The organism is Enterococcus sp. AMC1086 (genome assembly GCF_058216575.1).
The window spans coordinates 2,190,415-2,248,085 of the sequence record NZ_CM177100.1 but is presented as its reverse complement, the minus strand read 5'-3'; the positions used below and the strand labels follow the sequence as shown (position 1 = coordinate 2,248,085).

The 57,671-nt window shown below is 36.1% G+C and carries 57 protein-coding genes and 2 tRNA genes (2 of these 59 only partly in view); 50 read left to right on the top strand and 9 right to left on the bottom strand.

All coding sequences use genetic code 11. The features are described from left to right. Positions 1 to 249, bottom strand: partial view of a lactonase family protein gene (locus AC4BC4_RS10595; protein WP_438756754.1) — the 5' end (the start) only. 777 nt of this gene lie to the left of the window's left edge; 249 of the gene's 1,026 nt are visible here — the first part of the coding sequence; its start codon is at positions 247 to 249; its stop codon lies off the left edge, out of view. 189 nt (positions 250 to 438) lie between these two features. Here AC4BC4_RS10595 and clpX point away from each other — a divergent pair, with 189 nt between their 5' ends. Both clpX and yihA read left to right on the top strand, forming a co-directional pair. Continuing rightward, positions 439 to 1,692, top strand: coding sequence for an ATP-dependent Clp protease ATP-binding subunit ClpX (clpX, locus tag AC4BC4_RS10590; protein ID WP_438756753.1), 1,254 nt, complete (start codon positions 439 to 441; stop codon positions 1,690 to 1,692). Positions 1,693 to 1,843: 151 nt separating this feature from the next. After that, positions 1,844 to 2,425 carry a ribosome biogenesis GTP-binding protein YihA/YsxC gene (gene yihA, locus AC4BC4_RS10585; RefSeq protein WP_206843242.1) on the top strand — a complete coding sequence of 194 codons (582 nt, stop codon included), beginning with the start codon at positions 1,844 to 1,846 and terminating at the stop codon, positions 2,423 to 2,425. A 46-nt stretch (positions 2,426 to 2,471) separates the two neighbouring features. On the opposite strand, the gene AC4BC4_RS10580 is transcribed toward yihA, so the two are convergent. Beyond that, positions 2,472 to 2,621 carry an SPJ_0845 family protein gene (locus AC4BC4_RS10580; protein WP_490475656.1) on the bottom strand — a complete coding sequence of 50 codons (150 nt, stop codon included), beginning with the start codon at positions 2,619 to 2,621 and terminating at the stop codon, positions 2,472 to 2,474. Between the two features lie 209 nt (positions 2,622 to 2,830). Between AC4BC4_RS10580 and yidD the strand changes: the two genes are divergently transcribed. From yidD to AC4BC4_RS10500, 16 genes are all read left to right on the top strand, one after another. Further along, positions 2,831 to 3,121, top strand: a complete 291-nt coding sequence (gene yidD, locus AC4BC4_RS10575; RefSeq protein WP_490475655.1) for a membrane protein insertion efficiency factor YidD — start codon at positions 2,831 to 2,833, stop codon at positions 3,119 to 3,121. Positions 3,122 to 3,140: 19 nt separating this feature from the next. Further along, positions 3,141 to 4,016 (top strand): ROK family protein, encoded by an 876-nt coding sequence (locus AC4BC4_RS10570; RefSeq protein ID WP_490475654.1) that lies wholly within the window; start codon positions 3,141 to 3,143, stop codon positions 4,014 to 4,016. A gap of 405 nt (positions 4,017 to 4,421) precedes the next feature. Further along, positions 4,422 to 4,838: an immunoglobulin-like domain-containing protein gene (locus tag AC4BC4_RS10565; protein WP_490475653.1), complete on the top strand. Its 417-nt coding sequence runs from the start codon at positions 4,422 to 4,424 to the stop codon at positions 4,836 to 4,838. A 394-nt stretch (positions 4,839 to 5,232) separates the two neighbouring features. Next, a complete protein-coding gene (locus AC4BC4_RS10560) occupies positions 5,233 to 6,399 on the top strand; it encodes an ABC transporter substrate-binding protein (RefSeq protein ID WP_438756746.1) in 1,167 nt (388 codons plus the stop codon). A 113-nt stretch (positions 6,400 to 6,512) separates the two neighbouring features. After that, complete coding sequence (locus AC4BC4_RS10555; protein WP_207113833.1) at positions 6,513 to 7,391, top strand: branched-chain amino acid ABC transporter permease; 879 nt, start codon at positions 6,513 to 6,515, stop codon at positions 7,389 to 7,391. Between the two features lie 9 nt (positions 7,392 to 7,400). Beyond that, on the top strand, positions 7,401 to 8,369 hold the full coding sequence (locus tag AC4BC4_RS10550) for a branched-chain amino acid ABC transporter permease (RefSeq protein WP_438756745.1): 969 nt from the start codon (positions 7,401 to 7,403) through the stop codon (positions 8,367 to 8,369). Next, on the top strand, positions 8,350 to 9,126 hold the full coding sequence (locus AC4BC4_RS10545) for an ABC transporter ATP-binding protein (protein ID WP_490475652.1): 777 nt from the start codon (positions 8,350 to 8,352) through the stop codon (positions 9,124 to 9,126). Before AC4BC4_RS10550 ends, AC4BC4_RS10545 begins: the two co-directional genes overlap by 20 nt. Continuing rightward, positions 9,126 to 9,827, top strand: a complete 702-nt coding sequence (locus tag AC4BC4_RS10540) for an ABC transporter ATP-binding protein (protein ID WP_438756743.1) — start codon at positions 9,126 to 9,128, stop codon at positions 9,825 to 9,827. Before AC4BC4_RS10545 ends, AC4BC4_RS10540 begins: the two co-directional genes overlap by 1 nt. Positions 9,828 to 9,831: 4 nt before the next feature. Next, complete coding sequence (locus AC4BC4_RS10535) at positions 9,832 to 10,485, top strand: CBS domain-containing protein (RefSeq protein ID WP_438756742.1); 654 nt, start codon at positions 9,832 to 9,834, stop codon at positions 10,483 to 10,485. Between the two features lie 241 nt (positions 10,486 to 10,726). Beyond that, positions 10,727 to 11,305, top strand: coding sequence for a hypothetical protein (locus tag AC4BC4_RS10530; protein ID WP_490475651.1), 579 nt, complete (start codon positions 10,727 to 10,729; stop codon positions 11,303 to 11,305). Between the two features lies 1 nt (position 11,306). After that, positions 11,307 to 12,032 (top strand): class D sortase, encoded by a 726-nt coding sequence (locus tag AC4BC4_RS10525; RefSeq protein ID WP_438756740.1) that lies wholly within the window; start codon positions 11,307 to 11,309, stop codon positions 12,030 to 12,032. Positions 12,033 to 12,050: 18 nt separating this feature from the next. Then, positions 12,051 to 12,905 (top strand): hypothetical protein, encoded by an 855-nt coding sequence (locus AC4BC4_RS10520; protein ID WP_490475650.1) that lies wholly within the window; start codon positions 12,051 to 12,053, stop codon positions 12,903 to 12,905. A gap of 117 nt (positions 12,906 to 13,022) precedes the next feature. Then, the gene (locus tag AC4BC4_RS10515) at positions 13,023 to 13,256 is read left to right on the top strand and encodes a DUF2969 domain-containing protein (RefSeq protein WP_438756738.1); all 234 of its coding nucleotides are present in this window, start codon (positions 13,023 to 13,025) and stop codon (positions 13,254 to 13,256) included. A gap of 90 nt (positions 13,257 to 13,346) precedes the next feature. Further along, a tRNA-Tyr gene (locus AC4BC4_RS10510) sits at positions 13,347 to 13,427 on the top strand. 12 nt (positions 13,428 to 13,439) lie between these two features. Continuing rightward, positions 13,440 to 13,511, top strand: a tRNA-Gln gene (locus tag AC4BC4_RS10505). 122 nt (positions 13,512 to 13,633) lie between these two features. After that, positions 13,634 to 13,819: a hypothetical protein gene (locus tag AC4BC4_RS10500; protein WP_438756737.1), complete on the top strand. Its 186-nt coding sequence runs from the start codon at positions 13,634 to 13,636 to the stop codon at positions 13,817 to 13,819. A 150-nt stretch (positions 13,820 to 13,969) separates the two neighbouring features. Here AC4BC4_RS10500 and AC4BC4_RS10495 read toward each other — a convergent pair whose 3' ends face one another. Next, the gene (locus tag AC4BC4_RS10495) at positions 13,970 to 14,578 is read right to left on the bottom strand and encodes a TetR/AcrR family transcriptional regulator (RefSeq protein ID WP_438756736.1); all 609 of its coding nucleotides are present in this window, start codon (positions 14,576 to 14,578) and stop codon (positions 13,970 to 13,972) included. Between the two features lie 192 nt (positions 14,579 to 14,770). Between AC4BC4_RS10495 and AC4BC4_RS10490 the strand changes: the two genes are divergently transcribed. Together AC4BC4_RS10490 and AC4BC4_RS10485 are read left to right on the top strand one after the other, a co-directional pair. Then, positions 14,771 to 19,018: an acyl-CoA dehydratase activase-related protein gene (locus tag AC4BC4_RS10490; RefSeq protein WP_490475649.1), complete on the top strand. Its 4,248-nt coding sequence runs from the start codon at positions 14,771 to 14,773 to the stop codon at positions 19,016 to 19,018. Positions 19,019 to 19,206: 188 nt separating this feature from the next. After that, complete coding sequence (locus AC4BC4_RS10485; protein ID WP_490475648.1) at positions 19,207 to 19,914, top strand: GntR family transcriptional regulator; 708 nt, start codon at positions 19,207 to 19,209, stop codon at positions 19,912 to 19,914. 116 nt (positions 19,915 to 20,030) lie between these two features. Here the strand turns inward: AC4BC4_RS10485 and AC4BC4_RS10480 are convergent, their stop codons facing one another. Continuing rightward, positions 20,031 to 20,684 carry a YigZ family protein gene (locus tag AC4BC4_RS10480; RefSeq protein ID WP_490475647.1) on the bottom strand — a complete coding sequence of 218 codons (654 nt, stop codon included), beginning with the start codon at positions 20,682 to 20,684 and terminating at the stop codon, positions 20,031 to 20,033. Positions 20,685 to 20,861: 177 nt separating this feature from the next. On the opposite strand from AC4BC4_RS10480, the gene AC4BC4_RS10475 reads away from it, so the two are divergent. From AC4BC4_RS10475 to AC4BC4_RS10385, 19 genes are all read left to right on the top strand, one after another. Then, complete coding sequence (locus AC4BC4_RS10475; RefSeq protein WP_490475646.1) at positions 20,862 to 21,149, top strand: DUF7662 domain-containing protein; 288 nt, start codon at positions 20,862 to 20,864, stop codon at positions 21,147 to 21,149. 122 nt (positions 21,150 to 21,271) lie between these two features. Further along, positions 21,272 to 21,595 (top strand): PTS sugar transporter subunit IIB, encoded by a 324-nt coding sequence (locus AC4BC4_RS10470; protein WP_438756731.1) that lies wholly within the window; start codon positions 21,272 to 21,274, stop codon positions 21,593 to 21,595. 179 nt (positions 21,596 to 21,774) lie between these two features. Further along, entirely contained in the window at positions 21,775 to 23,103 is a 1,329-nt protein-coding gene (locus AC4BC4_RS10465; RefSeq protein ID WP_490475645.1) for an ATP-dependent helicase ComFA, read from the top strand. Beyond that, the gene (locus AC4BC4_RS10460; protein ID WP_490475644.1) at positions 23,093 to 23,782 is read left to right on the top strand and encodes a ComF family protein; all 690 of its coding nucleotides are present in this window, start codon (positions 23,093 to 23,095) and stop codon (positions 23,780 to 23,782) included. The genes AC4BC4_RS10465 and AC4BC4_RS10460 overlap by 11 nt, the downstream gene beginning before the upstream one ends. A 137-nt stretch (positions 23,783 to 23,919) precedes the next feature. Next, positions 23,920 to 24,471 (top strand): ribosome hibernation-promoting factor, HPF/YfiA family, encoded by a 552-nt coding sequence (gene hpf / locus AC4BC4_RS10455; RefSeq protein ID WP_010760772.1) that lies wholly within the window; start codon positions 23,920 to 23,922, stop codon positions 24,469 to 24,471. 333 nt (positions 24,472 to 24,804) lie between these two features. Then, the gene (gene secA / locus AC4BC4_RS10450) at positions 24,805 to 27,336 is read left to right on the top strand and encodes a preprotein translocase subunit SecA (protein WP_438756728.1); all 2,532 of its coding nucleotides are present in this window, start codon (positions 24,805 to 24,807) and stop codon (positions 27,334 to 27,336) included. 80 nt (positions 27,337 to 27,416) lie between these two features. Continuing rightward, a protein-coding gene (gene prfB / locus AC4BC4_RS10445; protein WP_438756727.1) for a peptide chain release factor 2 occupies positions 27,417 to 28,518 on the top strand; the annotation gives its coding sequence in 2 pieces (ribosomal slippage) (positions 27,417 to 27,488 and positions 27,490 to 28,518; 1,101 coding nt in all). Between the two features lie 107 nt (positions 28,519 to 28,625). Then, the gene (gene ftsE / locus AC4BC4_RS10440) at positions 28,626 to 29,312 is read left to right on the top strand and encodes a cell division ATP-binding protein FtsE (protein ID WP_438756726.1); all 687 of its coding nucleotides are present in this window, start codon (positions 28,626 to 28,628) and stop codon (positions 29,310 to 29,312) included. Continuing rightward, complete coding sequence (ftsX, locus tag AC4BC4_RS10435) at positions 29,305 to 30,189, top strand: permease-like cell division protein FtsX (RefSeq protein ID WP_438758816.1); 885 nt, start codon at positions 29,305 to 29,307, stop codon at positions 30,187 to 30,189. Before ftsE ends, ftsX begins: the two co-directional genes overlap by 8 nt. A gap of 103 nt (positions 30,190 to 30,292) precedes the next feature. Beyond that, positions 30,293 to 31,741: a cardiolipin synthase gene (cls, locus tag AC4BC4_RS10430; RefSeq protein ID WP_490475643.1), complete on the top strand. Its 1,449-nt coding sequence runs from the start codon at positions 30,293 to 30,295 to the stop codon at positions 31,739 to 31,741. Between the two features lie 172 nt (positions 31,742 to 31,913). Then, positions 31,914 to 32,768, top strand: a complete 855-nt coding sequence (locus tag AC4BC4_RS10425; RefSeq protein ID WP_490475642.1) for a phosphate ABC transporter substrate-binding protein PstS — start codon at positions 31,914 to 31,916, stop codon at positions 32,766 to 32,768. Positions 32,769 to 33,121: 353 nt separating this feature from the next. Continuing rightward, on the top strand, positions 33,122 to 34,042 hold the full coding sequence (gene pstC / locus AC4BC4_RS10420; protein ID WP_438756723.1) for a phosphate ABC transporter permease subunit PstC: 921 nt from the start codon (positions 33,122 to 33,124) through the stop codon (positions 34,040 to 34,042). Beyond that, on the top strand, positions 34,042 to 34,926 hold the full coding sequence (gene pstA / locus AC4BC4_RS10415) for a phosphate ABC transporter permease PstA (protein ID WP_438756722.1): 885 nt from the start codon (positions 34,042 to 34,044) through the stop codon (positions 34,924 to 34,926). The genes pstC and pstA overlap by 1 nt, the downstream gene beginning before the upstream one ends. Positions 34,927 to 34,942: 16 nt before the next feature. Continuing rightward, complete coding sequence (pstB, locus tag AC4BC4_RS10410) at positions 34,943 to 35,743, top strand: phosphate ABC transporter ATP-binding protein PstB (RefSeq protein ID WP_438756721.1); 801 nt, start codon at positions 34,943 to 34,945, stop codon at positions 35,741 to 35,743. A 10-nt stretch (positions 35,744 to 35,753) separates the two neighbouring features. Next, positions 35,754 to 36,512 carry a phosphate ABC transporter ATP-binding protein PstB gene (gene pstB, locus AC4BC4_RS10405; protein ID WP_438756720.1) on the top strand — a complete coding sequence of 253 codons (759 nt, stop codon included), beginning with the start codon at positions 35,754 to 35,756 and terminating at the stop codon, positions 36,510 to 36,512. Between the two features lie 17 nt (positions 36,513 to 36,529). Continuing rightward, on the top strand, positions 36,530 to 37,201 hold the full coding sequence (phoU, locus tag AC4BC4_RS10400) for a phosphate signaling complex protein PhoU (RefSeq protein ID WP_438756719.1): 672 nt from the start codon (positions 36,530 to 36,532) through the stop codon (positions 37,199 to 37,201). Positions 37,202 to 37,723: 522 nt separating this feature from the next. Beyond that, complete coding sequence (gene liaX / locus AC4BC4_RS10395; RefSeq protein ID WP_490475641.1) at positions 37,724 to 39,325, top strand: daptomycin-sensing surface protein LiaX; 1,602 nt, start codon at positions 37,724 to 37,726, stop codon at positions 39,323 to 39,325. A 115-nt stretch (positions 39,326 to 39,440) separates the two neighbouring features. Then, positions 39,441 to 39,761: a PspC domain-containing protein gene (locus AC4BC4_RS10390; protein WP_438756717.1), complete on the top strand. Its 321-nt coding sequence runs from the start codon at positions 39,441 to 39,443 to the stop codon at positions 39,759 to 39,761. After that, a complete protein-coding gene (locus AC4BC4_RS10385; RefSeq protein WP_490475640.1) occupies positions 39,761 to 40,126 on the top strand; it encodes a phage holin family protein in 366 nt (121 codons plus the stop codon). The genes AC4BC4_RS10390 and AC4BC4_RS10385 overlap by 1 nt, the downstream gene beginning before the upstream one ends. 127 nt (positions 40,127 to 40,253) lie before the next feature. On the opposite strand, the gene AC4BC4_RS10380 is transcribed toward AC4BC4_RS10385, so the two are convergent. Continuing rightward, a complete protein-coding gene (locus tag AC4BC4_RS10380) occupies positions 40,254 to 41,228 on the bottom strand; it encodes a GIY-YIG nuclease family protein (protein WP_490475639.1) in 975 nt (324 codons plus the stop codon). Between the two features lie 255 nt (positions 41,229 to 41,483). Here AC4BC4_RS10380 and hprK point away from each other — a divergent pair, with 255 nt between their 5' ends. The 6 genes from hprK to AC4BC4_RS10350 all read left to right on the top strand — a co-directional run bounded on the left by hprK (position 41,484) and on the right by AC4BC4_RS10350 (position 47,191). Next, entirely contained in the window at positions 41,484 to 42,422 is a 939-nt protein-coding gene (gene hprK, locus AC4BC4_RS10375) for an HPr(Ser) kinase/phosphatase (RefSeq protein ID WP_438758815.1), read from the top strand. Positions 42,423 to 42,664: 242 nt separating this feature from the next. Further along, positions 42,665 to 43,495, top strand: a complete 831-nt coding sequence (lgt, locus tag AC4BC4_RS10370) for a prolipoprotein diacylglyceryl transferase (RefSeq protein WP_438756713.1) — start codon at positions 42,665 to 42,667, stop codon at positions 43,493 to 43,495. Positions 43,496 to 44,007: 512 nt separating this feature from the next. Then, positions 44,008 to 45,024 carry an NAD(P)H-dependent glycerol-3-phosphate dehydrogenase gene (locus AC4BC4_RS10365; protein WP_438756712.1) on the top strand — a complete coding sequence of 339 codons (1,017 nt, stop codon included), beginning with the start codon at positions 44,008 to 44,010 and terminating at the stop codon, positions 45,022 to 45,024. 19 nt (positions 45,025 to 45,043) lie between these two features. After that, positions 45,044 to 45,940, top strand: coding sequence for a UTP--glucose-1-phosphate uridylyltransferase GalU (gene galU, locus AC4BC4_RS10360; protein ID WP_490475638.1), 897 nt, complete (start codon positions 45,044 to 45,046; stop codon positions 45,938 to 45,940). 193 nt (positions 45,941 to 46,133) lie between these two features. Further along, positions 46,134 to 46,577, top strand: a complete 444-nt coding sequence (locus tag AC4BC4_RS10355) for a DUF948 domain-containing protein (protein WP_438756710.1) — start codon at positions 46,134 to 46,136, stop codon at positions 46,575 to 46,577. Between the two features lie 23 nt (positions 46,578 to 46,600). Then, the gene (locus AC4BC4_RS10350; protein WP_438756709.1) at positions 46,601 to 47,191 is read left to right on the top strand and encodes a YtxH domain-containing protein; all 591 of its coding nucleotides are present in this window, start codon (positions 46,601 to 46,603) and stop codon (positions 47,189 to 47,191) included. A gap of 184 nt (positions 47,192 to 47,375) precedes the next feature. On the opposite strand, the gene AC4BC4_RS10345 is transcribed toward AC4BC4_RS10350, so the two are convergent. Beyond that, entirely contained in the window at positions 47,376 to 48,623 is a 1,248-nt protein-coding gene (locus tag AC4BC4_RS10345) for an IS256 family transposase (protein ID WP_438755885.1), read from the bottom strand. A 126-nt stretch (positions 48,624 to 48,749) separates the two neighbouring features. Continuing rightward, a complete protein-coding gene (locus AC4BC4_RS10340) occupies positions 48,750 to 49,850 on the bottom strand; it encodes an aminopeptidase P family protein (protein ID WP_490475637.1) in 1,101 nt (366 codons plus the stop codon). Positions 49,851 to 50,062: 212 nt separating this feature from the next. Between AC4BC4_RS10340 and ccpA the strand changes: the two genes are divergently transcribed. After that, positions 50,063 to 51,064, top strand: coding sequence for a catabolite control protein A (gene ccpA / locus AC4BC4_RS10335; RefSeq protein WP_490475636.1), 1,002 nt, complete (start codon positions 50,063 to 50,065; stop codon positions 51,062 to 51,064). Between the two features lie 184 nt (positions 51,065 to 51,248). Here the strand turns inward: ccpA and AC4BC4_RS10330 are convergent, their stop codons facing one another. Together AC4BC4_RS10330 and AC4BC4_RS10325 are read right to left on the bottom strand one after the other, a co-directional pair. Then, a complete protein-coding gene (locus tag AC4BC4_RS10330) occupies positions 51,249 to 53,714 on the bottom strand; it encodes a transglycosylase domain-containing protein (RefSeq protein WP_490475635.1) in 2,466 nt (821 codons plus the stop codon). A gap of 152 nt (positions 53,715 to 53,866) precedes the next feature. After that, positions 53,867 to 54,208 carry an iron chaperone gene (locus AC4BC4_RS10325; protein WP_438756705.1) on the bottom strand — a complete coding sequence of 114 codons (342 nt, stop codon included), beginning with the start codon at positions 54,206 to 54,208 and terminating at the stop codon, positions 53,867 to 53,869. A gap of 197 nt (positions 54,209 to 54,405) precedes the next feature. Here AC4BC4_RS10325 and AC4BC4_RS10320 point away from each other — a divergent pair, with 197 nt between their 5' ends. The 4 genes from AC4BC4_RS10320 to AC4BC4_RS10305 all read left to right on the top strand — a co-directional run. Further along, positions 54,406 to 54,852 carry a DUF1801 domain-containing protein gene (locus AC4BC4_RS10320; RefSeq protein ID WP_438756704.1) on the top strand — a complete coding sequence of 149 codons (447 nt, stop codon included), beginning with the start codon at positions 54,406 to 54,408 and terminating at the stop codon, positions 54,850 to 54,852. Positions 54,853 to 55,217: 365 nt separating this feature from the next. Further along, positions 55,218 to 56,108 carry a deoxyribonuclease IV gene (locus tag AC4BC4_RS10315; protein WP_490475634.1) on the top strand — a complete coding sequence of 297 codons (891 nt, stop codon included), beginning with the start codon at positions 55,218 to 55,220 and terminating at the stop codon, positions 56,106 to 56,108. A 294-nt stretch (positions 56,109 to 56,402) separates the two neighbouring features. After that, positions 56,403 to 56,624 (top strand): YneF family protein, encoded by a 222-nt coding sequence (locus tag AC4BC4_RS10310; protein WP_010760812.1) that lies wholly within the window; start codon positions 56,403 to 56,405, stop codon positions 56,622 to 56,624. Positions 56,625 to 56,788: 164 nt separating this feature from the next. Further along, positions 56,789 to 57,671 carry the 5' portion of an ABC transporter ATP-binding protein gene (locus AC4BC4_RS10305; RefSeq protein WP_490475633.1) on the top strand. 869 nt of this gene lie beyond the right edge of the window, so only the first 883 of its 1,752 coding nucleotides appear in the window; the start codon lies at positions 56,789 to 56,791; its stop codon lies off the right edge, out of view.

Here is a 57,671-nt window from a genome sequence, read left to right as displayed (position 1 = left end):
GGCTTCTGTTACTTTATTGATCAAGTCAAACTGTTCATTGTTTTTATAAGCGGCCATTCCACCCTCACCATCAACAGAAGTAACGTTGAATAAGTCACCTTTTTGATTAAGTGCTAAGTATGTTGGGCTAGTTTCTTCTACTAATAACGTTGCGTCAGTAAGTGTCTCTTTCTCAGTATCTAGTGCGATCTGATAGATTCCTTTACTTTCTCTACGTGTATAAGTTCCTAATAAAATTTGTTCTAGCATGAAATTCCCTCCATTTTTTACTGCTGATTTAAAAGAAGCAGCAGTTGATTTAACTCTTTTAGTATACCATAAGAATTCATTGAATCAGTAAAACTTTATAAATCCAATGTTCGCATTTTCACTTGATATATGCTATCATATCTTAAGACTGTAACGACAGTCATTTTTAATTTTAGAGGGGTGACACGCATGTACGATAACACAAATAGCAACAATGATGCAGTTCGCTGTTCTTTCTGTGGTAAAACACAAGAAGAAGTGAAAAAAATCGTTGCTGGACCAGGTGTCTATATTTGTAATGAATGTATCGACTTATGCAAAGAGATTATTGATGAAGAATTTTACGACGAAGCTGTACGTGAATTAACGGATGTTCCAAAACCCCAAGAAATTTTGGAAGCCCTAAACGAATATGTAATTGGACAAGATCAGGCAAAGCGCTCATTAGCAGTTGCGGTCTATAATCACTATAAACGTGTAAATCAATCAGAAAATTCAAGCTCTGAAGAAGTGGAACTACAAAAGAGCAATATTTGTTTAATTGGATCAACGGGTTCTGGGAAAACCTTTTTAGCCCAAACATTAGCTAAAACACTGAATGTCCCATTTGCAATTGCAGATGCGACTAGTTTGACAGAAGCGGGATATGTAGGGGAAGATGTAGAGAATATTCTATTGAAGCTGCTACAATCTGCTGATTTTAATGTGGAACGCGCTGAAAAAGGGATTATTTATATCGATGAAATCGATAAAATTGCACGCAAAAGCGAAAATGTTTCCATCACAAGAGATGTGTCAGGTGAAGGTGTCCAACAAGCGTTGCTTAAAATCTTAGAAGGAACGGTTGCCAGTGTGCCACCGCAAGGCGGACGCAAACATCCACATCAAGAATTTATCCAAATCGATACAACGAATGTTCTATTTATTGTGGGTGGAGCTTTTGATGGAATCGAAAACATTGTCAAAAATCGCCTAGGCGAAAAAACAATTGGTTTCGGTACGAAAAATAGCAAACTTAACGAAGAAGAAAGTATTATGCAACAAATCATTCCAGAAGATTTGTTGAAATTCGGTCTGATTCCTGAGTTCATCGGACGCTTACCAGTGACAGCCGCGTTAGAGAAGTTGACGACAGATGATTTGGTTCGTATCTTGACTGAACCAAAAAATGCTTTGGTAAAACAATATCAAAAACTATTGTCTTTAGATGATACAGAATTAGAATTTGAACCAGATGCGCTTCGTGCGATTGCGGATAAAGCAATTGAACGTAATACAGGTGCTCGCGGCTTACGTTCAATCATCGAAGAAATCATGATGGATGTGATGTTCGATGTACCATCTGATGAGACGATCGAAAAAGTCATTATTACTGAAATGGCTGTGGAAGGTACAGGCAAACCAGCGATTGTTTATAATAAAAAAGACAAAAAAGCTGGATAATTAAAGTTGGGACAGAAGCTTTAGCTCCGAGAGGTAAGAGAGAATTGATGAAAAGAGCGCTTCAACTTTTTGTTAATTTTAGCTTATTTCTGATGGCGCTGCTTTTGTCCCACTGTTTTTTAGTGAAATCAATAAGATTAGAGGTCAAAATATGAATGTTCATAACGCAGAAATTATTATTAGTGCGGTTTCACCCAAACAATATCCTGAGACAGAACTTCCAGAAATCGCCTTAGCCGGTCGTTCAAATGTGGGTAAATCTTCATTTATCAACACATTGATCAATCGGAAGAATCTAGCTAGAACCTCAGGCAAGCCAGGTAAGACTCAAACACTAAATTTTTATCTGATCGAAGATGCGTTGCATTTTGTTGATGTTCCAGGATATGGTTATGCAAAAGTATCTAAGACAGAACGAGCTAAATGGGGCGAGATGATCGAAACGTATATGACCACAAGAGAGCAATTGAAAGCTGTTGTTTCTTTGGTCGATTTACGTCATGCGCCAACACAAGAAGATATTCAAATGTATGAATTTTTGAAATACTACGAAATCCCTGTGATCGTTGTTGCAACCAAAAAAGATAAAATCCCAAGAGGCAAATGGAATAAACACGAAAGTGTCATCAAAAAAGCGTTGAACTTTGATAAATCCGATGACTTCATACTTTTCTCTTCACAAACGAAAGAAGGGAAAGAAGAGGCCTGGCAAGCCATTGAAAAGTATTTATAATAAAAACTAGCATTGACGACCTTCAGAGAGCTGTCAATGCTAGTTTTTATTTTTCTTTTTTCTTGTCTTCTTTTTGTTGTGCTTTTGCTGCTTGTTTTTCTAATTCTTCTTTTGGCATTTCCACTTTTTTTGGATCTAACGCAAAAGAATCAAATAATTTATCTAAGTCATTTGTACTTTCAAATTTTAAGCCCATTGTGTATCTACTCCATTTCTTTTTAGATTGAGTAGAAGTCGTGTGGTACAACTTCTTTTCTTTAGTTTAGCATCCTTTTAGAAATTTGAATAGCTTTCTTTTCCAACCGTTACGAATTTTTATAAAAATCCTTTTATGTTGGGTTTGTAAGCTTGCATTCAATTATAAAAAAAGGTATAGTTTCTTCGAATAGAGAAAAGAGGGACGAAATGGCAGGAAATATTTTTATTGGAATGGTTCGTGGGTATCAGCGTTTTATTTCCCCTGGACTGCCAGCTAGTTGCCGCTATCATCCAACGTGTTCACAATATATGATCGATGCCATCCAGACACATGGCAGCATCAAAGGGGTAACGATGGGAACGGCGCGCTTTTTACGTTGCCATCCGCTGACAAAAGGTGGAATCGACTATGTACCCTTGAAATTTAGCTTAAAAAGAAATCCGGATCAAGAATATCATGGTCCCTATAACTATAGAAGAAACAAAGAAAATAAATAGATGAAGGTGGACTTTTAGGATGGAGATTTTAGCATTTGATTTTGGCGGTTCAGCAGTCAAATATGGGGTTTGGAACGGACGAGAAATGACGGATAAAGGACAATTTAAAACACCGAAAACATGGGATGAAATGAAAACGTCATTAGTCGCTGTCTTTGAAGGGATCAATCAGGAACTAGCGGGTGTCGCCTTAAGTGCTCCAGGAGTAGTAGATGTTGAAAAGCAAATGATCAATGGAATTTCAGCGATTCCATATATTCATGGTTTCAATATATTTAAAGAATTAGAAGAGCTATTTAATCTTCCAGTAACAATCGAAAACGATGCGAATTGTGCAGGAATGGCAGAAATATACGAAGGTGCTGCCAAAGGTAAACAAGAAGTGGCGTTCGTGGTTATTGGAACGGGTATTGGTGGCGCTATTTTCCGCAAGGGGGAAATCGTTAAAGGAGCGCACCTTTATGGCGGAGAATTTGGGTTGATGTACCTAAGCGATGGACAGACCTTTAGTAAACTTGGAACCGCCGTTCAAATGGCTTGGCGTTATTGTAAACGCAAAGGTCTGGAAAAAGAAACTTTTTCTGGGGAAGACGTATTTGCTTTGGCAGAGTCTGGTGATGAAGTAGCGATTGAAGAGGTCAATAATTTCTATGAGTATTTAACACAAGGTTTGTTTAGTATTCAATTTTCTCTTGATCCAGAGATGATCGTTTTAGGCGGTGGCGTTTCTGCTAAAAAAGGCTTACTAGAGGAAATCAATCGTCGAATGAAAGAAAAATTGGCGTATTTTGAATTGAATGATTTCATCCCGCAACTAGTGACCTGTAAATACAAAAATGATGCCAATCTGATTGGGGCAGCTGCTAATTTTGTAACGATCCAAAAAAATAGCTAAGATCTATTAGGTATAGCTGGAGTTACATACTATTTTTCTGACATTCAACGGGAAACGTTGCGTTAGTCAAGTTTTACCTAATGAAAAGAAACGCAAAGCATGTGAATAAGAAAGGCATAGGTTGGGACAAAAGCGTTTAACTCCTAGAAAGAAGAGGAGTTGTTTCAGTTCCAACCATTTATTCGAATTCCTTAAGGCTAGGATATAACTCGTAGAGTTATGCCCTAGCCTCTTTTTCATTTCAATTCTTTATGTAAATAATGAAAAACTTTCAAAAAATAATTTATTATTATTTAGATGATATAATTGATATTTAGTTGTTAAATAAGTTATAATTACTATTTTTTTATTATATATAAATAATAATTATAAAATAAGAAGGAGGTAAAGGAATGAAAAAATATTTTGGAAATTGATGGAAAAGAAATTGAACGGAAATTATTAATCTCAAATCGACAATTTACATTTGATGTAGATGGTCTAATTAAACAAGAAAGTGATAAAGTTGAAGTTGTTGGGTATCGTTATAGTACCGAAGTCACACGCCAAAAGGTGAATATCAAGCCAGTTAAGGCGGAAATGACACTGGATATCTATAAGTTGGATACGCCGTATGTAACAGGAAAAGTGACAGCGAAATCAGCAAAGAGTGTTCGTTTGTACGTCAATCGAAGACGTCAAGAAACAGTAAAAATGGCTGAAGATGGTACATTCAACTTGTTAGGCGTAGGAATTCTTTCTGTTACAGATAAAGTAGAAGTAGCATTACTAAATGAACAAGGTGTTGAAATGTTACTCTCGCCTGTTAGTATTTCTCAATAAGAACTGTCAACTTGATATAACAAAAAGACAGTAAATGATTTTGAGTGAGGGAAAAATTTAGAAATACTCATGAAGGCTAACTGTTTTTGAAACAGAATAAAATTATAATGGATCGACTTACAAGCCACTTTAGTCAGTTTTATTATGGCAGAAAATAGCGGATAAGTTGATCCTTTATTAAATTTTTTCTACAAGTTGATATGGAGAGATTCTGTAGTGAAATCAGGAAAATCAAGTTTAATAATTTGAATTATAGGAATTTTCAGAAAATTCGTTGACATTTCTTTCGTTATTGATTATATTTGTATACATACTTCTTTAATAATTATATATACAAAGAAAATTATCTGGCTTTACGAACTCGTTCAGCTTTAAAACTAGGGAGGAAACAAAAATGAAAAAATTTAGCTTTTTATTTGCTAGTCTATTTTTACTAGCAGCATGTGGTCCACAAGCTGGCGGAGGCGCAAGCGGTGGTGGAAATAAGGTTGAAGGCGATACGATCAAAATTGGGATGAACATGGAACTTTCCGGCGATGTTTCAGCATATGGGAATGCTGAAAAAGAAGGAATTACCTTAGCTGTTGAAGAAATCAACAAAGCTGGCGGTGTGTTAGGGAAAAAATTAGAATTGATCGAAAAAGACAACAAATCTGAAAATGGCGAAGCGACATCAGTAGCAGCTAATTTAACAGCCAAAGATAAAGTTGTTGCAGTCGTTGGACCAGCAACATCAGGCGCAACAAAAGCAACAATTCCAAATATGACAAAAGCAGCAGTTCCTGTGATCACACCTTCAGGTACAGATGATAGCATCACTGTTGTAAACGATAAAGTACAAGAATATATTTTCAGAGCGTGTTTCCAAGATACGTTCCAAGGAGTTATCTTAGCAAACTTTGCACAAGATAATTTGAAAGCTGAAGATGTTGTGATCATCGGCGATAATTCGAGTGACTACGCAATTGGGTTGACGAAGTCATTTAAAGATACGTTTAAAGGAAAAATCGTTAAAGAAGAAACCTTTACAGCTGGTGATAAAGATTTCCAAGCAATCTTAACGAAAATCAAAGACCTTGATTACGATGCAATCTACATTCCAGGATACTATGCAGAAGCAGGATTGATCATCAAGCAAGCACGCGAGATGGGGATCGACAAACCAATTCTTGGTGCTGACGGATTCGGTGATGAAAAATTAGTTGAAATCGCTGGCGCAAAAAATGTTTCTAAAGTCTATTACACAGGACACTTCTCAGAAAAAGCACCTGCTACAGACAAAGTAAAACCATTTGTAGAAGCATTTAAGAAAAAATACAATAAACAACCATCGGCGTTTAATGCTTTAGGCTATGATTCAGTTTACATGTTAAAACAAGCGATGGAAGACAAAGATTCAGCTGATTCAAAAGATATTACAGAAGGCTTAGCTTCATTGAAAGACTTTGTTGGTGTTACAGGGAAAATGACGATGGACAAAGACCACAATCCTGAAAAGTCAGCTGTAGTACTAGGATTAACAGAAGGAAAAGAAACATCTGCGGATGCGGTAAATCCTTAAAAAGTAAGCTGTATAAGTAACTTAAAGAGGGTGAGACAAGGTTCCACGTTTTGTCCGTCCTCTTTTTACTTTAATGAAATAGCAATTATTCTAAAATATTGGAAGTGATAATCATGGAAGTAGTAATCCAACAACTAGTAAATGGGCTCTTTTTAGGGAGTATTTATGCACTATTAGCTTTAGGGTATACAATGGTTTATGGCATTATCAAATTGATCAACTTTGCCCATGGAGAAATCTACATGTTGGGCGGATTTATGGGGTATTTCTTTATCAACAAATTAAACTTAGGGTTTTTCCCAGCGCTGATTTTATCAATGGCAGGAGCTGCGGTGATTGGTGTGGTAATTGAATTTTTAGCATACAGACCTCTAAGAAAATCAACAAGAATCGCAGCCTTGATCACCGCAATAGGGGTGTCATTTTTACTGCAAAACGGAATGATTTATTGGTTAGGACCAGAAAAAAAATCATTTCCACAAGCAATTGAATTTAAAAATTATCAATTAGGGTTTATTCAAATCTCAAATATTCAAGTTCTCATTTTAGTTATCTCATTAGTATTGATGATTGCGTTACAACTGATTGTCAAAAAGACAAAAATGGGAAAAGCAATGCGTGCTGTTTCTGTAGATGCGGACGCTGCACAACTAATGGGGATCAATGTCAATCGCACAATTTCATTTACGTTTGCATTAGGTTCTGCTTTAGCAGCAGCTGCTGGTATGCTAATTGGACTTTATTATAATTCCATTGATCCGATGATGGGCGTAGTTCCAGGACTTAAATCGTTCGTTGCGGCTGTTTTAGGTGGGATTGGGATCATACCGGGTGCCGCACTGGGTGGTTTTGTGATCGGTCTATTAGAGACGATTACGATTGCACTTGGTTTTTCAGATTATAAAGATGCGGTGGTCTATGCATTGTTGATTATTATTTTATTGATTCGTCCTGCTGGAATTCTCGGCAAGAACATCAAAGAGAAAGTGTAGGTGGCAAACATGAAAAAGAATTTAAAATACAACGTTGTTTGGCTTCTGATTGCTGCTTTAGCTTATGCTTTTATTTACGTATTGTATATAACAGGTGTGATCACGCCATTTACTGAATATACGTTGATTACGATCGGAATCAATATTATGTTGGCACTAGGGTTGAATTTGATTATCGGTTTTTCAGGTCAGTTTTCTTTAGGACACGCTGGATTTATGGCGATCGGTGCTTATAGTGCAGCGATCATGCTCGTTAAGTATCCGACGATGGGTGGTTTTTTCAGTGGGATTTTACTGGGAATCGTGTTATCCGGACTCGTAGCCTTATTAGTCGGTATCCCAACTTTGAGATTAAAGGGCGATTATTTAGCGATCGCAACACTGGGAATTTCTGAGATTATTCGAATTGTTATTATCAATATGAAAGATATTACAAATGGTCCAGCAGGAATCTTTGGTATTCCGCCAATGGTCAGCTGGCCAATGGTTTTTGGCTTTGTGGTCATCGTAACATTGATTATTGTTAATTTTATTCATAGTGGTCCAGGACGTGCGACAATGGCGATCAGAGAAGATGAGATCGCTGCTGAATCAATGGGCGTGAACACGACAAAGTATAAAGTTGCAGCATTTATTATCGGTGCTGTTACAGCCAGTGTCGCAGGAGCAATTTATTCAAGTTATGTCCAAACGATTGCGCCAAAAGATTTTGGCTTTATGAAGTCGATCGACATCTTGATTATCGTAGTATTTGGCGGAATCGGGAGTGTTACTGGAACATTCATTTCAGCGATTGTATTGGGGATATTGAATATGTTCTTACAAGATGCTGGTGCACTTAGAATGATCATCTACGCATTAGCATTGATCATTATCATGATTTTTAAACCAGGCGGATTACTTGGAACGTGGGAATTTTCCGTAAAAAAATTATTTAATAAAAAGGAGGACAACTCAAATGCCTCTATTAAACGTTAGTAATTTAACAAAAAACTTCGGCGGACTTGCAGCTGTTTCCAATGTCAATCTTTCATTAGAAAAGAATGAATTGATTGGATTGATTGGGCCAAACGGTGCTGGGAAAACAACTTTGTTTAACCTTTTAACAGGTGTTTACGAGCCAAGTGAAGGCACTGTGACTTTAGATGTTTTAGGTGAAGAAAAGGTATTGAATGGCTTAAAACCTTATAAAATTGCGGATATGGGCTTAAGTAGAACATTTCAAAATATTCGTTTGTTTAAAGATTTAACGGTGATGGACAACGTGTTGATCGCAATGAATAGTAAAAATAAAGAAGGAATTCTAGCTAGTATCTTACGCTTACCAACTTTTTATAAAAAAGAAGAAGAGATGGAAAAGAAGGTACTTGAACTTTTAGCAATCTTTGGTTTAGAAGAAAAAGTGCAAACGGTAGCGAAAAATCTCCCATATGGTGAACAACGGCGTTTGGAAATTGTACGTGCTTTAGCGACACAGCCAAAAGTATTATTTTTGGATGAGCCGGCAGCAGGTATGAACCCACAGGAAACAGCAGATTTAACTGAACTAATTAGAAAAATCCAAAAAGAATTTCAAATCACGATCGTTTTGATCGAACATGATATGAGTTTGGTCATGGATGTTTGTCAAAGAATTTATGTTTTAGAGTATGGCAGAATTATTGCTGAAGGCAAACCAGAAGCAATCAAAAACGATCCTCGTGTGATCGAAGCTTATCTTGGAGGTGAACTATAATGCTCGCAATTGAAAATTTATCTGTTCATTATGGTGTGATCCAAGCAGTGCGGGATGTAAGTTTTAATGTTGAACAAGGAGAAATCGTTTCGCTGATTGGAGCCAATGGTGCTGGGAAAACGACGATTTTGAGAACAATTTCAGGTCTGAATCGTCCCTCAAAGGGGACAATTACATTTGAAGGACAACAAATTCACAAAATGGTCCCGCAAAAAATTGTGGCATCCGGTCTGTGTCAAGTACCAGAAGGACGACATGTTTTTGCTGGTTTGACTGTTCAAGAAAATTTAGAAATGGGTGCATTTTTACGGAAAGACAGAGACTTAAAAAAAGAGTACGATATGATTTTTGAACGCTTCCCAATTTTAAAGGAACGTAAAAATCAAGATGCGTCAACTTTATCCGGCGGAGAGCAACAGATGCTGGCGATGGGCAGAGCACTCATGTCCAAACCAAAATTACTGTTATTAGATGAGCCGTCCATGGGACTCGCGCCAATCTTTATTCAAGAAATATTTAATATCATCCAAGAAATCAACAAACAAGGAACGACTGTTTTATTGATCGAACAAAATGCAAAAATGGCGTTGTCAATTGCTGATCGAGGGTATGTGCTTGAAACAGGTGAAGTTGTTTTAACTGGTCCTGGTAAGGAATTATTAGAAAGTGAAGAAGTTAAAAAAGCATATTTAGGAGGGTAACAACATGAGTGTAAGTGATTTTATGACAAAAAATTTAGTCGTTGCTCAACCAGAAATGAAAATCTTTGATGCTGTAGATTTGATGAAAAAAAATAATATTCATCGTTTGCCTGTTGTCAAAAAAGAGCAAGTTATCGGTTTGATCACAGAAGGAACGATCCAATCAGCAATGCCATCAAAAGCTACAAGTTTAAGTGTCTATGAAGCAAATTATTTATTAAACAAGACTACAGTGGCAGACGTGATGGTAAAAGAAGTTCGAACAATCAAACCAGAATCTTCTTTGGAAGATGGCATATTCTTAATGCGTCAAAACAATATAGGTGTATTGCCTGTCGTTGATGCAAATGAGAAGCTCGTTGGCATTATAACCAATAATGATATTTTCGATGCATTTTTAAAAATCACCGGCTACAATGACGGCGGTACTAGAATTCAATTACGTATTCTAGAAGACCACAAGGGGATTTTAGCGGATATCACAAAATTATTGTCAGACAATGATTTTAGTATTTTAACCGTTGTGGTAAATCGCAAAGAGCTAGAAACAGTAATTGAGTTGCAGATAGAAAGCCGCGAAACGCAACAAATTGGAAAAATATTGAAAGAAGCAGAATATGATGTGTTTGAAGCAACATTTATTTCAAAAAAATTATAAAATGTGAATAATAGCAAGAGATAGAAGATATTTTTTTTGAAAACAGTTTGACTATTAGATGAGCGTATGATAATTTTATATAGTAAAGAATTTGTATCTATAATCATCTTAGAATAGTAGAGTGTTTTACTCCTTTGATATTCTTACGTCGTATCCTCTAAACGATAGAGGTTGTTGTTGGTATAATTATTACATAATAGTTTGTAATTGATTATAAATATTAAGGTAGGAGGAATGAAAAATGAAAAAAGTTATCGGATTTATCATTGCGACTGTAGCAGTGTTGAGTTTTGCAACATCAGCGTCTGCTGACGGAGCAATTTCAGCAACTGAGCAGACTGTACTTGATGAATTGAATGCTGGCGTAACAATCGGCGGTAAAAAATTCAGTTTCGGTGCAGCTGAGATGAATGCAGCTTCTAATCACTTGAAACGTGTTGATTTAACACAAGCTCAAGCGGATGAAGCAGTTAAAAACATTCAAGCAGCCCGTACTTTAGTCGGAGGGGTATCTGTTGATACTTCAGGGGCTAATTCACTTGGCGCTGCGATCAAGCTATTACCAGCTAACGTAATTTCTCAATTACAAAATTATGTTGTTGCTGCTGGAAATGCTGTTGGCGTGAAAATTACGTTTGGAGCGGGTGGAACGTATTCTACAGTGACGATTACTGACACTAAAGGTGCACCTGTCTACAAAACTGGAACACCAGTTAAAAATACAGGATCAAATTACGCATTAAGCGGAATTACTTTTGGCTCATTGATCGTAGCTGCAGCAGGTGCAGTATTCATGAGCAGAAAGAACAAATTAGCATAATATGAAACAATTAAAAAGAGTAGGGGCATTTATTTACGTGCCTCTTCTCTTTATGTTTTTTGGCTACTTCATAATTTATATAATTGGTGCACCTGTCATTAACTTCGCATCTTCAGCAGTGGAATTGATCTCGTTGAATGATGCTCCATCGTTTGATCAAAAAGGGACAAACCTTTTCGAAAAAAGAACGGATAAAACAAAGCAAGCATCCTCAGACGGAAAGTCGACTGATGCAGGTAAAGCTGGGATGGAAGTGTCTGAAAAAGGCGAGTTATCTTCTTCAAATATGGTCTATCCAGTTGGAGGAGACCAATTTGGTGAGGTTGTGATCGACAAAGTCGGAATTAATGAACCATTATATTATGGCGATAGTGAAGATATTTTACGTTTAGGCGCAGGACAATATATCGGTAGTATGATTCCAGGAGATCTTGGAACAACGTTGATTGGTGGGCATAATTTGCCATCTTTTGGAAAAATTTATTACCTAGAACCTGGAGATGAAGTGACGATCAATACCCATTATGGGGATTATCTGTATCAAGTGACCGAAGTGAAAGTTGCTGATTACAAAGATTCAACAATCAATACAAAATTAGGTGACCGCTCTAAAAGATCACTGATTCTTTATACTTGTTATCCATTAGATGCGATCGGTTTAACACCAGAACGTGTTTTTGTTTCAGCTGATTATGTATCTGGACCAATCATTGATGAGAAGTCATAAAGGAGGAGAATCAGTCAGATGAAAAATCGCAGTCATTTAGTAAAAATAATCTCTCGCTTTTTTATTGCTTTTTTATCCTCTGTATTTCTATTTGCATTTTTGATTTTATTGACATTGAGACTCACTCTTTTTAGTGAGAATTATATTGCAAAGCAAGCAGCAAAAGCAGATTATTATTCTGAATTAACAAAAGAAATTAATCGTCAAATTGAAAATAGTGCTTTGGGAAGCAATATTCCAGAAGGTGTTTTGAATCGATCAGTCAGGAAAGAATTAGTGAAGACAGACGTAGATGCATATTTCGAAGCAATGTACAATACAGGGACAAAATATTCGATCTCTAACGAAAAAGAGATCCATGATACTGTCTCTAAAGCAATCAAAGAGTATATGAGTGAAAAAAATATCGAGATAACACCAGAATCTGAGAAAGCTGTAACAAGCCTTTCAGATAATGCTATAACAGTCTACAAAGGCTATATCGAGCTGCCTTTTTTAGTTTCTTATGGACGGAAAGTCATGAACTATAAGTCAAAATTAGTCATTTTTATGGTTATTTGCGGTGTTTTATGGGCTTTGTTAAGTTTTGCCCTCTATTCTTCATTGAGAGGTTATTTCCATCGTTTATTGAGGTATTGGTCATATATTTGGACAGGCAGTGGATTAATGATGATAGTCGTTCCTACAATCATTTTGATGCAGGGTTTTTTAAAGAAACTCGGTATTCAATCCAAAGCAATGTATGATTTTATTCAAACCTATTTGTCGAGTTTTTTATGGTTGTTTATTATTATTGGTATGATTTCGATCATAGTAGGCATTTTCTGTAGCGTACTTAGCGAGGTCAAGAGAAAACGACTATTTAGTGTTTAATTGATAAAAAAGTCTTACATTTATTAGAAAAAAGGAAAGTGGCGCAAACCTCACCAAGTTTTGCCCACTTTCTTTTTTTTACGTAACGTGATAACATATAGCTTTGGAGGGATGAAGATGTCAAAAAAAAATAAAGATATAGAAGTCAAAATAGAAGAAGCAGAAAAAAAAATAAATGGTGAAACGATCACGGTGAGTACCTTGATGATTGGCAAAAAGGAAATTGGTCAAGTCTTAGCACAAGACACAAAAAAATTTGCTGTAGTAATTGATGGTCGCAATGAAGCGACTGTGAAAACGCTTGATGAAGCGATCGAATATATTATCCGTCAATGGAATTTAAACGATTAAAATAAATAACAATTTTTTTTAGAAAAAGACTTGCATTTTTCTCGAAAGTTTTGTATTATAACTAAGTCAGGTTTTTTACTAAAACCTTTTGGAGGAATAGCGAAGTGGCTAAACGCGACGGACTGTAAATCCGTTCCTTAGGGTTCAGTGGTTCGAATCCACTTTCCTCCATTTTTAACTTATTGGGGTATAGCCAAGCGGTAAGGCAACAGGTTTTGATCCTGTCATGCGTTGGTTCGAATCCAGCTACCCCAGTTTAATTTGAGCAACTCATATGGAGTTGTTCTTTTTTTTGACTAAAATATCGATAGTAACTTTTGTTCTCTTTTTTTGAAATATGTGATAAAGTGAATGAAAAAGCATGAGGAGTGAATTGGATGAATATTAAAGAGAAAATAACTGAAACAGCTGAAAAAGTTTATGACTTAGCACGTGATGGTAAATATGATGTAAAAGTGAATCTTTTTTCTAAAAAAGACACGGATGATAAAGTAAAAGGTATTCATGTTGTAACAGCTAGAGATACGGCGCATACAAAGAAATGGCGTGCGAAAAATCGTTAAAATTATTTAATAAATAAGAACGAGGCCGAGACAAAAGTGTTTAGCTCCGAGAAAAGAGCTGCTTTTTTCTCGCCGTTTATTCGAATTAAGAACGTGAAACAAGACTGATCTTCAGTTTTGTCACACGTTCTTTTTTTATTTATACAGGGATTATTTATCGATTTCAAGCCCTAGAACAGTCAAATGACCGTTTCCAACAAGTTTAATAACAAGTCTGGCTAAATGGTTGGGAGACATGTCCGTGTCACTTGTGATCCACCAATGAAGGGTTCCTATAAAGATGGACGTCATATACTCAATGATAAAATCAATTGGCACTTCAATATCATTCTCTGTGATTTTAAGCTTAGAAAAAATATCCGCGTATTTTTCATAAATAATATCTGCCAGCTTCTTACGCAAAAGTTCATTTGAACTGCCATCCATGATCGTCAAAAAGAAATTTTTATTCTTTTGAATGTTGATATAAATATTGGTTAATAGAAATTCAATTTGTTTGACTTTGATTCGATTGCTGACAATAATCTGTTCCGTATCGATCACAGAAGTAAAGGCATTGATCGCAAAATCAAAAATTTGTTCATAAAGGTCTTGTTTGTCTTTGAAATGAGCATAGAAAGTCGCGCGATTGATCATTGCCTCATCTGCAATGTCTTGGATCGTTATACCATCATATCCTTTTTCTTCCACTAAGTGAAAGAAAGCTTCGATAATCATTTTGCGTGTTCGCATTACCCGAAGGTCCGTTTTCTTTGACATAAAAAATTCCTTTCGAAATAATCAACAGTTTTAAAAAGTTTGTTGCTTATCTCACAAATTAGGGCGTTTTGCCTGTTGCAATTAAATTAGAATCTTTCTAAAATATACATAAGTATTATATCAGACACTTCGTAGTATAATCAACAAAGTGTTGTGAAATAAAAGGATAAGAAATTTAAGGAGCGCAAACCTATGACTTTAAGAGCAGGAATCGATGTTGGTTCTACAACTGTGAAATTAGTAATTATTGACGAAAAAAATCATACGAGATTCGCTAAATACGAACGACATTACTCAGATGTAAAAGCTGCAACCGAAAAAGTTTTAAACGAAGCAATGACGAAACTAGGTGAAGAGACCCCAATCACAATGACGATCACAGGTTCTGGAGGGATGGGACTAGCAGATGTTCTGAATATTTCTTTTGTTCAAGAAGTGATTGCTTGTACAAAAACAGTAGAAGAAATCATTCCAGAAACAGACGTGGCCATCGAACTTGGCGGTGAAGATGCGAAGATCACTTTTTTTGAAGGGGCGTTAGAGCAACGAATGAACGGCAGTTGTGCTGGTGGGACTGGCGCTTTTATCGATCAAATGGCAGTGCTGTTAAAAACCGATGCAAACGGGGTCAACGAATTAGCTAAAAATTACCAAACAATTTATCCAATCGCCTCAAGATGTGGCGTGTTTGCTAAGACTGATGTGCAGCCTTTGATCAACGAAGGAGCCGCTAAAGAAGACATCTCGGCAAGTATTTTTCAAGCAGTAGTCAACCAAACGATTGCAGGACTTGCAGCTGGTCGAAAGATCAAAGGAAAAATCGCTTTTTTAGGCGGTCCACTGTTCTTTATGTCAGAACTTAGAAAGAGATTCATCGAAACGTTAGATGTACAGCCTGAGGATGTCATTTTTCCAGAAAATCCACAACTATTTGTTGCGATGGGCGCTGCAATTTATTCTGAAGGAGCGAATCCAACGACTTTAGCTGATTTGATCTATCGTTTGACCAAAGGCGATCAAGAACAATTAAAGCCAACGGATACACTAGAGCCACTATTTAATGATGAAAAAGAACTAAACGTTTTTAGAGCACGTCATGACCAAGCGAAAGCGCAAGAAAAAGCATTAGCGGATCATCATGGTGTAGCTTTTTTAGGGATCGATGCAGGTTCTACGACGACAAAAGTTACATTGATTGATGAAGAGGGGAATCTATTATTTTCATTTTATGGAAATAACCAAGGGCAACCATTAGAAACCACAATGAGTGTCTTAAAAGAGTTATACCAAAAATTACCAGAAGATGTATTTATTGGAAAATCAGCTGTTACTGGGTATGGAGAGCATTTGATTAAAAATGCATTGAAAGTCGATATTGGTGAAGTTGAAACGATGGCTCATTACAAAGCTGCAGATCATTTTCAGCCCGGCGTTGATTTTATTTTAGATATCGGCGGTCAAGATATGAAGGCGATGACGATCAAAGATGGTGTGTTGTCTTCGATCCAACTAAACGAAGCCTGTTCTTCAGGGTGCGGTTCGTTCATCGAAACATTTGCCAAATCGTTAAATTTTGATGTAAAAGACTTTGCCTTAGAAGCATTAAGTTCGAAAGCGCCAGTTGACCTAGGTTCTCGTTGTACCGTATTTATGAATTCAAAAGTCAAACAAGTCCAAAAAGAAGGAGCATCTGTCGGTGATATTTCTGCTGGCTTGTCCTACTCAGTGATCAAAAATGCGATTTATAAAGTAATCAAAGTTCGTCGCCCAGAAGAGTTAGGCAAGAAAATTGTTTGCCAAGGTGGGACATTCTATAATGAAGCTGTTTTGCGTGCTTTTGAAACAATCAGTGAGCGTGAAGTCGTTCGTCCTTCTATTGCAGGTCTTATGGGAGCCTATGGGGCTGCTTTGATTGCACTAGAAAATTATGAATTAGGACAGGAAACTACCATCTTGGGGCTTGAAGAGTTGAATACTTTCACAGCAGATAAAGAATTTACCCATTGTGGTTTATGTGAAAATAACTGTATGATGACGGTGACGATCTTTTCTGATGGCCGTCAATTTATCACTGGAAATCGCTGTGAACGTGGCGCCAGAATCAAAGTAAAAAGAGAAGACCGCAAAGTCAATTTAGTGGATTATAAATACCGCAAGTTATTTAAGTATCGTCCATTGAAAGAAAAAGATGCGATTTATGGTAGGATCGGAATTCCACGTGTTTTAAATATGTACGAAAATTATCCGCTTTGGCATACTTTTTTCACTGATCTAGGTTTTAGAGTAGAATTGTCACCAAGATCAAATAAAGAATTGTATGAACAAGGAATGGAAACGATCCCTAGTGATACGGCATGTTATCCAGCCAAAATTTCCCATGGTCATATTCAAGCGCTGATCGATTCAAAGGTGCCAATGATTTTTTATCCCGGTGTCGTTTTTGAACGTCAAGAATCAGCAGAAGCGGATAATCATTTTAATTGTCCAATTGTGCAAAGTTATCCTGATGTTATTCGTAATAACGTGGATGATATTCGCGATGGTAAGGTTGATTACCGTAATCCGTATATTAATTTAGCTAATGAAGCATCCGTAGCGAAAGTGCTAAGCGAAACATTTGCGGATCTAGGTATTTCAGAAGATGAAGTTGCTCAAGCTTTACGACATGGCTATGAAGAATTAGATGCTTTCAAAGAAGATGTCCGTAATAAAGGGGAAGAAACCTTAGTGATGTTGAATCAAAAAGGAGAGAAGGGAATCGTTTTATCTGGACGACCTTACCATTTAGATCCTGAAATCAATCATGGAATTGCGGATGTAATCACACAAGAAGGTTTCCATGTTTTGACCGAAGATTGTGTATCTCATCTTAGTGATGTTGGAAATTTACGCGTAGTCGATCAATGGGTGTATCATTCTCGTTTATACGCAGCAGCTCGCGTTGTTGCTAAATCTAAAAATCTTGAACTCGTTCAACTGAATTCATTTGGTTGTGGCTTAGATGCGGTCACGACGGATCAAGTAGAAGAGATCATGGATCAGTATGGAAAAATTTATACTGTCCTGAAAATTGATGAAGGGTCGAATTTAGGTGCAATTCGTATTCGTTTACGTTCTTTAAAAGCTGCAGTTGGTGAGCGAGAAAAAATGAATTTTGAACCAAAATTACAGCATGAAGAACCAGAAAAAATCATCTTCACGAAGGACATGAAAAAAACGCATACGTTATTATTACCGATGCTTAGTCCCATCCATCAATCAGGATTGGTCGATGTTGCTTTAAAAGCTTCGGGCTATAATGTTGTTTGTTTACCAGCAGATGATCGTGAAGCAGTAAACGTTGGTCTGAAATACGTGAATAACGACGCCTGTTATCCAGCTATCATTTCGATTGGTCAATTAGTCGAGGCACTCGAAAGCGGGAAATATGATTTAAATCATGTCAGTGTCATGATGACGCAAACAGGCGGCGGCTGTCGTGCAACAAATTATATTCCATTATTAAGAAAAGCGTTGAATGACGCAGGATTTCCACAAGTTCCAGTCGTTTCCGTTTCGATGGGGAATAAAGGAGTAGAATCGAACCCAGGATTTAAATTTACACTGCCCATGTTGAAACGCGTTGCCGTAGCCTTCTTATATGGAGATTTATTTGAACGGGTTGTGTACCGAACACGTCCGTATGAAACACAAGTTGGCATGATTGATGCGCTCCACGCTAAATGGCTAAAACAGATCGAAAATAATGTCCGTAATGGTTCGTTGACTTTATTCAATCGAAATATGAAAAAAATCATCAAAGAATTTGATGAAGTCCCTCTAAATGAAGTGAAGAAACCAAAAGTTGGAATTGTTGGCGAAATTTTGGTTAAATATTCACCAACTGCCAATAACGATATTGTTCGTTTATTAGAAGCTGAAGGGGCAGAAGCGGTTGTGCCAGATATTATTGGATTTATGAATTACTCTTTGTACAACCAAATATGGAAATATGACAATATGGGCATGTCCAAAAAAAGTAAAAATCTAGCTCAATTTGCGATTCGAATCATCGAATATGTTGAAAAACCGATGGACAAAGCGCTAAGAAATTCCAAACGCTTTGAGGGACTTAGCTCCATCGAAGAATTGGCAGAAGATGCAGGGAAAATCCTCTCAATCGGAAATCACACAGGTGAAGGTTGGTTTTTAACAGGAGAAATGATCGAGTTATTGAAATCAGATGTAAATAATATCGTCTGTATGCAGCCTTTTGGATGCCTTCCAAATCACGTTGTAGGTAAAGGGGTTACCAAGGAGTTGCGTCGTCAATATCCTAAAGCCAATATTGCACCGATTGATTATGATCCAGGAGTATCATTGGTAAATCAGTTAAATCGAATTCGTTTGATGATGGCGACAGCTAACAAAATGATGGATGAAGAAAAAGCTCGTATTTAAAAATAGGTAGCCTAAGTTGCGTGTCAGAAGCAATTTAGGTTATTTTTTTTGCAGCCAATGACTAAATATTAAATTTGTCCATACCAAATTTAGTAGATAAACCCTCTCTTTACTGTAATTTAGAACTTTTGGTTGTTTATAAGGTATATACCAGTTATAATAAAAGGGAATAAAGAGGAGGAAATAAGATGGTGTCAAGTTTACCAGTTTATATTCAAATACACGATAAAATAAAAAACGACATTGAACATGGTGTTTGGAAGATTGGGGACAGACTTCCATCAGAACGTGAGCTTTCGATCCAGTTTGGTGTTAGTCGGATGACGTTGAGACAAGCGATTCAAACACTTGCTGATGAGGGGATTTTGGAGCGAAAAATCGGATCTGGTACCTATGTTGCCCGCAAAAAAGTTCAAGAAAAAATGACGGGAACAACAAGTTTTACAGATATTATGCTTTCCCAAAATCGAGTTCCATCCAGTCGTACCGTATCCTATTATGTAGCCAAACCAAGTTCCAGTGAGATGGAAAAATTAAACCTAAAAGAACATGACCAAATAGTTCGCATGGAGCGAGTTCGTTTTGCGGATGATTTGCCTATTTGTTTTGAAGTGGCGAGTGTGCCTTATTCTTTAGTCGATCAATACAGTAAGACCGAAATCACAAATTCTTTCTATAAAACTTTAGAAGAAAAAGGTGGGAACAAGATTGGCCGTGCCAATCAAACTGTTTCTGCCATGCTAGCCTCAGAACAAATTGCGGATTATTTAAAAATCAAACGTGGAGATGCGATACTTCGCTTACGCCAAATATCTTATTTTGAAAATGGTACACCGTTTGAGTATGTTAGAACCCAATACGTAGGCAATCGCTTTGAATTTTATTTAGAAAAATAAACGCAAAAAAATGAACGTTTGTCGACGCATCTGTATAGAGAAGTCGTCTGCGTTCATTTTTTTTAGTTTGTCGAATAGTGGTAAAATGTATAATTCTAAAGGGTTTCAACCTTCACTTACAACGTTGGCTCCTTTTTTTCGATTGGTAATTCATGATATGAACATTCGCCTTCTTCAAAAGTCACTTGTCCACTTAATAGTTCAACGATTTCTGCCATAAATTGTTCGGATGTCGTTTCATCTACAAGGCAAATAACATCAACATGTTCTCCGTAAATCGTGTCTTTTAATGTGTAGGGATGATTTTCCATGAAATTTTGAACGTTTCCAAGATTTGGATAACTGATTGTTAAACGAATTTCTTGTTGCAATTTTCCTTGGACAAGTCCAATACTATTTAATGCATGAGAAACAGCTTGACTATATGCCCTGATTAGTCCACCTGCACCTAATTTAGTCCCACCAAAATAGCGTGTGACAACAGCTGCCACATTGATTAATTCCTGTTTTTTCAAGACTTCTAACATAGGGATACCAGCTGTTCCACTCGGTTCTCCATCATCACTACTACGCTGGATGGCACTTTTTTCATCAATGACAAAAGCACTGCAATTATGACTGGCTTTCCAATGTTCTTTTTTCTTTTGAGCAATAAATTCCTTTGCTTCATCTTCTGAAGAGACTCGTTTGAGAGAACAAATAAAACGTGATTTTTTGATTTCAATTTCACTTTCTCCATCCGAACGAATGGTAAAATAACTATCAAGCATTTGCTCAGTCCTTTACTACATAATACGTTAAGTATAAAAAAAATAAAGGTGAGAAGCAACTATTCTCTTTAAGAACTGTGAAAAGGCCTTCATTTGCTTCTTTAAAATTTTATGAGATAATGATTAAAGAAAGATTCAATTCAAGGAAAGTAGGAATAAAATAAGGGAGTGAATGATTTGGCAAAAGAACGTCAGAAAAAATATGATAGCGTTACCCATTATTTAACAACTAATGGCGGGTCACAAGTAACTTTAACGTTTACGCAGTTTGACGAGTTACTTTTCCCTCAATCAGGACTTCCTAAAACCGCACGTACAGATATTGATTGGTGGGCAAATGATCATAAATATCCAGAAAAAGGAGCTTATGGTTGGCTTAATGCAGGATATCAAGTTGCCCAAGTCAACATTGAGAAAGAATATGTTGTTTTTAATAAACTGCTCAAATCAAACTGGCTTTTATAATTATAAAATATGGATAAATCAAAAGTAGGGAGCGTTGACAAAAGCTATCATTTCACTATACTATGATTAAAGAGAAATATAATGTTTGTTATGTTATCAATAGAAAAAAGGGGATGGCTATTATGGCTAAAAAAACAATTATGCTTGTATGTTCTGCTGGAATGAGTACAAGTTTGCTTGTAACTAAAATGCAAAAAGCGGCTGACGCCCAAGGTTTGGATGCAGATATATTTGCAGTTTCTGCTTCGGATGCTGATAACAATTTGGAGAGTAAAACGGTGGACGTGTTATTATTAGGCCCCCAAGTTCGTTTCATGAAAGGTGATTTTGAAAAACGACTAGAGCCAAAAGGAATTCCTCTAGAAGTAATCAATATGGCAGATTATGGCATGATGAACGGAGAGAATGTGTTAAAGCAAGCACTAAATTTGATTGGAAAAGATTAAAAAATAAAGGCTTCACCTATCGTTTGTTCAAGTGATGCCTCATTTTAACTAAAAACTCGACTAATTTGCTGGAAAAGTGAATGGGTCGAGTTTTTTGCAATGGAAAAAATGATAACCCTTTTTTTGAAAAAAATAAAAAAATAAAGTAGAAAATGCGTAGTTTAAATAAGGAGGGAAGAATGCAAGAATTATGGGGAAGAAAAGTCTTAAAAAAAGAAATTGAAACTATCAAAAACATCGAAAAAAAGAGTCAAAAATTATTGACTATGCAAGAAGTGAGTGAAAAAACAATCCAATGTTTGCGTTGTGGTCAGATTCATAGTAAGAATACAGTTCAATTAGTGACAGAACATTATTATTGTCCTAAATGTATCCAGTTAGGCAGAGTGGATACTAGCCAGAAATTTTATTATTTGCCAGAACCAACACCTGTCAAAAGAACAGTTCATTTTGCTTGGGATGGGACACTTACGGATGGACAGCAAGCAGTCTCAGATGACTTATTAGCTTCGATAAAAAATCATGAATCTAGAATGATTTGGGCAGTTACTGGTGCCGGAAAGACGGAAATGCTGTTTAAAACGATCCATTATTCTTTAGAATGCGGTTATCGAGTGGCAATTGCTTCACCTAGAGTAGACGTATGTCTGGAACTGTTTCCTAGAATACATACTGTTTTTCCAGAAGAACCTGCGATACTACTTCATGGCAAGATGGAGGAATGCTATCGTTATACTAAATTGCTAGTTTGTACGACGCACCAATTATTACGCTTCTTTCATGCGTTTGATGTATTGATTATCGACGAGGTAGATGCATTTCCTTTTGTTGGCAATCAACTATTGCAGTATGGCGTAAAACAAGCAATCAAAAAAAATAGTTCACTTGTCTATCTCACTGCAACGCCAACCAAAGAGCTAACTAAAAAAACAGATAAAAATGAATTACAGACTAGCATTTTGCCAGCGCGATATCACCGAAGAATTTTACCGGTTCCCAAAATAAAATGGTGTCATCAATGGTATAAAAAAATCAAAAAAGGCAATACACCTAAAGCATTAGTAGCTAAAATTCACTCACTAGTGATTAAAAATGATGTACTGATTTTTTGTCCCAGTATCTCTTTAATGGAACAGCTCAAAGAAGCTGTTGAAAAGAAATTTCCTGAAGTACCTTTAGCTTATGTTCATTCACAAGATCCAGAGCGATTAGAAAAAGTTTTAAAGATGAGAAACAAAGAATATCGGATTCTGATGACTTCAACTATATTAGAACGCGGTGTAACATTTGATGGTGTCTCGGTGATTGTTTTAGGCGCAAATCATCCTGTATTTGCAACATCTGCGCTTGTTCAGATCGCAGGGCGAGTTGATCGTCGAATGGATTATACTGCTGGGGAGGTTTGGTTTTTACATGACGGTTGTACAAAAGCGATGAAAGAAGCGATCAAGCAAATCAAAAAAATGAATACGTTAGGTATTGAAAGAGGGTTGATAGATGATATGTAACTATTGTGGTCAAATGATTAGTAGAAATCTAACAATCAAAGAAATTTTTTTGCCTGAAAAAATAGCAGCAGAACAATTGTGTCTATCGTGTGCTAAAGGATTCCAATTATTGGAAAAAAAAGGTAGCTGTTTAGGATGTCAACGTCAGTTGTCAACTACGCCATATTGTAATGATTGTATAATGTGGCAACGATGTTATCCAGAATATGATTTTCATCATGAAGCTCTTTTTGTCTATAATAAAACAATGCAAGAATGGTTTGAAGAATATAAATTTAGAGGAAATTATAGGCTTAGATATAGTTTTGCAGTATTTTTGCAGGCTTACTTTAAGAAAAAAAAGAATGTTCTAGTGATTCCGATGCCGATTTCAACAGAACGAATGAAGGTCAGAGGCTTTAATCAAGTTGAGGGATTGTTAGATGCAGCCAATATTGCGTACCAGCCTTATCTGGTACGTTTTATAGACGGAGACTCTCAAGTACAAAAAACAAGAAAAGATCGAATGGCGTTGAAACAACCTTTCAAATTGACGAAAGAAGGGCAAGAAGCAATCATCGCGAGAGAAGTTCTTTTAGTTGATGATATTTATACAACAGGAAGAACACTTTTTCATGCAGCTCAAGTTATTTTAGAAAATACACCTTCAAAACTGGATACGTTTTCGCTCGCAAGATAGAAGAACGATTAAAATAAAAAATCAACCGCAATTTTGTTGGCAAAAGTAATATAATTCGTTATAATAGAATCAAGAAGAAGGATAACAGAGTGGTCCTTTTATTCCTTCTTTAGCAGTAGATGAAAGGGGTAATCGTTATGTTTAGATATAATGTGCGTGGAGAAAACATCGAAGTTACTGAAGCGATAAGAGACTATGTAGAGAAAAAAGTAGGTAAACTAGAACGTTATTTCAGTGATTCACCTGAAGCTACGGTTCATGTGAACCTAAAAGTCTATACTGAAAAAACAGCAAAAGTTGAGGTTACTATTCCTCTACCTTATTTAGTTTTACGTGCCGAAGAAACATCACCAGATTTATATGCTAGTGTTGATTTAGTTGTCGATAAATTAGAAAGACAAATTCGTAAATTTAAAACAAAAATTAACCGTAAATCTCGTGAAACAGGGATGAATACTGCTAAAGCAGCAATTTTCTTGAACGGTGAAGAGACACCAGATGAAACGCCAGAATTAGACATTGTTCGTACAAAACGTCTTTCATTGAAACCAATGGATAGTGAAGAAGCAGTTTTACAAATGAACATGTTAGGACATAACTTTTTTATCTTTGAAGACTCAGAAACAAACGGAACTAGCATTGTTTACCGTCGTAAAGATGGGAAATATGGTTTGATCGAAACAGATTAAATTGAATAGATCAGATCATTTGACGTTGATTTAATGAGGAAAAGCTAAAAATCTCTAGTTGCTTTGTACTCAAATAGATATTTTTAGAAAAATTGTTATCGAGGTCTGTGATACTCGGATATTCGTTTTTTAAGAGACTGAAGCAGGACGGCATACGTTTTGCCGAAGTCTCTTTTCCTTGTTTTAAGTCTATATACATAAAAAATGACATAATATATTATTAATATTAAGAGAAGTTATTTCATTTCTTACCAAGAAGTGATAAAATGGACAGGATGATTGTGCATTCAGTGCAAAAAATAAATAGAGCTTATTGAAAGGAACACTTAAAACATGGCTAATTTTTTAAAAAAGATGATCGAAAATGATAAAAAGGAACTAAAACGCTTGGAGGGTATTGCCAATCAAGTAGAATCTCACGCTTCAGCTATTGCTGCATTAAGTGATGATGAATTAAAAGCGAAGACAGACGAGTTCAAAGCTCGTTATCAAAAAGGTGAAACACTGGATCAATTATTACCAGAAGCATTTGCGGTTGTCCGTGAAGCAGCCAAACGTGTCTTAGGATTATATCCATATCCTGTTCAGTTGATGGGTGGTATAGTCTTACATGATGGAAATATCCCTGAGATGAGAACGGGTGAAGGGAAGACCTTGACCGCTACAATGCCTGTATATTTGAATGCATTGACTGGCGAAGGTGTCCATGTCGTAACAGTCAATGAATATTTGGCAACACGTGACTCAGATGAGATGGGTGAATTGTACAATTTCTTGGGTCTAACTGTTGGATTGAATATCAATTCAAAAACATCAGAAGAAAAACGTGATGCCTATAATTGCGATATTACTTATAGTACAAATAATGAATTAGGATTTGATTACTTACGTGATAACATGGTCGTTTACCGCAATCAAATGGTACAACGTCCGCTAAATTATGCGATTGTAGATGAGGTTGATTCAATTCTGATCGATGAAGCCCGTACACCATTGATTATTTCTGGTCAAGCAGAAAAATCAACTGCACTTTATACACGTACAGATACTTTTGTTAAACGTTTAAAAGAAGAAGAAGATTATAAAATCGATGTTCAGTCTAAAACAATTAGTTTAACAGAAGCGGGTATTGAAAAAGCTGAAGAAAACTTTGGTTTAGATAACCTTTATGATATTGAAAATACAGCGTTGACGCACCATATGGATCAAGCATTACGCGCGAATTTTATCATGCTTCGTGATATTGATTACGTTGTTCAAGAAGGCAAGGTATTGATCGTTGACCAATTTACTGGTCGTATCATGGATGGCCGTCGTTATTCAGATGGCTTGCACCAAGCGATTGAAGCTAAAGAAGGCGTAGAAATCGAAGACGAAACAAAAACAATGGCAACTATCACATTCCAGAACTATTTCCGTATGTATAAAAAATTAGCTGGGATGACAGGTACGGCTAAAACAGAAGAAGAAGAATTCCGTGAAATTTACAATATTCAAGTTTTCCAAATTCCGACAAACCGTCCAATCATTCGTGATGACCGTGCAGATTTACTTTACCCAACACTAGAAAGTAAATTCAAAGCAGTTGTTCAAGACATCAAAGAACGTTACCATAATGGTCAACCAGTCTTAGTTGGTACAGTTGCTGTTGAAACTTCAGAGTTATTATCGGAGTTATTAAATAAAGAAAAGGTACCGCATGAAGTATTGAATGCGAAAAACCACTTTAAAGAAGCTGAAATCATTATGAATGCTGGTCAAAAAGGTGCGGTAACGATCGCTACCAATATGGCTGGTCGTGGTACAGATATCAAGCTTGGTCTTGGTGTTATCGAACTTGGCGGTTTAGCCGTTATTGGTACGGAACGTCACGAATCACGCCGTATCGATAATCAATTACGTGGGCGTGCTGGTCGTCAGGGAGATCCTGGGGTTTCTCAATTCTATCTATCGTTAGAAGATGACCTGATGAAACGTTTTGGCTCTGAACGAATCAAAGCATTCTTGGATCGTATGAACATTGAAGAATCAGATGCTGTGATCCAAAGTAAAATGTTAAGCAAACAAGTAGAATCAGCTCAAAAACGTGTGGAAGGGAATAACTATGATACACGTAAGAATGTCTTGCAATATGATGATGTGATGCGTGAACAACGTGAAGTTATCTATGCACAACGTCAAGAAGTTATTATGGAAGATACAGAGTTGACTCAAACATTATTAAATATGGTAAAACGTACGATTACTCGTGTGGTAGATAGCCATACACAATTAGAGAAAGAAAATTGGAATCTTGATGGTATCGTTGATTTCGCTTCATCAACATTAGTTCATGAAGACTCTATTTCTAAAGCAGATGTAGAAGGCAAATCGCCAGAAGAAATCAAAGCGTATCTAGTAAAACGTGCTCAAGAAGTTTATGATGTCAAAGTAGAACAATTAAATGGTCCAGAACAAATTTTGGAATTCCAAAAAGTTGTTATTCTACGTGTTGTTGATACAAAATGGACAGACCATATCGATGCAATGGATCAATTACGCCAATCAGTTGGTTTACGTGCCTATGGACAAAACAATCCATTAGTTGAATATCAAACAGAAGGATACAACATGTTTGAAGAAATGATTGGAGCAATAGAATTTGAAGTAACTCGTCTATTCATGAAATCAGAAATCCGTCAAAATGTTCAACGTGAGCAAGTAGCGCAAGGTGAAGCTGTTCATCCATCAGATGAAGAAGAACCTGAAAGTAACACAAGTGCTAAAAAGCAACCAATTCATGTTGATGAAAAAATAGGCCGCAATGATCCTTGTCCATGCGGTAGTGGTAAAAAATATAAAAATTGCCACGGTAAAGGTCTTTAAAAATTGATGAAGGTGAGGCATCTGCCTCGCCTTCATTTGTTGTGTAAGAAAGTGTAGAAAGTGAAAGGAAGATCAATATCATGGAAAATGCTGAAATTCGAACTCTTTTGGATGAAATGAACCAATCAATCACAAGTTTCAGGAGGTCTCTTTGACTTAGATCAATTAGAAGAAGACATTGCTGAGGCTGAAAACAGAATGGCAGAGCCTGGTTTTTGGGATAATTCTGAAACTGCGCAACAATTGATCAATGAAACTAATTCTTATAAAGAAAAATTTCAACAATTTCATCAATTTGCTGATGAATTGGAAGAATTGGAAATAATGAGTGAGTTGCAACAAGAAGAATATGATGTAGATACTCAAGAAGAATTAGAAGAACGATTGCTAGCTTTAAAAGAAAAATTAAGTATTTATGAACTTTCTTTACTTTTAAACGAGCCATATGACAAAAATAATGTTATCATGGAACTTCATCCAGGAGCTGGCGGCACAGAATCCCAAGATTGGGGCAGTATGTTGCTTCGGATGTATACCAGATGGGCTGAAAGTCACGGGTTTCAAGTAGAGACATTAGACTACCAGTCAGGAGATGAGGCAGGCATCAAAAGTGTTACGCTTCTGGTCAAAGGATATAATGCGTATGGATATTTAAAATCTGAAAAGGGCGTTCATCGCTTAGTACGCATTTCACCATTTGATTCCGCTAAACGCCGTCATACTTCGTTTTGTTCAGTTGATATTATGCCCGAATTAGATGAAAACGTAGAGATCGATATCAATACAGACGATTTAAAAGTCGATACGTATCGTGCAAGCGGAGCAGGCGGACAGCATATCAATAAAACAGAATCAGCTGTTCGAATCACACATATCCCTACTGGAACAGTAGTAGCCAGCCAAGCGCAACGTTCACAATTAAAAAACCGAGAACAAGCGATGGGAATGCTTAAAGCAAAACTTTATCAATTGGAGATGGATAAAAAAGCGCAAGAAGCTGCATCATTACGTGGGGAGCAATTAGAGATTGGTTGGGGCTCACAAATTCGTTCTTATGTCTTTCATCCGTATTCAATGGTCAAAGACCATCGTACCAATTATGAAACGGGAAATGTACAGGCAGTAATGGATGGAGACCTAGATGGTTTTATTGATGCCTACTTAAAACAAAAATTAAATTGATCAATTCACAGAAATGAAACAAAATTGTAAACTGTTGAAAGAGCCTTGAAACAAAGTCATGTTATAATGATTGATAGCCTAGAAAACAGAGATGGAGAGAGTGCGCCATGATTGAAATGAAAGATGTAATGAAGAAATATTCGAATGGTACAACAGCGATCCGAAATATTTCAATAGAAATAAAACCAGGTGAATTCGTTTATGTTGTAGGACCTTCTGGGGCCGGAAAATCAACATTTATCAAATTGATGTACCGTGAAGAAAAAGCTACAAAAGGACGTTTGAAAGTTGCGAGTCATGATTTAATGAAAATAAAAAATTCAGAAGTTCCTTACCTTAGAAGAGAAATAGGTATTGTCTTTCAGGATTATAAATTATTGACGAAAAAGACTGTCTACGAAAATGTTGCTTACGCTATGCAAGTTGTTGGTCGTAAGCCGAGAGATATCAAGAAGAGAGTAATGGAAGTTCTTGATCTTGTTGGCTTAAAACATAAAGTCAGAGTATTCCCAAGTGAACTATCTGGTGGGGAACAACAACGTGTTTCAATTGCTCGAGCAATCGTAAATACACCTAAAGTGCTAATTGCTGATGAACCAACTGGAAATCTTGATCCAGAAAATTCATGGGAAATCATGAAACTATTGGATCGGATTAACGCACAAGGAACAACGGTTGTAATGGCCACACACAATAGCACGATTGTAAATACGATCCGTCATCGCGTAATCGCCATTGAAAATGGTCGGATTATTCGAGACCAAGCGGAAGGAGACTATGGCTACGATGATTAGAACATTCTTTTCTCATGTCCTAGAAAGTATCAAAAGTTTAAAACGTAATGGGTGGATGACAATTGCGTCTGCTAGTGCTGTTACGATTACTTTAGTTCTTGTTGGACTTTTTATGGCAGTGATTTTTAATGCAACAAAATTAGCAAAAGATATCGAAGAAAACGTAACAGTTTCTGTTTTTGTGGATATCGGTACAACACCCGATGAAATGCAAAAATTAGAAAAAGAATTAAATAAAATCGACAATGTTGAAACTATTTCATATTCAAATAAAGATAAGCAATTACAGAAAATCCAAAAACAAATGGGTGAAGCGTGGAACTTATTCGAAGGTGATAGCAATCCATTGTATGATGTTTATTATGTAAGTGCCAAAGAGCCGTCAGATACGAAAGAAATTTCTGATAAAGCAGCTAAATTGCCGAATGTCTTTAAAGCCGATTATGGTGGTGTTTCGTCAGATAAAATTTTCAGTATTGCAGGTAAAGTTAGAACATGGGGGTTGGGCGCTGCAATCTTACTATTGTTTGTTGCAGTATTCTTGATCTCTAATACGATTCGTATTACGATTCTTTCTCGTCAAAGAGAAATTCAAATTATGCGTTTGGTTGGGGCTAAAAATGGTTACATCCGCTGGCCATTCTTTATAGAAGGAGCTTGGATCGGTTTAATTGGCGCAATTATCCCAATTTTGGTACTGACTTTTGGGTATCAACAATTCTACACGTTGTTCAACCCACAACTCCTAAGCTCAAACTATTCATTATTAAAACCTGAATCATTTGTTTGGCAGATTGATTTATTAATGATAGTGATTGGAATGACAATAGGCTCTCTTGGGTCGATCATTTCTATGCGTCGTTTCTTAAAAATTTAATAAGGGCAAAGCAGACATTTTTGTCTGCTTTTTCTTTACTTATTTTCATAAGTTCGTTATGCTTTATTGGGGAATATACGAGTGAAGTGATTGGGGTGTATGAATGAAATTTTTATATGATAATTTATTTTTTATTATTTTTATTGCGAATATGCTATTATCGTTGGTTATCGTTTTTCGTGAACGGAAACAAACAGCTCAAACATGGTCATGGCTACTTGTATTGATGTTTATTCCAGTTTTAGGGTTTATTCTGTATATTTTCTTAGGCCGAGGTATTTCAAAAGATAAGATATTTGATATGAAGATGCAAGCTAAGATCGGTATGAATGCTGAAATTCAATCAGAGAAACAATCATTATTAAGGGGATTGTTTCCTCATCCGCCAACAGGAGAGGTGGATTCAAAGCAGCTGATCTATATGCTGACCGTATTTGAAAGTTCTCTTTACACCACCAATAATGAGGTTCATTTATATACGGATGGGAGAGAAAAATTTGACGGTTTGATCAAAGATATCAGACAAGCCAAAGACCACGTTCATATGGAATATTATATTTACCGTGGCGATACATTGGGCAAAGAAATTCGTCAGGAATTAATCAATGCCGTGAGAAGAAATGTAAAAGTCCGGTTACTTCTAGATGCTTGGGGTTCGACGCAAGTAAACATGAAATTTTTTGAGGAGCTAAAAAGACTTGGTGGTGAAATTGCCTTCTTCTTTCCATTATTTGTTCCGTACTTAAACCCAAGAATCAATTATCGGAATCACCGAAAAATTGTGGTCATCGATGGTAAAATTGGTTATACTGGCGGTTTTAATGTTGGGAATGAATACCTTGGTGAAGTTAAAAAGTTTGGATACTGGCGAGATAATCATTTAAGAATTCATGGTGAAGCTGTTTACAGCTTACAAAATCGCTTTTTGATGGATTGGAATTCACAACATCGAAAAGAGTTGAGCTACGATTCAGCTTATTTCCCTCCTATTTATTCTGATGGAAAAAAAGCAGTTCAAGTAGTGACTAGTGGTCCAGATTCAGAACATGAGCAAATCAAGATGACCTATTTAAAAATGATCTCAATAGCCAAAAAAGAAATTTTGATTCAAACACCATATTATATACCAGATGCCTCGATTCATGAAGCCTTAAAATTAGCTTTACTGTCGGGTGTCAAGGTACGTATGCAGATACCAAATAAGCCGGATCATATGTTAGTCTATTGGGCGACATATTCATTTTCAGCAGAACTGTTGGAGTATGGGGCTATTATTGAAACGTATGAACATGGATTTATTCATGCCAAAACAATGATCATTGACGGCGGTATTGTTTCTGTTGGATCAGCGAATATCGATGTTCGTTCATTCAGACTTGATTTTGAAGTCAATACAATTATTTATGATCAAAAATTTTCAGAAAAAGTCAGAAATGCTTTTTACGAAGATTCTAAAGTATCCGAGCTTTTAACAGAAGAAAAATACCATAATCGCGGCATGTTCATCAAATTGAAAGAAGGATTAGCTCGCCTGATCTCTCCATTGTTATAAATTAATGCCAAAAGTGCAACCTGAAGATTCAGTTGTGCTTTTTAATTTTTGAAGTGTCTATTTTGTTATTTTATTCAAAAAAAGCACTCACTTCGAAAACTTATAATTTTCAACTGAAACAGTTAATGTTAAAATGAATTGATTGAATTGAGTTTGGAGGATTATCAGATAAATGAAAAAGAAAATGCTATTATTTTTTAGTCTAATTGGAGTACTAACATTATCAGGTTGCGCAAAATGGATTGATAGAGGTGAATCGATTACAGCGGTCGGCTCGTCAGCGTTACAGCCTTTAGTTGAGACAGCAGCAGAAGAGTTCCAAAATCAAAATCCTGGGCGTTTTGTTAATGTCCAAGGAGGAGGAAGCGGTACAGGATTGAGTCAAGTTCAGTCTGGTGCAGTGGATATTGGAAACTCAGATTTATTTGCAGAAGAGAAAAAGGGAATTGATGCATCTAAATTGACGGATCATAAAGTTGCTGTAGTAGGGATTACGCCAATTGTTAATAAAAATGTTGGAGTATCAGATATTTCATTGGAAAACTTGAGAAAAATCTTTTTAGGTGAAATAACCAATTGGAAAGAAATTGGTGGAAAAGACATTCCGATCGTCATGCTGAATCGTGCAGCAGGAAGTGGTACACGTGTTACGTTCGAACGATGGGTATTAGATGGCAAAACAGCAATTCAAGCCCAAGAACAAGATTCAAGCGGCATGGTCCGTTCAATTGTTGCAGATACACCAGGAGCAATCAGTTATACTGCTTTTTCTTATGTTAATGATGAAGTCAATACATTAAGTATTGACGGGGTAAAACCGACTGATGAGAATGTTGTAACGAATAAATGGACAATTTGGTCCTATGAGCATATGTACACTTTAGGAAAACCAAAACAATTAACAGATGAATTCTTAGAATTTATGTTGTCAGACGATGTACAGGAAAAAATTATTGCTCAATTAGGATATATTCCTGTTTCTAAAATGGAAGTGGAACGAGATTGGCAAGTAAACCTCATTGATTAATCGACCTTTACACAAAATTTACAAACTTAACATAAGATTTACATGTTATTAAACGCAAATTTATGTTCGAAAGTTACACTGAGTTTATTATGAAAAGTGTTGAGCGTATGGGAATTTATTTGGAAAAAAGATAAAAATGTGATGTGACAAAAAACGTCACAGACAATTTTTCCTATTTTACTGTCAGAGCTAAACGAGCCCGTTACGCTTTTAATGCTATCTAGTTCCACGGGCTAGCTCTTCGGAAAAAAGATAAAAATGTGATGTGACAAAAAGCGTCACAGACAATTTTTCCTATTTTACTGTCAGAGCTAAACGAGCCCGTTACGCTTTTAAATTAAGGAGGAATTTTCTTGGAAGATGTGCAGAAGACATTATTAACAAAATCAAAGCGCGCTAGAATGGAGCAACGAGGGAAATTTATTAGTTTTCTTTGTATTGCTTTGATTGTTTTGGTTGTTTTATCGATTTTTTATTTTGTAGCAAGTAAAGGTTTAGCGACTTTTTTTACAAATGATATCAAAGTGTCTGACTTTTTATTCGGTACAAATTGGAATCCAAGCGAAACAGGAACAGATGGTAAACCAATGGTAGGTGCTTTACCTATGATTGCCGGTTCTTTTATCGTAACGTTTTTGTCTGCAATTATTGCAACACCATTTGCAATTGGGGCTGCTGTTTTTATGACAGAAATTTCACCGAAAAAAGGCTCGAAAATTTTACAGCCTGTAATTGAATTATTAGTTGGGATTCCATCAGTTGTTTATGGTTTTATTGGTTTATCAGTAATTGTGCCATTTATCCGTTCGATATTCGGTGGTACAGGTTTCGGGATTTTAGCTGGAACATTTGTACTATTTGTTATGATTCTGCCAACTGTTACGACTATGACTGTAGATGCATTAAAAGCAGTTCCGCGTCATTACCGTGAAGCCTCACTTGCCTTAGGTGCAACACGTTGGCAAACAATTTATAAAGTAGTTTTAAGAGCCGCAGTTCCAGGGATTTTAACTGCAGTAGTTTTTGGTATGGCACGTGCTTTTGGTGAAGCTTTAGCAATCCAAATGGTTATTGGAAATGCAGCAATCATGCCGTCTAGTTTAACAACACCAGCCTCAACATTGACAAGTATTTTGACAATGGGAATTGGGAATACAATCATGGGAACTGTAGAAAACAATGTGCTTTGGTCACTTGCTTTGATCCTATTGTTGATGTCATTATTCTTTAACATTATTATTCGAATCATTGGTAGGAAAGGAGCCTTGAAATAATGAATGCAAAAAAAGCAGATAAAATTGCAACAGGTGTTTTATATGCGATTTCAGGCGTGATCGTGCTGATTTTGGCAGCATTACTACTTTATATTCTAATTCGAGGTATTCCGCATATTTCATGGGACTTTTTGACTAAACCTTCTAAAGCCTATCAAGCGGGCGGAGGTATTGGCATTCAATTATTTAACTCATTATACTTATTGTTGATTACGATGCTGATCAGTTTTCCTATTTCGTTAGGTGCAGGTATTTATTTATCTGAGTATGCGAAGAAAAACTGGGTAACGGATGTGATTCGTACATCGATCGAAATTTTAAGCTCACTGCCTTCAGTAGTTGTTGGTTTGTTTGGTTTCTTGATTTTTGTCGTACAGCTGGGTTATGGTTTTTCAATTATTTCAGGAGCGTTGGCGTTAACATTTTTCAACCTGCCTTTATTGACAAGAAACGTTGAAGAATCATTAAAAGCGGTGCATTACACCCAACGGGAAGCTGGTTTATCTTTGGGCTTATCTCGCTGGGAAACAGTATTAAAAGTGGTTGTTCCAGAAGCTTTACCAGGTATTTTAACAGGAGTGATCTTGAGTTCGGGAAGAATTTTTGGTGAAGCGGCTGCTTTGATTTATACTGCAGGACAAAGTGCACCAGCCTTAGATTTCAGTAATTGGAATCCATTAAGTGTATCAAGCCCAATCAGTATTTTCCGTCAAGCTGAAACCTTAGCTGTTCATATTTGGAAAATCAATACAGAAGGCACAATGCCAGATGGTGCAGCTGTTTCTGCAGGTGCTTCTGCTGTTCTGATTTTAGTCGTTTTACTCTTTAATTTCGGCGCACGTTTTATCGGAAACAGATTATATAAAAGAATGACATCAGCCTAATGTTAGGGGAATCAGAATGAAAGAATATAATTTAAACGACACAAATATCATAAAATTGCCAGAACCGATTGCTTTGCATACCGATGATCTACATGTTTGGTATGGTGATAATGAAGCCATCAAGGGAGTTGATTTAGAGTTTGAAAAAAACAAAATCACGGCTTTGATTGGCCCTTCTGGTTGTGGTAAGTCAACCTATCTACGTTCGTTAAATCGGATGAATGATGGTATTGCAAATACTAAAGTAACTGGGAATATCATGTATAAAGATGTGAATGTGAATACAAAAGAAGTTGATGTTTATGAAATGCGTAAACGGATCGGTATGGTTTTTCAACGTCCCAATCCATTCAGTAAATCGATTTATGAGAATATTACATTTGCCCTCAAACAACATGGTGTAAAAGATAAGAAAAAACTAGATGAAATTGTGGAAACAAGTTTAAAACAAGCAGCCCTTTGGGAGCAAGTCAAAGATAATTTGAACAAAAGTGCTTTAGCGTTGTCTGGTGGTCAACAACAACGTTTATGCATCGCTAGGGCGATTGCGATGAAGCCGGATATTTTACTTTTAGATGAACCAGCTAGTGCGCTAGATCCGATTTCAACAGGAAAAGTTGAAGAAACATTAGTGAATTTAAAAGACGATTATACAATCATTATCGTAACACATAATATGCAGCAAGCTGCCCGTATCAGTGATTACACTGCCTTTTTCTACTTAGGTAAAGTGATTGAATACGATGAGACTAGAAAAATCTTTACACGACCAAAAATTCAAGCAACAGAAGATTACGTTTCTGGACATTTTGGTTAGGAGGAGCAAGATGACAAAAGAAATTATTTCATCAAAAGATTTGCACTTATACTATGGTAAAAAAGAAGCATTAAAGGGAATTGATTTGACTGTTAATCAAGGAGAAATCACTGCGATGATTGGACCGTCTGGCTGTGGTAAGTCGACCTATCTCCGTTCATTGAATCGAATGAATGATTTGATTCCTGGAGTGACGATTACTGGAAGTGTGGTCTACAAAGGTAAAGATATTTACGGTCCAAAAACGGATATCGTAGACTTACGTAAAGAAATTGGCATGGTTTTTCAGCAACCAAATCCGTTCCCATTTTCTATCTATGAAAATGTGATTTATGGTTTACGTTTGAAAGGTGAGAAAGACAAGCAAGTACTAGATGAAGCGGTAGAGAATAGTTTAAAAGCTGCTTCTGTTTGGGATGACGTCAAAGATAAATTGCATAAAAGCGCATTGTCCCTATCTGGTGGACAGCAACAGCGTGTTTGTATCGCTCGTGTTTTAGCAGTTGATCCTGAGATTATTTTATTGGATGAACCGACGAGTGCGCTTGATCCTGTTTCAAGCGGTAAAATCGAAAACATGCTTTTGACGCTGAAAGAAAAATATACTATGATCATGGTGACACATAATATGTCCCAAGCCTCAAGAATTTCTGATAAAACTGCTTTCTTTTTGCAAGGTGAATTGATAGAGTTTAATGATACGAAGAAAATATTCTTGAATCCTAAAGAAAAACAAACAGAAGATTATATTTCTGGAAAATTTGGTTAAATAAAGGAGGAACATCCATGTTGCGTAGTCAATTTGAAGAAGAATTATTGAATCTTCATAATCAATTTTACGAAATGGGAATGATGGTTAGTAGTGCAGTGCATAAATCAGTACGTGCGTATATCAACCACGATAAAAAAATAGCGCAAGAAGTAATTGATTATGATGTAGAAATCAATGATATGGAAGTTAAATTAGAAAAAAAGAGTTTTGAAATGATTGCTTTACAACAACCAGTAACAACTGATTTAAGAATGATCATCACTGTTATGAAAGCTAGCTCTGACTTAGAGAGAATGGCAGATCACGCAGTATCGATTGCGAAATCAACGATTCGTCTAAAAGGTGAAACAAGAATTCCTGAGATCGAAAAAGAAATTTCCGATATGTCAGATTACGTGAAAAAAATGGTGGATAATGTCTTGATTGCATATGTAAAAACTGATCAAAAAGATGCTCGAATGATTGCTAAAATGGATTCTCGAGTGAATGAGTATTTTTCTAGTATTTATAGCCATTCGATTAAGGCGATGCAGTCAAATCCAGAAACAGTGATCAGTGGAACGGATTATCTGCATGTAGCAACGTATTTGGAGCGTATTGGGGATTATGTAACGAACATTTGCGAATGGATTGTTTATCTAGCAACTGGAAAAATTACAGAGTTAAATACTAACCATGATGAATAAATACTAATAGATTAGTACTAAAGAAGAAACATAACATAATTTGACAATGTTTTTTCAAATGTTCTAACTGAGTGTATCATGCATTTATCCAAACTAAAGGATTGTAATAATGGCTAGTGCAAAAATGATTGACCAAGTATTAAAACCTGAATCAAAAAGATATGATTGTGAAACTTTATTATAGAAGCAAAAGAATATCAGCTTGTGTGAATCTTTATTGGGTTAAGTTGTCTAATACTGAATTAAAAGATTCTGGCGTAGATATTTGTACTGTTATTCACCATTGATCATAGAAACTTTTAAAAATGGTTGATTAGTTTACATGATGACTAAAGGAAGAAGATAGCACGTATAGTGCATGATCTTCTTCTTTTTTTACATTTATACAACTTTTTTGATACTGTACGGAAGTACAGGGTAAAATTCATTCTTAAGTCCTATGACAAATAATAAAAAAGAAGGCATAATAGGTACATAAGGAAAACACCCTCGGGTGAAAAATTTGCTAAGGAGGCAATTTCCATGAAAGAAAGAGAAAGAGTATTAGACTTAGTTAAAAAAGGTATCCTATCTTCAGAGGAAGCTTTAGTATTATTAGAAAATATGGCGACAGAAAAAGATGAAAAACAAATCAAAAAAGCTGCTGACCAAGTAAACGTAACAAATACAACTGTTGATACAAAAGAAAATGATAAAGTCGTAGATCTACTAAACAAACTAGAAAATCAAAAAGAAGACGAAATCGTTGAACCTGAGATTTCTGAAGAAGATGTTAAAGCAAAAGAAGCGCAAGATCATGAACGTTTAGAAAAAATTCTAGATGATTTAGCAACACAAGCCAATCGTACATCTGTTGAGCTAGATGAAATCAACGTAGAAATTGCTGGTGTTAAAGAAGAAATCAAAGAATCACAAGAAAAATTGATGGAATTAAATACTAAAGAAGAATTAAGTGAATTAACAAATGAAGATTTAGAGTTACGAAAATCACTAGAAACTGAAATTAAATCTTTAGAAGATTCTTTAGATGAACGAATTCAAGAAAAAATTGCTCTTGAAGCTGAATTGAAAAACATTCGCAAAGAACAATGGTCTGGCACGAAAGATCGCGTCGCTTCAAAATTTGATATCCCTGATGATTGGAAAGACCAAGCAACTGATACGATCAATCAAGTCGGAGAAAAAATGAGTGAAGCTGGATCACAATTAGGTTCATTCCTCAAAAAAACGTTCAGCACATTTTCAGAAACAATGAATGACAATATGGAATGGAAAGACGTTAGTTTTAAAGTTCCTGGTGTTGCTACAACAAAATTCGAACATGAATTTAACTACCCAGCACCACTTGCAAGTTTGATCGATGTTAAAGTAGCAAATGGAAATATCGTATTCAAAACATGGGATCAACCTGATGTTAAAGTAGAAGGAAAAATCAAACTTTATGGTAAAATGGATGCTGAAACACCGCTTGAAGCGTTCTTGGAAAGAAGTCAGATCGACGTGGATGATGAAGTGATTTCGTTCCAAATTCCAAACAAACGTGTTCGCGCAGATTTGGTTTTCTACTTACCTGAACGTACATTTGATCACGTATCCATTAAATTATTAAATGGCAATGTGACCGTTGAAACATTGAAAGCAAAAGATGTCTATACTAAATCAACAAATGGCTCAATCACATTTAATAAAATTGATGCAACAATGCTTGAAATAGAAGGTGTCAATGGTGATATCAAAGTCTTGGATGGTGAAATCTTAGATAATATCATTGAAACGGTTAATGGGACGATAACGATAGCTGCGACGCCTCAAACAATCGGCGTTTCATTGATCAATGGTGACGTACGTATTACAGCGAAAGAAAATACACTACGTAAAGTAGAAGCAAGTTCTGTCAATGGCAATGTCAAAATTGCATTACCAACTGAATTAGGCATTGAAGGTACGGTAAAAACGAGTTTAGGTAGCATCAATAGCCGTTTAAGTGACTATGAGGTAATTCGTGAGAAGAAAGAAAGAACCAATCAACTACTACAATTTAGACGATTAAATGACGATGAAATGGCGCAAATCAATGCTTCTACAACAACAGGAAACATTTATTTAAAAGATACAGATAAATAAGTGGGTAGAACTTGATTGCTTGAAATAAAATCTCTTTTTTTCGATAGTCAAGAGTATTTCTCTTGACTGTCGCTAGAAGAGAAACGTAAAATCTAAGAGATGAGAGGTGAAAAAAATGAGAAAACGATTGACAAAATCTCCCGATAACGTGGTATTAACAGGAACCCTTGCTGGAATTGCAGAGTGGTTAGGGATTGATCCTACGATTGTACGTGTGATTTATGTGGTAGCCAGTTTTATCTTTATTGGTAGTCCAATTTTACTATATATTGTTTTAGCTATCTTGATTCCTTCAGGTAGAAATAAAAACTACAACAATTATGGTCATAAAAATTCTTACAATAGAAATACTCGCAATGCAAATCCGCATGCGAACGGACAAAAACAAAGAAAAGAAGCGGAAAAAGTGAACGATGATGACTGGAGTGACTTCTAATGACCTATTTTCAGCGTTTGATCGTTAATACGTTGACATTTGTCTCACTCTCAGTGATTTTCCCAAATATGATTTTTGTGAGAAGTATTTGGATGGCGATCATTGCAGCATTTGTGCTATCTATATTGAATATGTTAGTAAAACCAGTGTTGACCATTTTATCGCTTCCATTTACGCTACTTACATTTGGCTTATTTAGCTTCATAGTGAATGCGGCGATTTTAAAGATGACCTCTTCATTCGTTGGAGAAATGAATTTTGGCTTTTCCAGTTTTGGAGCAGCTGTTCTAATGGCAGTGATCATGTCTTTAGTTAATATGATCGTTAGTGAACGGAATATAGATAAATATAGTGGAGAAGGATAAAACTTAAACGATAAGTTGGGTTTTATCCTTTTTTTTATAGATGAAAATAAGTAAATTTAAAAAACATATCTGATTTTGAAGAGCATTAGTAAAAATCTTTGTATTGATCATATGTGGTATTTTTCCCCTATTCTTCATAAAAGGGATCTGCTAGTTCGAGTAGTTGACATTCTTTATGTCGATTAATGTAGTTATATAAAATAGTAATAAAATCAACTTGTTCTTTGGAGAATTGCGTGATAGTTTCGGGCTTATTATTAGGAAGCATTTTTCTCGCAAGTTCGCTCGGTTTATATTTAGAAAAAGTTTGTTTTGTAAGTTTTCGGCTATTTATGATCATACCTTGATGAATAAGATAGCATTTTATTTTTGAACCAATCGGAATATACAAAAATTGCCAATCAGTTTGAGAAGCTAGAACTAATTTTTTATTTTGATTAAAAAAGCGGGTAAGAAACTGCCATTCTTCACGGAATTTTAGTGCTTTTTCAAATGAATTATTTTCTGAAGCTGCAATCATTTTTGCTTCTAAGCGATTTTGTGGCTGCTGATTGTTTAAGGTGAATGCACCAAGTATTTCTGAAGCTACGATATCTTGGTCAAATGATGATGCTGTATTTTTAGAGAAAGATTGTTGCCAGTAATTTTTTTTGTTTAATTCATAGACGTTTTCTAAAATTTGTTTTAATTCAAAAAGTTTTCGATTGATAGAAAAAGGCCCAAAGCAATTTTTTTTCGAGGGTATAGTGCGAATAATGATTGATACTTCTTCAGATTCGGTATTGATTTCAATATATTGGTATCTTTCAAAAGAATTCATCTGCCGATTATAAATTGGGCGATATTCTTGGATTAGTTGACATTCAAGCAAGAGTGCATCGAGTTCAGAGTCAACTTCAATGACATCAAAATCAGTCAGTTGTTGAATCATACGAATTGTTTTCTTTGAGTGCTGTTTGTTTTTAACAAAGTAGCTACTAACGCGTTCCCGTAATTTTTTTGCTTTGCCTACGTAAATAATTGTACCGTGTTTGTCTTTCATTAAATAGACACCAGGGGTTAGTGGAAGATTTCTTACTTGTTCTTTTAAGCTATTTTTCATGAAAGCACATCCAATTTATTGTTTTTGACCGAATACAGTGATAAAACTAAGTATACGAATTAATTTAGGTTAGTCAATGAATAACGAGTATTTGAATTTTTTAAACCTCTTTCAGAATAAAAATATGGGGATAAAAAGAACGGATACACGAATAATACAAACAAAACAAAGACAATCTTTCGAATAGCTAGAAACTTACCATATGAAATGATAAAATGGAACGAGTAGGAAACAGGAAAGGAATGAATGATAAAGATGGAAGAAATTGTAAAAATTCATCAACTGGTGCAAAAACTTTCTTTAGAAGTCGTTTATGGCGATGAAGAAAGTTTAAATAGAGAAATCACAACTGGAGATATTTCCCGTCCTGGATTGGAACTAACGGGTTATTTTAATTATTATCCTCATAATCGTTTGCAATTATTCGGTAGTAAAGAGATCACATTTTCTGAACGGATGATACCAGAAGAGCGGTTGATGGTGATGCGTCGTCTGTGTGAAAAGGATACGCCAGCCTTTATTATTTCTAGAGGGCTAGAAGCGCCAGAGGAAATGGTACAAGCAGCAAAAGAAAAAGGATTGGCAGTTTTACGTTCGCCAATTTCTACATCAAGATTATTGGGAGAATTATCGAGCTATCTAGATAGTCGTTTAGCGGCGAGAACTAGTGTACATGGTGTATTAGTCGATGTTTATGGGCTAGGTGTTCTGATTCAAGGAGATAGCGGTATCGGTAAAAGTGAGACAGCATTGGAATTGATCAAACGTGGTCATCGATTGATTGCAGATGATCGAGTGGATGTTTATCAGCAAGATGAATTAACCGTTGTTGGTGAACCACCTAAGATTTTACAGCATTTAATTGAAATTCGTGGGATCGGGATCATTGATGTAATGAATTTATTTGGTGCAAGTGCTGTTCGAGGGTTTATGCAGGTACAGCTCGTAGTTTATCTAGAGGCTTGGGAAAAGGATAAGAAATATGATCGTTTAGGATCTGATGATACGATGGTGGAAATTGCGAGTGTGGATGTTCCTCAAATTCGCATTCCTGTTAAAACAGGGCGAAATGTAGCAATCATTATTGAAGTGGCAGCAATGAATTTCCGTGCTAAAACTATGGGCTATGATGCAACAAAGTCCTTTGAGGACCGTTTGACAAGATTGATTGAGGAAAATTCTGACGCTCTTTAGTTGAGATGAAGTACCATACTATTTTCCTCGTTCATCAATTCCTAAGAGCTAAAGCTTAGAGGAATTAAATCTGATAGTAGCCAAGCGGAACGTTGTTACTATGATGTATTACTTAGCTGCATGAGTTAGCCTTTAGGAAAAAAGATAAAACCTGAAAGTGACCAAGTGCGTCACCGTCATGTTTTCCTATTTTTCGTCGATGCAAGACAGCTCATTCAGCTTTTAAATTAGGAGGAAGCCAAATGTTAGGACAAGTAAATCCAGTAGCTTTTAATTTTTTTGGAATATCTGTTTACTGGTATGCAGTTATTATTGTTTCAGGAATCGTACTAGCTGTTTGGCTAAGTAGTAGAGAAGCAGTTCGCGTCGGTTTGAAAGAAGATGACGTGATTGATTTTATGTTGTGGGGCTTGCCAAGTGCTATTATTGGTGCCCGCTTGTATTATGTGATTTTTCAATGGCAAGATTATGTTGATAATCCAATTGAGATTATTTTGACTAGAAATGGCGGACTCGCAATTTATGGTGGACTGATTGGTGGAGGAATTGCGTTATTTTTCTTCACAAGACATCGTTTTATTTCCACGTGGACATTTTTAGATATTGCAGCACCAAGTGTTATTTTGGCGCAGGCGATTGGACGTTGGGGTAATTTTATGAATCATGAAGCTTATGGTCCAGCGACAACAAGGAGCTTTTTGGAAAGATTGCATTTACCAAAATTTATTATTGATAACATGAATATTGACGGGATTTACCATCAACCGACTTTTTTATATGAATCTGTCTGGAATGTCCTAGGATTTATTCTATTGATTCTTTTAAGGAAAAAGAAGGCTTTCTTAAAAGAAGGCGAAGTCTTCTTAGGATATATTATCTGGTATTCTTTCGGTCGCTTCTTCATAGAAGGTATGCGTACAGATAGTTTGTATGCATTTGGAAGTATTCGAGTGTCCCAACTTGTTTCTCTTGTGTTATTTTTCGGTGCGATTTTGCTTGTGATCATTCGACGTAAAACAGGCACAGTAAAATTTTATGACCGCGATAAAGGAATTGTAAAAAAGGCTGCATAGAACTGCCTATTACAGCTGAGCTATGGTAAAATGTTAAATGAATATGAAAGTTATAAAATTTGTCATTTAATTTGGTTAGTTAAAGAAATAAGAAGTTGAATGGTAGATATATTTATAGAAATATTTTAATCTAGCTTCACAAACTAGCTCTTCGGAAAGAAGATAACAATTGAAGGAGCCAAAAAGCGGCTCAATCAGTTTTTCCTATCTTTCTGTCAAAGCTGGTCAAATTCGCTCAGCTTTTTTATGATCTAGCTTCACAAACTAGCTCTTCGGAAAGAAGATAACAATTGAAGGAGCCAAAAAGCGGCTCAATCAGTTTTTCCTATCTTTCTGTCAAAGCTGGTCAAGTTCGCTCAGCTTTTCTATGATCTAGCTTCACAAACTAGCTCTTCGGAAAGAAGATAACAATTGAAGGAGCCAAAAAACGGCTCAATCAAGTGTTCCTATCTTTCTGTCAGAGCTGATCAAGTTCGCTCAGCTTTTCTTATTTTGAAAGGAGATTTTCACCAATGAAACAAAAAGTTGCTGTTTTAGGTCCTGGTTCATGGGGAACTGCATTGGCACAGGTTTTAGCAGAAAATGGTCATGAGGTTCGCATCTGGGGACATAATAAAGCACAAATTGATGAAATCAATACGCACCATACTAATCGTCATTATCTACCTGATTTAGTGATCCCAGAATCGATCCAAGGAAAGATATCATTAGAGGAATGTATTCAAGATGCAGATGCAGTTTTGTTTGTTGTTCCGACGAAAGCAATTCGAGCAGTGGCTCAAGAATTTACAAAAAAATGCAAAAATCAACCTTTGATCATTCATGCAAGTAAAGGGTTGGAACAAGGTAGTCATAAACGGATATCGGAAGTTTTGATGGAAGAAATTCCAGTTGAAAAAAGACGTGGAGTGGTTGTTTTATCTGGTCCAAGTCATGCAGAAGAAGTAGCTGTTCATGATATTACAACGATTACTGCTGCAAGTGAGACAATAGCCGCAGCGACATATGTTCAATCACTATTTATGAATGACTATTTTAGAATTTATACAAATGATGATGTGATTGGTGTCGAAACGGGTGCTGCACTGAAAAATATCATTGCTTTGGGAGCGGGTGCAATTCATGGCTTAGGTTTTGGTGATGATGCCAAAGCTGCAATCATGACGCGTGGTTTAGCTGAAATCAGTCGTTTAGGTGTAGCAATGGGAGCAAATCCGTTGACTTTTATTGGGTTGAGCGGAGTTGGTGACTTGATTGTTACATGCACCAGTGTTCACTCGCGCAATTGGCGGGCAGGGAATCTTCTTGGAAAAGGGCATAGCTTAGACGAAGTGCTTGAAAACATGGGGATGATCGTTGAAGGTGTCTCAACAACAAAAGCAGCATATGAATTATCCAAACAGTTAAATGTTGAAATGCCGATTACAGAAACGATTTATAAGGTATTGTATGAAGGTGAAGATGTAAAGAAAGCGGCAAAAGATATCATGCTGCGTGATGGTAAAACAGAAAACGAGTTCTCTATATAAATTTAGGAGGCCAATTGGCATGAAAGTAAAAAAAGCAGTTATTCCAGCAGCTGGACTGGGAACAAGATTTTTACCAGCAACCAAAGCGATGGCAAAAGAAATGTTACCAATCGTTGATAAACCAACGATCCAATTTATCGTGGAAGAAGCATTAGCATCAGGGATCGAAGATATTTTGATCGTTACCGGAAAAGCAAAACGTCCGATCGAAGATCATTTTGATGCAAACTTTGAATTAGAAAGCAATCTTCGTGAGAAAAATAAAACAGATTTACTAAAATTAGTGGAAGAAACAACAGATGTAAATCTTCACTTTATCCGTCAATCTCATCCTAAAGGATTGGGACATGCAGTTTTACAAGCGAAGGCATTTGTTGGAAATGAGCCATTTGTTGTCATGTTAGGTGATGATATCATGGAAGACAAAATTCCATTGTCAAAACAATTGATGAATGATTATGAAGAAACGCATGCATCAACGATTGCGGTAATGAAGGTTCCACATGAAGAAACATCAAAATATGGCATTATTAATCCAGAAGCCCAAGTTGCCAAAGGATTGTATAATGTAAATAATTTTGTGGAAAAACCAACGCCAGAAGAAGCACCGAGTGATTTAGCAATTATCGGTCGCTACTTGTTGACACCAGAAATTTTCCACGTATTAGAATCACAAGAACCAGGAGCTGGTGGCGAAATTCAATTAACCGATGCCATCGATACATTGAACAAAACACAACGTGTATTTGCCAGAGAGTTTACCGGTAAACGGTATGATGTAGGCGATAAATTTGGATTCATGAAAACAAGCATTGAATACGGATTAGTTCACCCAGAAGTGAAGGACAATCTACGTGACTATATTATTGAATTAGGTGCTGAACTTGCTAAAGAAGACGAATCTAAGCATAAATAAGCGAAATGTTTGATAAGATAGCTTCATTTTTAGACAGAGCAAAATTTGTTCTGTCTTTTTCTGTAAAAACAAGGTGGAGACTTTGTTTGCAAATTGTTATAATTCAGATAACAAAGCTAATTGAATGATTTGTGAAAAATCCCAGTTGGTGTTATTCTAAGAACATGGAATAATTGATGGAAGGAGCAAGAAGATGACAGGTGGAGAGGTTGCAGCGATTATTGCTGCAGTGGCATTTGCTGTATTAGTAGTATTTATTGTTTTAGTATTAATGAAAATAAGTAAAACAGTGGATAGCGTTACCGCTACAGTTGATGAAGCAAATAAAACAATTGAGGTTGTAACGAATGATGTAGATGTTTTATCTAGACAAGTGGAGGGACTTTTAGTAAAAAGTAACGAATTGCTAGATGATGTCAATAAAAAAGTAGCAACAATCGATCCGTTGTTTGCTGCAGTTGCAGAACTAAGTGAGAGTGTTTCTGAGTTGAATTATTCTAGCAGAAATTTGTTAGGAAAAGTCGGATCAGTCGGCAAGACAACGGCTAAAGCAGGCGTTGTAAGTAAAGTAGGCGGCGCGGCTTTTAGAGCATTTCGCTCAAAAAAATCATCAAAAGTAAGTGAAACAACTAAATAATAAAAGATAATGGAGGAATAGACATGGCGAAAAAAGGCGGATTTTTTTTAGGAGCAATTATTGGTGGGACAGCAGCAGCGGTGGCAGCTCTTTTATTAGCACCTAAATCAGGTAAAGAGTTACGTGAAGATTTAGCAAATCAAGCAGACGATTTTAAAGATAAAGCAACGGATTATACAGATTATGCTGTGCAAAAAAGTTCTGAATTATCATCGATCGCTAAAGAAAAAGCGAGTGAGCTTGGAGAGCAAGCAGGTGATTTAGCTGGTAATGTGAAAGACAAGACGAAAGATTCATTAGGTAAAGCACAAGGTGTTTCAGATACTGTTTTAGAATCATTTAAAAAACAGACAGACGATTTATCTGACCATTTTAAAAAGACTGCTCAAGATGTAAATGATCAAGTCAATGAATTAGGTGACATCGCAGAAGATGCGTCTGATGATATCTTTATTGATGTCAAAGAATCAGCGAAAAAAGCGAAAGAAACAGTTTCAGAAGGTGTTACAGAAGCTAAAGAAGTTACGAAAGATGTTCCTGAAAAAGCAGAAGAAGCAAAAGATGAAACAAAAAAAGCTGTTAAAGAAACAGTAGAAGATGTTAAAGGTAAATAGCCGTGAAAAAACCAGCATTCTAATTAGAGTGCTGGTGGGTTTGTCAACTAAAGTGTGTAACTGACAAATTTAAGAACGAAAAAGAACATTAAACCATTCCTAAATAACCTTCGGTTAAAAGGGTATAAGAAAGAAACCTTACCAAAAAAGGAAAATTTGATGTTCTTTTTTGATGCAACAGTGACTAGGAAATATATAAGCTATAAGTGTTGATGCGCTCAGAAAACTGTTCATTCGCCATTAATTGATTTAAGACCATTGGCCAATTGGGAATAAAACCAGCTTTCCATTTCTTTTCTAATTCTTTTACTCGTAGATAAAGAAGCTTTAAAAGGGCGGTTTCATTTGGAAATGCGCCTTTTTTAGTTACTTTTCTAAAGCTAGAATGAATACTTTCAATGGCATTTGTTGTGTACATAATTTTACGCACTGCGCTACCATAATCATAAAGTTGTTCCACATGAGAAAAATTACGTTTCCAAACCTCTACAGCACCTGAGTAGTGTGACCACCGTTTTTGAAAGGCATCAAAAGCACTCTGACAAGCTTTTAACGAAGGAGCACCATAAAACTTTTTCATTTCCCGAGAAAATTCCTTGTAGTCTTTATAAGGAACATACCGAAGCGCATTACGCACTAAATGGACGATACAGCGTTGAACGATCACCTTTGGAAAAATAGATTTTGCTCCATCTTCAAGACCAGAAACACCATCCATAGACATAAAGAAAATGTCCTGTACACCGCGAGATTTCAATTCATCAAAAATCTGCATCCAGCGGTTTTTACTCTCGGTTTCATTCAACCACAACCCTAAAATATCTTTTTTTCCTTTTAAATCATAGCCAAGAATTGTATAAACAGCGTATTCTTTGACTTCATAATTTTCTCTTAACGTCACATACATACAATCCACAAAAACAAAGGCATAACACTTCGCCAAAGGGCGATTTTGCCATTCCTCCAGTTCTGGAAGAACAGAATCGGTGATTGTAGAAATCATTTCGTGAGAAATGGAGAACCCATAAATATCATCAATGGTATGAGCGATGTCTCTTTGAGACATGCCTCTGGCATACATGGACAAAACCTTTGATTCGATAGCTGAAACATCCCGTTCACGTTTCTTAATAAGTTCTGGTTCAAACGTGGCTTCTCTGTCTCTAGGTACATCAATAGGGACTTCTCCAAAGCTTGTTTTTACTTTCTTAGAGCCGAATCCATTTCTTCGATTGTTCGTTTCTTTCTCCTGTTTTGAGTGAATATCGTAGCCTAAATGATGGGTCATTTCGCCTTGAAGCATTTGTTCAAATAAGGGACCAAAAATATCTTTTAGCGCTTCTTGCATGTCATCGACATTTTCAGGATTGTAGTTTTCTAGAATAGTTTTCGCTAGTTCGACGGTTTTAGAATCTCTTTTCTGTCTTGCCATATTCTCGCATCCTTTCATTTTTATTTTATCTGAATTTTCTTTACACGAAGAGAAAAACTGTATAAGTAACTTATCTAGAATTAGCTACTTACACAGTTTATTTTACACTCTCGTGCTGGTTTTTTTTTAATCGATAATTATTAATTCTTTTGGTGTTTTTGTAAAAGCTTCACAACCAGTTTTAGTTACATGTAAACAATCTTCGATGCGAACGCCGACTTTTTCTGGAATATAAATACCTGGCTCGATAGAGAAGCACATACCTTCTTCAATAACCAAATTATTTCCAGTTACTAAAGAAGGGTATTCGTGAACTGTAGTTCCAATACCGTGACCTAGACGGTGATTGAAGTATTCACCAAAGCCATAACTACTAATGACACCACGAGCGATTCCATCTAATTCTCCTGCTGTGATTCCAGGTTTAACAGCATCCATCGCTTTTGATTGTGCTTCTAAAACGATTGAATAGATTTCTTTTTGAAAATCAGTAGGTTCTTTGTAGGCAACTGTTCGTGTTACGTCACTGCAATAACCGTTGTAAACTACACCTAAGTCAAATAAAACCAAGTCTTTTTTTGCAACAGCTGTATTTCCAGGATTACCGTGTGGGCTCGCCGCATTTTTTCCAGTTAGGACTAACGTATCAAAGCTCATTGAACGAATTCCTTGTCGTTTTAGTTGATATTCGATTTCGGCTAGTATTTCTTGTTCTCTGGCTCCTTCTTTAATCGCTTTGAAACCAATCTCTAAAGCAACATCCGCCCAATCTCCAGCTTCCATCAATTTAGCTACTTCAGAGGGAGTTTTCAGTAATTGCAATTTTTCAATGAGAGGTGTAACATTAGCTGAAAAATCACTGTTTGGGAAGTAATAGTTTAAACTGTCAAAACGGGCAACTGTTAAAGAGTCTTTTTCAGTGGCAATTTTACTTGGGTTTCCATTTTTTTTAATTAAACTGGCGATTTTTTCCCATGGATTTTCACTATCAAGATAACCATAGACGGGATATGACCATGAGCTTTTTTCAGCATCTTCAACTTCTAAAGCTGGAGTAAATAAAAAAGGGTCATGATCTAACGGGATAAATAAGGCTAACACTCGTTCGTGAGGATCACTTTTGTAGCCAGAAAAATAAGCAATATGCCCAGGGTCACTAATATAAGTGAGCTCGATATTTTCACTTACCATCCATTTTTTTAGATCATTCAATTTTTCTTGATTCATAGATATCCTTCTTTCTTTTAGAGCTAGTTACTGTAAAACTTATCTTTATCATACCACGAAATGCTATAAAGCGCTTTTTGAAATATAGAGTAAATTTTCATGAAAATAGGATAAAACGGTTGCAAAAATAAAAAAACTCTGATATTCTTAGTGAGAAATGTAAACAGCATTTTCAGAAAATGAAAAAAATATAAATATTTAGGAGAATTAACATGGAAAAACAAACAATCACCATTTATGATGTTGCTCGTGAAGCGAATGTATCGATGGCGACAGTATCCCGTGTAGTCAATGGTAATCCCAATGTAAAACCCGCTACGCGAAAAAAAGTGTTAGAAGTAATTGATCGCTTGGATTATCGTCCCAATGCTGTAGCACGTGGTTTGGCAAGTAAAAAGACTACGACTGTGGGAGTTATCATCCCAGATGTTAGTAATATCTTTTTTGCCTCTTTAGCACGAGGAATCGATGATGTTGCAACAATGTACAAATACAACATTATTTTAGCAAATTCGGATAGCAACGATCAAAAAGAAGTCAATGTATTAAACAATCTTTTAGCGAAACAAGTTGATGGAATCATTTTTATGGGGCATCATATCACGGATGAAATCCGCGGTGAGTTTTCTCGCTCTAAAACACCTGTTGTTTTGGCCGGTTCAATCGATCCTGATGAACAAGTAGGTAGTGTAAATATTGATTACAAGGAAGCAACAAAAGATGCAACAAACTTATTAGCTAAAAATGGCAATAAAAAAATTGCATTTGTCAGCGGTGCATTGATTGATCCGATCAATGGTCAAAATCGGATCAAAGGCTATAAAGAAGCGCTTGCTGATAATGGTTTGACATACAACGAAGGCTTGATTTTTGAATCTGAGTATAAGTTTAAAGTAGGTATCTCATTAGCTGAACGTATTCGAAATAGTGGTGCGACAGCAGCTTATGTGACGGATGATGAATTAGCGATTGGCTTATTGGATGGTATGATCGATGCTGGTGTGAAAGTGCCAGAAGAATTCGAAATCATCACAAGTAATAATTCGTTGCTAACTGAAGTTTCTCGTCCACGTCTTTCAAGCGTGACACAGCCTTTGTATGATATCGGTGCTGTATCAATGCGTTTATTGACAAAACTAATGAACAAAGAAGAAATCGAAGATAAGACAGTCATCTTACCATATGGTATGGATCAAAAAGGTTCAACTAAATAATACGTTTAACGAGAGTGAGACAAAGCGTTTAACTCCAAGAAAAAAGAGGAGTTACTGCTCTCACCGTTTATTCGGATTTAAGGCTAGGATCTAACTCTACGAGTTAGATCCTAGCCTCGTTTTTTGTAGTATAAATTTTTCTATATCAAAAAAAGAAAACCGCCGAGAAATCAGCGGTTTTTTTTTATTCATTATTAGTCTTACTTGATGTTGGAGTCGTATTTTCTTTTTTCTCCTCTTCTTTTTTCTTTTCTTCTTTCTTCTCTGAAGAGGATGGAGTTGTTGAAGAAGGGGGAGAGGGTTTTGCGTAACGCCCCCAATAAGCATTGTAATTGGCATCCGATCCGCCATACCCGAATTTGTATTGGCTTTTCGGAGCGCCGTCTTTTGCATAAAATGATTCAATATTTGGTCCAGGAGCTGTGTACGTTCCACCGTCGTAAGTAAAGGTTCCAGGTTTTTCTCCCGTAAAACTTGAGACATTTGACTTGATTACGTCTTTTGAAAGGGTGAATTTTTCACCAGTACCGAATAGATCAGGTCTTACTGAATAGATAGCATTTGCTAGATTAGCTAAATAGGCACTATTTTGATCACCACTATTTGGACTCATTGCCGTAGGATTATCGTAACCTGTCCACGAACCTAAGGTGATAGTTGGTGTAGAAACGACTAACCAAGCATCTTTGTATGCATCTGTTGTTCCTGTTTTACCGATCCAGTCGACATTTCCAAAAGCAGGGTTGAGTCCGTTGACCATATTTTTGAACGGGGTTGTTATTTTTGAGTCTAAGACTGAACGCATCATATCATTCATAATTGAAGCAGTGGCTTCAGAATAGACTTGAACAGGTTCATCTTTATGTTCATAAATAACGTTTCCGCTGTTGTCTGTGATTTTATCGATCATGTAGCCTTTTTGATATTGTCCTTTGTTGGCCAGTGTCTGAAAACCATTCGTTTGAGTTAGAACGGTTGTTTCAACAGATCCTAAAGGTGCTGATTCATAAGCCCAAGCATCGCTAGCAGGATAATTCATTTTACTTAAATAGTTAGTGTAAGAGAAATTATCATCGCCCATCTGTGCTTTCATTGCTTCATTTAGATGGTAAACGGGAATATTATACGACCATTCTAATGAATGACGGACAGTGTCAAATGTATTTGTTCCAGAATTTGTGGCATTAGCTAGCTCTTTGCCACTACTACGGTATGTAGTAGGATAATTGGCTAATCGACTTTCTGACCCAATCATTCCTTGATCGATTGCAGGTCCATAAACTGAAATAGGTTTGATCGTGGAACCAACTTGCCGGACTGTGTCTAAGGCATGATTACTTTGGCTAACATTAAAGTCACGACCAGCTACAAAGCCGATGATTTTACCCGTTTTATTGTCCATCAAAACATTTCCGGTCTCAACAAGCCCTGCGCCATAACCGTCATCTAACATATAACCAAAGTTTGCTACAGCATTTTGCATACTATCATAAACAACTTGATCAATTGTGGATTGAATTGTATAACCACGATTTTGAATTTCTTTTCGTGCTTGATCTTTATATTGAGAAAGCCCAAGTTCATCAAGAGTTTCTTTTTTTACACCGGCTTTTTCAATATTGATATCCATCACTGTATTAGTCGCTTGCTCCAGCACAGCATTGTATAGGTAGCTTTCAGTATTTTGATTAGATTCTTGTTGCGGTTGGAAATCTTGTTTCAAATCATAATTTTTCGCGGCTTCATATTCTTCTTTGGTAATAGCTTTTTCACGATACATACTGAATAAAACAAAATCTTTTCGTTTCATCCCATAAGCTAAGTTTTCATCCTCTTTCAAGGCACCTGTATTACTGTAAGGTGTGTAAACGATCGGACTTTGTGGAAGCCCAGCAATGAAGGCTGCTTGAGGAAGAGTTAGATCATTGGCATTTTTGCCAAAAAGACCTTTCGCTGCTTCTTCAACACCTGCGATGTTTTCTCCTTTGTTATTTCGTCCAAATGGAGAAACATTTAGATAAGTAGTGACGATTTCATCTTTTGAAAAATACTTTTCAATACGATAGGCCAGCAGAATTTCATTGGCTTTTCGTTTGAACGTTGTTTCATCTGTTAAAATTTGTTGTTTCACTAGCTGCTGTGTTAATGTCGATCCCCCAGACGATCCGCCGATACCTGTCGCGTCAGAAACCAAGGCACGAATCACTGCTTTTGGAACCACACCTTTGTGTTCTTCGAAGTATTCGTCCTCAGTAGAAATAATCGCCTTTTTCAAAAGAGGGGAGATATGTTCTCCGTCAACTCTTGTTCTGACTAAATCAGATTTAATCATCGCAATGTTCGTACCGTCAGCATATGTCATTCTGGAAACTTCACTGATATCGCTGATTTCTGTTTGAAGTTCTTCTTTGGTTGGTGGTTGCGTATCTTCAACTAGAAAAGCAAAATACCCCATACCGACTCCAAGTCCTAAAGCGCCACCTAAAAGTAGAAGAACAACTGCTAAGACAAATAATGATTGCAATACACGAATCACTACATTTATAATTAAAAAAATCTTTTTCTTTTCTGGTACTTTTTTAGAATGTTGTTCCGTTTTATGGGAATTATTCTGGTTGTCCAAAAGCTTCACCTCAATATAATGATACATTCCGTGATATTATAGCAAAAAAAGTCTATATTGAACAGTTGTTCAAGTATTTATGATGATTTAATCAAAAAAACTTAATATAAATAGACAAAAAAGATAGGTTTAGTCTTGGTTTGCTTCATAAAAAGATTAGGATACACTTACACTCGTTTTTATTTTTGAGTGTTTTCTTCTAATCTAAATAAGACGATTTTTTTGATCAATTCTACGGGTAATTCACCATTTAAAGGAAATTGAATCGCGCCTTTACTGGTTTTAAATTCAGTTAATTCACTTTGGAACGCTTTAATAGCACTCGGAGCAGGGTAGAAACCAATATGGTTTTTAGCATTAGCAAAATGAACTAAGTTACCATTCAAATAAAAAGTTGGCATTCCATAAGACATTTTTTCTGTAGCTTCTGGAATAAGATGTTTGATCGTAATGTAGAGTTGTGTAAGTTTTGCTTGGCGATCTTCTGGTGTGTTTGCGATATAATCTTCAATAATAGTCATAAGGTCTTCCTACTTTCTTCATTTAATTAACATGTATAGTATACCACGGTGTCATGAAGGATTATTTTTCTATTTAGATAAAATGTAAAGAATGAAGAAGTCCTATTTATATGGTAAAATAATGCTGCATTGTAGAATCGAATAGAAGGCTAAAAATCATTTAGATACAAAAAGGACCAAATAGGAGATGAGTTTTTATGGATGAAGTTCAAAAATATGTAAAAAATATTGATGAGAAGTGGCAAGATTCTTATCAGCAGTTAGCAAAAGTCATTGCTGAGAATATACCAGAAGGCTTTGTGCTGCAAATGCAGTATGGGATGCCTACTTATGTTGTTCCTTTGAGCGTTTTTCCGAATGGGTATTTAGGTAGAGAAGATGAACCGTTGCCCTTTATTAGTTTAGCTGCTCAGAAAAATCATTTATCATTGTATCATATGGGAATCATGGAAAATAAAGAATTATTATCTTGGTTTCAAGAAGAATACCAAAAAACTGTTCCAACAAAGCTGAATATGGGGAAAAGTTGTATTCGGTTTAGCAATCCAAAAAATATTCCTTATGAGTTGATTGGAGAATTAGTTCGTAAACTTTCGGTAGAAGAATGGATCACTTGTTACACCTGTTCTACAGAAAAAATATAAAGTAGATATCATTTGATTCAAAAAGCAAAAAGATTGTTTTTTTTACTGGTTTCCCGTACTCTTTTAAAGAGTGTAAGATTCGTTGATTTTATCAAAACGATGTAGAGAGTCAACCAAAAATCAGGTTAATCTTTGGAAAAAAGCTGAAGTGGACTTGTTATAAAAAGCATCTCAGTCGTTTTTTCCTATTTTCCAGTCGAGGCTGAGCAAGCTCATTCAGCTTTTAAAATTATCTAGCTTCACGAGTTAGCCTCTCGGTAAAAAGATAAAAAAGGAATGAGATAAAAAGCATCTCAGTCATTTTTTCCTATTTTCCAGTCGAGGCTGAGCGAACTCATTCAGCTTTTAAAATTAGGAGGATCATTATGTTATTAGGTTCACATGTTAGTATGAGTGGTAAAAAAATGTTATTAGGTTCAGCAGAAGAAGCTGCAAGTTATGGTGCAACAACCTTTATGATCTATACTGGTGCGCCGCAAAATACACGCCGTAAACCAATTGAAGAAATGAATATTGAAACCGGTCAAAAGTATATGGCTGAACATGACTTAAGCAATATTGTTGTTCATGCGCCTTATATTATTAATTTAGGAAATACGATCAAATTAGAAAATTTTGGATTTGCTACCTCTTTTTTACGTCAAGAAATTGAACGTGCGCATGCATTAGGTGCAAAACAAATCACACTTCATCCAGGAGCTCATGTAGGAGCTGGTGTTGATGCTGGATTGAAGCAGATCATCAAGGGACTTGATGAAGTCTTATGGAAAGAACAAGTGCCACAAATTGCATTGGAAACAATGGCAGGTAAAGGAACTGAATTAGGTCGGACATTTGAAGAGTTGGCAACGATCATTGACGGAGTGAAACTAAATGAAAAATTATCTGTCACAATGGATACTTGTCATATAAACGATGCTGGTTATAACGTAAAAGATGATTTTGATGGTGTTTTAGAAGAATTTGATAAGATCATTGGCTTGGATCGTTTGAAAGTGGTCCATGTGAATGACTCTAAAAATCCAATGGGCTCTCACAAAGATCGCCATGCAAACATCGGTTTTGGAACAATTGGTTTTGAGGCACTAAATAAAGTCGTTCATCATGAAAAATTGAAAGAGTTACCTAAAATTTTAGAAACACCTTACGTTGGCGCAGACAAAAAAACAAGCAAACCACCTTATGGCTTCGAAATTGCAATGTTGAAGTCACAAAAATTCGATCCAGATTTATTGGAAAAAATTGAAGCACAGTAAGATGAGATGATATCAATCTCAATGGAAATTTGCTTTTTTATAAAGAATCATTCGTGAAGTTAGATAAAAATAGGAAGAAATGGTCTTTCGTAAATTTCTTGTGAGGAATATGACAAAAGAGCTTTTCTTTTTGGTCTGTTTCTAGTAAAATGATTTCTTGAGAGCAATTTATAAAAATGGGAATGTATAACCCTATTTAGAATGAGAAACAGTAAGTTTGATAAGAATAGTGACTGCATCATACGACAAGCAGAAGTTCTTATTCAACTTTTCTAATAGAAAGGAGAAATTTATATGTCAACAGGTTTAGTAGTACTAATCGCGATTATCGCTTTATTAGCAGGTGCAGCAGGTGGATTTTTCCTTGCGCGCAAATATATGCAAGATTATTTCAAAAAGAATCCTCCCGTTAATGAGGAAATGTTACGAATGATGATGATGTCTATGGGACAAAAACCTTCTGAGAAGAAGATTCGTCAAATGATGCAGCAAATGAAAAACCAAGGAGATAAATAAGGTTTTTCAGAGGCTAATCAAATTTCAAGCGCACAACGGGCCTTTTTTTTGGGTCCGTTTTTTTGCACTTATTTTTAGCAAATGAAAGGAGTTGTATGAAAATGGGAAAACAACAAATAAAAGATGTGAGCGCACAGTAGTCAATTTAGAAGAGGAGAATGTACATGTCTATATTTAAAAAGTTAGGGTGGTTTTTCAAGCAAGAGAAAAAAAGTTACATCATTGGGGTATTTTCATTAATTATGGTAGCGCTTGTGCAATTAGTTCCACCAAAAGTCATTGGGATCGTCGTTGATAAGATCACTTCAAAGAATCTGACGATCAAACCTATTTTATTTTGGGTTAGTATTCTATTAGCGGCAGCTATAGCGCAATATATTTTTCGTTATATTTGGCGGACACATATTTGGGGAAGTGCTGCAAAATTGGAAAAAGATTTAAGAAAGCAATTATTCCATCATTTCACAAAAATGGACAATGTTTTTTATCAGAAATATCGAACGGGAGATTTGATGGCTCATGCAACGAACGATTTAAATGCCATCCAGAATGTTGCTGGAGCAGGTATTTTAACCTTTGCAGATTCATTCATCACAGGTGGTGCCACGATTGTTGCCATGATTTTATTTGTGGATTTACGCTTAACGTTGATTGCGCTAATTCCCTTACCATTATTGGCTGTGACATCAAGAGTCTTGGGATCAAAATTGCATGATGCTTTCCGTGATTCTCAAGCAGCGTTCTCTACGATCAATGATAAGACACAAGAGAGCATCACAGGCATTAAGGTCATCAAAACGTTTGGGCAAGAACAGGAAGATATCCAAGATTTTACAGAGAAAATTGAGGATGCTATCGTTAAAAATAAACGAGTAAACTTTCTAGATGCTTTATTTGATCCGTTTATCACATTGATCATTGGGATTTCTTATGTTTTAACAATCATTGTGGGCGGACGTTTTATTATGAACGGCACGATTACGATTGGGCAGTTGATTTCATTTATAAGTTATATTGGGATGCTCGTTTGGCCAATGTTCGCGATTG

Bases quoted from the DNA above. Each gene is read 5' to 3' on its own strand.
- clpX (WP_438756753.1), top strand. From the start codon at position 439: ATGTACGATAACACAAATAGCAACAATGATGCAGTTCGCTGTTCTTTC.
- yihA (WP_206843242.1), top strand. From the start codon at position 1,844: ATGAATGTTCATAACGCAGAAATTATTATTAGTGCGGTTTCACCCAAA.
- AC4BC4_RS10580 (WP_490475656.1), bottom strand. From the start codon at position 2,621: ATGGGCTTAAAATTTGAAAGTACAAATGACTTAGATAAATTATTTGAT.
- yidD (WP_490475655.1), top strand. From the start codon at position 2,831: ATGGCAGGAAATATTTTTATTGGAATGGTTCGTGGGTATCAGCGTTTT.
- AC4BC4_RS10570 (WP_490475654.1), top strand. From the start codon at position 3,141: ATGGAGATTTTAGCATTTGATTTTGGCGGTTCAGCAGTCAAATATGGG.
- AC4BC4_RS10560 (WP_438756746.1), top strand. From the start codon at position 5,233: ATGAAAAAATTTAGCTTTTTATTTGCTAGTCTATTTTTACTAGCAGCA.
- AC4BC4_RS10555 (WP_207113833.1), top strand. From the start codon at position 6,513: ATGGAAGTAGTAATCCAACAACTAGTAAATGGGCTCTTTTTAGGGAGT.
- AC4BC4_RS10550 (WP_438756745.1), top strand. From the start codon at position 7,401: ATGAAAAAGAATTTAAAATACAACGTTGTTTGGCTTCTGATTGCTGCT.
- AC4BC4_RS10545 (WP_490475652.1), top strand. From the start codon at position 8,350: ATGCCTCTATTAAACGTTAGTAATTTAACAAAAAACTTCGGCGGACTT.
- AC4BC4_RS10540 (WP_438756743.1), top strand. From the start codon at position 9,126: ATGCTCGCAATTGAAAATTTATCTGTTCATTATGGTGTGATCCAAGCA.
- AC4BC4_RS10535 (WP_438756742.1), top strand. From the start codon at position 9,832: ATGAGTGTAAGTGATTTTATGACAAAAAATTTAGTCGTTGCTCAACCA.
- AC4BC4_RS10530 (WP_490475651.1), top strand. From the start codon at position 10,727: ATGAAAAAAGTTATCGGATTTATCATTGCGACTGTAGCAGTGTTGAGT.
- AC4BC4_RS10525 (WP_438756740.1), top strand. From the start codon at position 11,307: ATGAAACAATTAAAAAGAGTAGGGGCATTTATTTACGTGCCTCTTCTC.
- AC4BC4_RS10520 (WP_490475650.1), top strand. From the start codon at position 12,051: ATGAAAAATCGCAGTCATTTAGTAAAAATAATCTCTCGCTTTTTTATT.
- AC4BC4_RS10515 (WP_438756738.1), top strand. From the start codon at position 13,023: ATGTCAAAAAAAAATAAAGATATAGAAGTCAAAATAGAAGAAGCAGAA.
- AC4BC4_RS10500 (WP_438756737.1), top strand. From the start codon at position 13,634: ATGAATATTAAAGAGAAAATAACTGAAACAGCTGAAAAAGTTTATGAC.
- AC4BC4_RS10495 (WP_438756736.1), bottom strand. From the start codon at position 14,578: ATGTCAAAGAAAACGGACCTTCGGGTAATGCGAACACGCAAAATGATT.
- AC4BC4_RS10490 (WP_490475649.1), top strand. From the start codon at position 14,771: ATGACTTTAAGAGCAGGAATCGATGTTGGTTCTACAACTGTGAAATTA.
- AC4BC4_RS10485 (WP_490475648.1), top strand. From the start codon at position 19,207: ATGGTGTCAAGTTTACCAGTTTATATTCAAATACACGATAAAATAAAA.
- AC4BC4_RS10480 (WP_490475647.1), bottom strand. From the start codon at position 20,684: ATGCTTGATAGTTATTTTACCATTCGTTCGGATGGAGAAAGTGAAATT.
- AC4BC4_RS10470 (WP_438756731.1), top strand. From the start codon at position 21,272: ATGGCTAAAAAAACAATTATGCTTGTATGTTCTGCTGGAATGAGTACA.
- AC4BC4_RS10465 (WP_490475645.1), top strand. From the start codon at position 21,775: ATGCAAGAATTATGGGGAAGAAAAGTCTTAAAAAAAGAAATTGAAACT.
- AC4BC4_RS10460 (WP_490475644.1), top strand. From the start codon at position 23,093: ATGATATGTAACTATTGTGGTCAAATGATTAGTAGAAATCTAACAATC.
- hpf (WP_010760772.1), top strand. From the start codon at position 23,920: ATGTTTAGATATAATGTGCGTGGAGAAAACATCGAAGTTACTGAAGCG.
- secA (WP_438756728.1), top strand. From the start codon at position 24,805: ATGGCTAATTTTTTAAAAAAGATGATCGAAAATGATAAAAAGGAACTA.
- ftsE (WP_438756726.1), top strand. From the start codon at position 28,626: ATGATTGAAATGAAAGATGTAATGAAGAAATATTCGAATGGTACAACA.
- ftsX (WP_438758816.1), top strand. From the start codon at position 29,305: ATGATTAGAACATTCTTTTCTCATGTCCTAGAAAGTATCAAAAGTTTA.
- cls (WP_490475643.1), top strand. From the start codon at position 30,293: ATGAAATTTTTATATGATAATTTATTTTTTATTATTTTTATTGCGAAT.
- AC4BC4_RS10425 (WP_490475642.1), top strand. From the start codon at position 31,914: ATGAAAAAGAAAATGCTATTATTTTTTAGTCTAATTGGAGTACTAACA.
- pstA (WP_438756722.1), top strand. From the start codon at position 34,042: ATGAATGCAAAAAAAGCAGATAAAATTGCAACAGGTGTTTTATATGCG.
- pstB (WP_438756721.1), top strand. From the start codon at position 34,943: ATGAAAGAATATAATTTAAACGACACAAATATCATAAAATTGCCAGAA.
- pstB (WP_438756720.1), top strand. From the start codon at position 35,754: ATGACAAAAGAAATTATTTCATCAAAAGATTTGCACTTATACTATGGT.
- phoU (WP_438756719.1), top strand. From the start codon at position 36,530: ATGTTGCGTAGTCAATTTGAAGAAGAATTATTGAATCTTCATAATCAA.
- liaX (WP_490475641.1), top strand. From the start codon at position 37,724: ATGAAAGAAAGAGAAAGAGTATTAGACTTAGTTAAAAAAGGTATCCTA.
- AC4BC4_RS10390 (WP_438756717.1), top strand. From the start codon at position 39,441: ATGAGAAAACGATTGACAAAATCTCCCGATAACGTGGTATTAACAGGA.
- AC4BC4_RS10385 (WP_490475640.1), top strand. From the start codon at position 39,761: ATGACCTATTTTCAGCGTTTGATCGTTAATACGTTGACATTTGTCTCA.
- AC4BC4_RS10380 (WP_490475639.1), bottom strand. From the start codon at position 41,228: ATGAAAAATAGCTTAAAAGAACAAGTAAGAAATCTTCCACTAACCCCT.
- hprK (WP_438758815.1), top strand. From the start codon at position 41,484: ATGGAAGAAATTGTAAAAATTCATCAACTGGTGCAAAAACTTTCTTTA.
- lgt (WP_438756713.1), top strand. From the start codon at position 42,665: ATGTTAGGACAAGTAAATCCAGTAGCTTTTAATTTTTTTGGAATATCT.
- AC4BC4_RS10365 (WP_438756712.1), top strand. From the start codon at position 44,008: ATGAAACAAAAAGTTGCTGTTTTAGGTCCTGGTTCATGGGGAACTGCA.
- galU (WP_490475638.1), top strand. From the start codon at position 45,044: ATGAAAGTAAAAAAAGCAGTTATTCCAGCAGCTGGACTGGGAACAAGA.
- AC4BC4_RS10355 (WP_438756710.1), top strand. From the start codon at position 46,134: ATGACAGGTGGAGAGGTTGCAGCGATTATTGCTGCAGTGGCATTTGCT.
- AC4BC4_RS10350 (WP_438756709.1), top strand. From the start codon at position 46,601: ATGGCGAAAAAAGGCGGATTTTTTTTAGGAGCAATTATTGGTGGGACA.
- AC4BC4_RS10345 (WP_438755885.1), bottom strand. From the start codon at position 48,623: ATGGCAAGACAGAAAAGAGATTCTAAAACCGTCGAACTAGCGAAAACT.
- AC4BC4_RS10340 (WP_490475637.1), bottom strand. From the start codon at position 49,850: ATGAATCAAGAAAAATTGAATGATCTAAAAAAATGGATGGTAAGTGAA.
- ccpA (WP_490475636.1), top strand. From the start codon at position 50,063: ATGGAAAAACAAACAATCACCATTTATGATGTTGCTCGTGAAGCGAAT.
- AC4BC4_RS10330 (WP_490475635.1), bottom strand. From the start codon at position 53,714: ATGTATCATTATATTGAGGTGAAGCTTTTGGACAACCAGAATAATTCC.
- AC4BC4_RS10325 (WP_438756705.1), bottom strand. From the start codon at position 54,208: ATGACTATTATTGAAGATTATATCGCAAACACACCAGAAGATCGCCAA.
- AC4BC4_RS10320 (WP_438756704.1), top strand. From the start codon at position 54,406: ATGGATGAAGTTCAAAAATATGTAAAAAATATTGATGAGAAGTGGCAA.
- AC4BC4_RS10315 (WP_490475634.1), top strand. From the start codon at position 55,218: ATGTTATTAGGTTCACATGTTAGTATGAGTGGTAAAAAAATGTTATTA.
- AC4BC4_RS10310 (WP_010760812.1), top strand. From the start codon at position 56,403: ATGTCAACAGGTTTAGTAGTACTAATCGCGATTATCGCTTTATTAGCA.